Source organism: Streptomyces vulcanius, assembly GCF_042653945.1.
Lineage (GTDB): Bacteria > Actinomycetota > Actinomycetes > Streptomycetales > Streptomycetaceae > Streptomyces > Streptomyces mangrovi.
Genome location: NZ_JBHSFK010000001.1, coordinates 166,882 through 221,916, shown reverse-complemented (window position 1 = coordinate 221,916; position 55,035 = coordinate 166,882). Strand labels below are relative to the sequence as shown.

Here is a 55,035-nt window from a genome sequence, read left to right as displayed (position 1 = left end):
CTCGCTGTGGCCCGCCTTCGCCGACGTCCCCGCCGGCTGGACCGTCGCGCACCCGGAGGACACCCGGGACGCCTGTCTGGAGTACATCGGGCGGACCTGGACCGACATGCGGCCCAGGAGCCTCGTCGAGGCGATGGACGCCGCGCCGTGAGCACCCTCACCACCGAGGTCGAGGACTTCGCGGCGGCCATGCGGTCCGACGCGTTCCGCCGCGACCCCTACCCGGTGTACGCCAGGATGCGCGCCGAGTGCCCGGTCTACCGGGCGCCGCAGGGACTCTGGTACGTCACCCGGCACGCGGACGTCGAACAGGCCCTCGGCGACCCGCGGTTGTCCAACGACCGCGAGCGGATGACCGACGCGCTGGTCGCCCGCGACGGCCGGATGCGCGACCTCAGCCGGCTCACCGCACGGCTCGGCCGGGTCATGAGCAACACCGACCCGCCGGACCACGCACGTCTGCGCGGGCTGGTGAACAAGGCGTTCACCGCCCGCCGGGTCGAGGGGCTGCGGGAGCGGATCCAGGCGGTGGTGGACCGGCTGGTCGACGCCGCCGTCGCCGCCCTGGAACCGGGCGGGCCGCCCACCGACCTGCTCACCGCCGTCGCCTCACCGCTGCCGCACACGGTGGTCTGCGAACTGTTCGGCGTCCCCGAGCCCGACCGCGAGCGGGTGAAGGAGTGGTTCCGCGGACTCGGCCGCATCCACGAGGACATCGACCGCGCCGAGCGGGTCGTCGACGCGTTCGAGGCGTATCTGCTGGACCTCGTCGAACGACGGCGGGCCGCGCCCGGCGACGACCTGATCAGCGCCCTGGTCACCGCCCAGGCCCGAGGCGACCGGCTCACCGACCACGAACTCCTTTCGACCTGCTTCATGCTGATCACCGCCGGCGACGAGACCACGACGAACCTCATCGGAAACGGTCTCCTCGCACTGCTGCACCACCCGGACCAACTGGCCCTGCTGCGCGCCGAACCGGCCCTGATCCGTGCGGCCGTCGACGAGACCGTCCGCTACGACAGCCCCACCCAGGCCATCCTGCGGGTGACCGCCGCCGACGTCACCCTCGGCGGACGGACCATCCCCGCGGGCGATCTCGTGCACCTCCTGCTGGCCTCGGCGGGCCGCGACCCGGAGCACCACGAGCACCCCGACCGGTTCGACCTGACCCGGCCGGCCCACCGCCACCTCGGCTTCGGGCACGGACCGCACTTCTGCCTCGGCGCACCCCTCGCCCGCCTGGAGACCGAGCTCGCGATCGGCACGCTCGTACGGCGGCTGCCGGACCTGCGCCCGGCCGTCGACCCCGGGCGACTCGACTGGCGGCCCAACCCGTTGCAGCGCCGGCTCACGGCGCTCCCGGTCACCTGCACCTCCGACGACGACACCTCCGACGAAAGGAAGTGACCTGTATGCCCCGCGAGTTCCGGGTGCGCCGCGAGCAACTGCTGCCCGTGGCACCCGAACAGGTGTGGAACGCGGTCGCCACCGGCGAGGGCAACCTCGGCTGGCTGTACCCGATGGAGATCGAGCCCCGCGTCGGCGGCGCCGTCTCGCGCGGCTCGGCCACCGTCGTGGAATGGGAGCCGCCCCGCCGGTTCGCCTGCCGGGCCACCGGTGAGGACGGTTTCTCCAACACCCTCGACTACATCGTCGAGGCGGACGGCGACACCGGCACCCGGCTGTCCATGGGCATCCACTGGGTCCACCCGGGCACCCCCGACGACGGCTGGGACACCCGTGCCGACGCCGCCCAACGGCACTTCGACTTCTACCGGCACAGCCTCGCCGAGTATCTGCGCCACTTCGCCGGCCGCCCCGCCCGCTACGTCCGGGCCGGCCGCCCGGAACCGGCCGCCCCCGGCGCCTTCACCGCCGTACGCGAACGGCTCGGGCTGCCCGCCACGGCCGGCACCGGCGACACCGTGAAGGTCGTACTGCCGCATCGGGCCGGACCGCCCGTCGAAGCGGTGGTCGACCGTGACGACCCCGGTTTCCTCGGACTGCGCACCGCCGACGCCCTGTACCGGTTCTTCGACGGCAGCCCCTGGAACTGGCCCCTGTGGCTCGGCCACCACCTGTACGCACCGGACACCGACCCCGAGGACGCCACGCGCGCCTGGGACTCCTGGCTGGCGGAGGTGGCCCCCTGATGGAGACACCTCTCTACTCGGCCGAACTCGTCGAGGAGGACGGCGTCTACACGCTCGTCGTCACCGACCTGCGCCGGGACACCGTACAGACCGCGCACGTCCCCAAACGGGCCGTGGACAAGCTCCCTTACTTCCTGTCCCTCCTCAACTCCCGTCAGTTCAGCATGTTTCGTTAGCCCCCGCTCGTCAGGCCCCGCTCCTCAGCCCCCGTTCGTCAGACCCCAGGAGGCCGCATGGCACCGCCCCACCTCACGACCGCCACCGCGCTCCCCGCGCCCCGGCGGCCCACCGCGGACAACTGGCTGCGGGTGCACGGCTGTCGTGCGGCCCGGCCCGCCCGCCGGCTGGTGTGCCTCCCGCACGCCGGCGGCACCGCCCACCTCTTCCACGGCTGGCCCGCCCGGCTGCCCGACGACACCGAACTCCTCGCCGTGCGCTACCCCGGCCGCCAGGACCGCCTCGCGGAACCCTGCGTCGAGGACATGGCCGCCCTCGCGGACGCCGTCACCGAGGCCCTCGCCCCGTACACCGGCCTGCCGCTCACCCTGTTCGGCCACAGCATGGGCTCCGCCGTCGCCTACGAGGTGGCGCTGCGGCTGGAGGCCCGTGGCGTGCCCGTGGCCCACCTGCTGGTCTCCGGACGCGCCGCCCCGCACCGGGCCCGCCCGGCCGGGGTGCCCGACGGCGACGACGACGCGCTCCTCGCCGTCGTGCGCGGACTCGGCGACCACCAGGCCGAGGCCTACGACATCCCGGAGCTCAGGGAACTGCTGCTGCCCGCCCTGCGCGCCGACTACCGCCTCATCGAGGCCTACCGCCCCGACCGCCCCGTCGCGCTGCGCGCCCCGATCACCGCCTACACGGGCCGCGACGACACCAGTTGCCCGGCGCAGGCCGTCGGCGCCTGGGCCGAGCTGACCGAACCCGGGCGCTTCGCGCTGCGCTCCTTCCCCGGCGACCACTTCTACCTGGTCGGCCACGAGACGGAACTGGTGGCGGACATCGCCGCGCGGATCGTCTGAGCAGGTTGCCAGGGCCGTCCGAACAGGTCTACAGAACAAGGGAGTTGACCCATGCCGAACCCGCCCGCCCCCCTGACCACCCGCCCGCCCGGAGAGCTGTACCTTCTCGACCACGACCTGAAGGCCGACCCCGCCGCCGGCTACGGCAAGGTCCGCGAACAGGGCCCCGTGGTGCGCGGCTGGCTGACCGAGACCCAGCCCGTGTGGCTGGTCACCCGCTACGACGACGTCCGCGAGGGCCTGCGCGACAGCCGCTTCGTCAGCAGCCCCGACGCGATCGAGGGCCACACCGGCGAGGACCCGCGCCGCACCCTGGTGGACATGCTGAACCTGCCCGTGGAGGTCCAGAAGTACTTCCTCGTCTCGGCCCTGGACACCGACCCGCCGGACCACACCCGGGTGCGCGGAGCCGTCGGCCGGGCTTTCAGCGCCCGCCGGATGCAGGCCCTGCGCCCGCGCGTGGAGCAGGTCGCCGCGGAGATCCTCGACGACCTCCACCGCCGCTCGCCCGACGGCGTCCTGGAACTCGTCGACGGCTACGCCTACCCGCTCGCCATCACCGTCGTCTGCGAACTGGCGGGCGTTCCCGAGGAGGACCGTGCCGTCTTCCGCCGCTGGGGCGACGACATCCTGGTCATGGAACCGGAACGGCTGCGGAAGTCCTCCCCGGCCGTCGTCGACACCGTCCTGCGCCTGCTCGACGAGCGGCGCCGGGAGCCCGCCGACGACGTGCTGAGCGCCCTCGCCGCCGCCCGCGACCACGCCGAGTACCGGCTGACCGAGGAGGAGGCCGTGGCGATGGTCCTCAACGTCGTCATGGCCGGCTACGACAACACCGCCCAGCTCCTCGTCAACAGCCTCGCCGCCCTTCTCACCCACCCCGACCAGCTGAAACTCCTCCAGGCCGAACCGGAGTTGATGCCGGGCGCGGTGCAGGAGTTCGTCCGCTGGTGCGGGCCCGACATCATGGTGCGGATGCGGATCGCCGCCGAGGACACCGAGTTCCACGGCACGACGATCCGGCGGGGCGACTGCGTCCAGTTCGTCCTCGTCTCCGCCAACCGCGACCCGCGCCGCTACGACGACCCCGACCGCCTCGACATCACCCGCCGCCCCACCGACGGCACCGAGGGGCACATCGGCTTCGGCCACGGCATCCACTACTGCGTCGGTGCCACCCTCGCCCGCATCCAGTGCGAGATCGCCCTGCACACCCTGCTGCACCGCCACCCCGGCCTGCGGCTCGCCGACGGCGCGAGCATGGCACGCACCGTCATCCCCGGCACCCCGCCCCGGCTGCCGAGGCTGCCCGCACAGGTCTAGGGCGCCTGGAAGGTCACCTCGGCCGTGGCGTGCCGTTCCTCGCGGTGGGTGGCGACACGGAGGGCGGCCTCGTCGCCGGCGGGGGTGCCGCAGGCCGTCAGGCGCTCGCCCGCGAAGACGGGGCTGCGCAGGCGGTAGGCCAGGGAGCGCACCCGCCGGTCCGGGGCGTGCCGGCGGACCGTTTCCAGCATGAGCAGCGCCAGCAGCGGGCCGTGCACGACGACACCGGGATAGCCCTCCTCGTCACGGCAGTACGGGGCGTCGTAGTGGATGCGATGGGCGTTGGCGGTGAGCGCGCTGAACCGGAACAGCAGCGCCGGGTCCGGGCGCAGCGGGACCTGCCACGGGTCGCCGGGGTGGGGGAACGCGGACTCGTCGAGTTCGCGGGGGTGTGGGGCGCCGCCGCGTCCGGACCGGTAGACGATGTCCTGCTCCTCGACCAGGCAGGTGCGGCCGTACTGCCGGAACTCCCGGCGTTCGGTGACGAACAGCAGCTCCCCGGTGCGGCCCTGCTTGGCGGTGACCGAGGCGAGGCCGGCGACGCGTTCCGCGGGTTCGCCGAGGCGGAGCGGTTCGGCGATCTCACAACGGCCGCCCGCCCACATGCGCTGCCGGTCCGGAACCGGCGGCAGGAAGTGCCCCTTCAGCGGGTGGCCGTCGGCGCCGAGGTCGCGGTGGGCGGGCCAGGTCAGGAAGTGCAGCCAGTGCCAGAGCGGGGGGAGGGGATCGCCGGGCCCGGCGGCGGGGGCCGGCAGGTTCAGCACCGCCGACAGGGCCGCGGCCGGGCCGGGCGCCAAGTCGTCCCCGTCGGTGACCGGTCGGGGGTGCCAGGACTCGACGTAGGAGGCGAGGGGAGGGGGAGCGGCGGGCATGGGCTTCGAACTCCTGTTCTGCGGAAGGTGTCCAGGCCTCAGAAGGTGTCCAGGCCGAGTGCGGCGCGGAAGGCGTTCTTGTTGGCCACGCCGTCACGGGGCGGCAGCGCGCGCGGCGGCTCGGTGGTGTCGATCAGGACCTGCGCGTACGTCGTCCCGGCGCGCGCCGCGATGCGCCGGGCGAGGTCCTCGGTCCGGGCGGCGTCGGTGATCCGTACGGCGTCCCGGATGCCGAAGCCCTTCGCGACGGCGACGAGATCGGTGCCCAGGCCGGTGTGACTGGGCTGCATGCCGGTCTCGCCGAAGTGCGCGTTGTCGAGTACGACGACCGTGAGATTCGGGGGGAGCCGGGCGCCGATGGTGGCCAACGCGCCGATGCCCATGAGGTGTTCGCCGTCGCCCGTTACCGCCACCACCGGGTGCTCGGGCCGGGCGAGGGCGAGTCCCAGGGCGAGGGGTGCCGCGGCGCCCATCGCGCCCCAGAGATAGAAGTTCGTGGGCCGGTCACCGGCCGCGAACACGTCGTAGCCCGGCGAACCGAGACCGGTGACGACCAGGGACTCCCGGGGGAGCCGGGCGACCAGTCCGGCGACGAAACGGCGCCGGTCCAGGCGGAGTTCAGGGGTGTCGGTCATCAGTCGCGCTCCCACTTCTTACGGCCGATCAGCTTCTGCCCGCCGCCCATCATGGGCGGTGATGGAGTGCGCTGAACAATAGAAAGACGTGATGCCTGTATGCGCCGGCCGCATGGTCCTGCCCGGGCGGCTACGTGAGGTGGGCGGAGGGCCAGGTGCCCTCGGTGACCGCCGACTCGACCAGGCGGACCAGGGCGCGGGCGACGACGTCCACGGCGGGCGGGGTGCGTCCGGAGCGCGGGGTGCCGAGGACGACCGAGCGCCACACCTCGGGTTCGGCGAGCGGCGCGGCGCTCAGCGTGCCCCGCGCCACGTCCGTGGCGACGCCCAGCCCCGGCAGGACCGTCCAGCCGTGGCCGGCCCGCACGAGCTGCTTCTGCACCCGCATGGAGTTGGTCTGCACGACGACGTCCAGCGCCGACCCGGCGCGCACGGCCGCCGCGTCGACCAGGCTGCGCAGCGCGTGTCCCGAGGCGGGTGCGATGAGCGGATGCCGGGCCGCCTCGGCGAAGGGGACGGGACGGCCCCCGTCGAGGCCGGCCGACGCCGGCGCGACCGCCCACAGGCGTTCCCGCAGCAGCGGGCGGACGTTGAGCGAGGGCGTGCTGTCCAGGTTGTAGAGCAGGGTGAGGTCGAGGTCGCCGTCGTCGAGCCACCGCTGCAGATGCCCGGAGTACGCGGTCATCAGCCGCAGTTCGATGCCGGGACGGTCCCGGGCGAGCGTGGTCACCAGCGGCTCGGCCAGCAGGTCGCTCGTGCTCTCCAGCAGCCCGACGGTGACGATGCCGGTCACCTCGCCGGGGGCCGGCTGCACCTCGGCGCGGGCCCGCTCCAGCTCGTTCAGGGCACGCCGGGCGCGCTCCACCATCACCGCCCCGGCCTGCGTGGGCCGCATGCCCTGCCCGGTCCGCTCGAAGAGGTCGACGCCGAGTTCCTGCTCCAGGGTGCGGATCTGCCGGGTGACGGCGGGCTGCACCAGGTGCAGCAGCTCCGCCGCGCGGGTGACGCTGCCGACCTCGGCGACCGTGACGACCGCCCGGAGCTGCCTGATGTCCACCGCGACCCTCCTTGTCCTTCCTCGCCCCGTCCGGACCACGCATGCCCCCATCCGGAACACGCATGGGGGCATCACGCATCGCTATTTCAGCTATGCGCTCATGACTGCTCATGATGGTATCCATGACCCTCCCTCTGGCCGGCATCACGGTCGTCAGCATCGAGCAGGCAGTCGCCGCCCCCTACGCCACCCGCCAGCTCGCCGACCTCGGCGCCCGGGTGATCAAGGTGGAGCGGCCGGGGGGCGGCGACTTCGCCCGCCGCTACGACACCACCGTGCACGGCGAGTCCAGCTATTTCGTGTGGCTCAACCGGTCCAAGGAGTCCGTGACCCTCGATCTGAAGACGGACGCGGGCCGGGACGTCCTGGAGCGGCTGCTCACCGGCGCCGACGTGTTCGTACAGAACCTGGCCCCGGGCGCGGCCTCCCGGATGGGCCTGGGCGCCGAGGCCCTCGCCGAGCGCTTCCCGTCCCTGATCCCGTGTTCCGTGACCGGTTACGGATCGACCGGGCCCTGGGCCGACCGCAAGGCGTACGACCTGCTGGTGCAGTGCCAGACCGGGCTCGTGTCGCTGACCGGCAACGAGCACGGCGCGGCCCGGGTCGGCGTGTCGATCGCCGACATCGCCGCCGGCATGTACGCCTACTCGGGCATCCTCACCGCCCTGTTCACCCGGGCCACCACCGGCGTCGCCCGGGCGGTGGAGGTGTCGTTGTTCGAGGCGCTCGCCGAGTGGCTCGGCCAGCCCGCCTACTACACCCGCTTCGGCGGTGCCCAGCCGCCGCGCATCGGGACCCAGCACGCCACGATCGCGCCGTACGGCGCCTTCACCGCGGTCGACGGCAAGGACGTGCTGTTCTCCGTCCAGAACGAGCGCGAGTGGACGGCGCTGTGCGAGCGGTTCCTGGGCCGGCCCGGACTCGCCGAGGACCCGCGGTTCGCCACCGGCTCCGCCCGCGTCGCCCACCGTGCGGAGGTGAACGCGATCGTGGCCGAACGGTTCGCCCTGCTGACCGCCGCCGAGGCGGGGAGACTGCTCGACGAGGCGGGTATCGCCAACTCCGGCGTCAACGACGTCGAGGAGTTCCTCGCCCACCCCGTCCTCGCCGCCCGCGACCGCTGGCGCGAGGTGCCGATCCCCGGCGGGGCCCTGGTGCCCGCGCTGCTGCCGCCGGCCGACCTCGCGGGGGCGGCCGTACGCATGGACGCCGTCCCCGCCGCCGGCGAGCACACCGAGCGCGTCCTCGCGGAAATCGGCTACGACACCGCGCACATCGAAGCCCTGAGGGCCGACGGCGTCATCTGAACCAGCCTCTGCCACCCTCACCCACCGGGGAGCCGTATGAGCACGCTCGACATCCTGACCGAGGACGAGCAGTTCGTCGTCCGTACCGTGCGCGACTTCGTCGACAAGGAGGTGAAGCCCGTCGTCAGGGAGCTGGAGCACGGCGACACCTATCCCGAGGCCCTGATCGAGCGGATGAAGCGACTGGGCGTCTTCGGCCTCGCCGTCCCCGAGGAGTACGGCGGCACCCCCGTCTCCACCCCCTGCTACGTACTGGTCACCGAGGAGCTGGCACGCGGCTGGATGAGCCTCGCCGGGGCGATGGGCGGGCACACCGTCGTCGCCAAGCTGCTGCTCGGCTTCGGTACGCAGGAGCAGAAGAGCCGCTGGCTGCCCGGGCTCGCCACCGGCGAGGTCCGCGCGACCATGGCGCTCACCGAGCCGGGCGGGGGATCGGACCTCCAGGCCATGCGGACCGTCGCCCGCAGGGACGCCGACGGCGACGGCTACACGGTGAACGGGGCGAAGACCTGGATCACCAACTCCCGCCGCTCGCGGCTGATCGCCCTGCTCTGCAAGACCGACCCGGACGCGATCCCCGCCCACCAGGGCATCTCCATCCTCCTGGTCGAACACGGCCCCGGCCTGACGGTCTCCCGCGACCTGCCCAAGCTCGGCTACAAGGGCGTCGAGAGCTGCGAGTTGGCCTTCGACGACTACCGGGCACCGGCCGACGCCGTCCTCGGCGGGGTGCCGGGCAGGGGCTTCGCGCAGATGATGAAGGGCCTGGAGACGGGGCGCCTCCAGGTCGCCGCCCGCGCCCTCGGCGTGGGCCGGGCGGCCCTGGAGGACGCCCTCGCCTACGCCCAGGAGCGGGAGTCGTTCGGCAAACCGATCTGGCGGCACCAGTCGATCGGCAACTACCTCGCGGACATGGCCACTTCGCTCACCGCGGCGCGCCAGCTCACCCTGTACGCCGCCCGTGAGGCGCAGGCGGGGCGGCGCGTCGACATGGAGGCGGGCATGGCCAAGCTCTTCGCCTCCGAGACCGCCATGCAGATCGCCCTCAACGCCGTCCGGATCCACGGGGGTTACGGCTACTCCACCGAGTTCGACGTCGAACGCTACTTCCGTGACGCCCCGTTGATGATCGTCGGCGAGGGCACGAACGAGATCCAGCGCAACGTCATCGCGAGCCAGCTGGTGAAACGGGGCGGCCTGGACGGGTGAACCCTCAGCCGGAGGCGGGTTCGCCGCCATCCGTGGAAGCGGCAACGGCGGCGGCAGCGGACGCGCGCTGGTGGGCGACGATGCCGGGCAGCTGGTCGTAGATCGCGTCGATCAGGTCGCAGACCCGCTCGGCGATGGGCCTGCCGAGGGCGGTGAGTTCGTAGTCCACGCGGCGGGCGACGGTCGGGTGCGGGGTCCGGGTGACCAGGCCGTCGTCCTCCAGCCGCTGGAGGGTCTGCCACAGCATCCGGTCGGAGACGCCGGTGACCTGGCGCCGTACCTCGGCGAACCGCAGCGGCCCGTCGACCAGGGCGGCCAGGGTCAGGCCGCCCCACCGGCCCGTGGCGTGCTCCAGCACCTCCCGCGAGACGCACTGCGGATCGAACACGCTCATTCCGGCCACGCGCTCGGTCCCTCGGCTCATACAGCCATCGTAAGGGCGCGATGATGCTTATGAAGAGTAAGTACTGTACTTTCGTAAGCATAATCATCCGCCGTCGTCGCGAGGGAGACCCATCCATGACCAAGACCGTCGGACTCATCGGCAGCGGCAACATAGGCGGCGCGGTGGCCCGGCTGGCCGTCGCCGCCGGCCTGGACGTCGTACTGAGCAACTCGCGCGGCCCCGAGACGCTCGCCGATCTCGTTGCCGAGCTGGGACCGAGGGCCCGGGCCGCCACCCCGGAGGAGGCCGCGCGGGCCGGTGACCTGGTGGTGGCGACCGTCCCGCTGCTGGCCTACGAGCAGCTGCCCGCGAGCGCGCTGGCCGGCCGGACGGTGATCGACACGACCGTCTACTACCCCTACCGCGACGGCCGGATCGAGGAGCTGGACGCGGGGGCGCTGACCTCCAGCCAGCTCGTGCAGCGGCACCTGGCCGGCTCGCGTGTGGTGAAGACGTTCACCAACCTCGACTTCCGCCGGCTGTTCACCCTGGCCCGGCCCGTCGGCGCCGCCGACCGCAGCGCGCTGGCCGTCGCCGGTGACGACGCCGAGGCGAAGGCGCGGGTGACCGACTTCCTGGACGTGATCGGCTACGACGCGGTCGACCTCGGCACCCTCGCCGACAGCTGGCGGATCGGACCCAACACCCCGATCCACGTCCAGCCCTACCTGGGCGCCTGGCCCGAGGGGCTGAGCACCGCCGAGGAACGCGGCCGCTGGTTCTTCCAGGCCCCGGGAGTCCCCGTCCCCGCCGCCCGGGTCCGCGAACTGATCGCCTCGGCCGTCCCGGTACCGGCGGGCGGTCCCACGCCGCCCTCGGCTGCCTAGAGCGTTCGCGGCCCCGCAGGCAACCGTCGGCGGTCCACGACCCTCCTACACGTCGAACCGGCCCGAAGGCGTCGCGGGACGCCGGTCGCAACGGGCCGAAACGCCTGTCGAGGAGCGTCCGTTGGCCCCTGAGTTGTCCCGTCGCAGGTTCGTGGTCTACACACTCGCGGCGTCCACGCTGACCGTCGCGGCCCCGCTCGGCTGTGACGCCCCGGAAGCGGAGGGCGCCGAGAGCGCGCGTGCGCGCTCGGACGTCCTGGTCACCGGCGCGGACGACGAGATGCTGGTGCTGGAGGTCACCGAGGCCAACAAGATCGTCGTACGGCTGCCCCGGGTCGAGGTCGGACAGGGCGTGACCACGGCGGTCGCCATGATGATCGCCGAGGAGCTGGACGCCCGGCTCGCCGACGTGCGGATCCCGCTCGCCGAGGCACGCAGGAAGGGCAACCAGTACACGGGCGGGTCGAGTTCGGTCAGTTCGCTGTACGGCCCGGCCCGGGAACTTGCCGCCCTGGCGCGGGCCAAGCTGGTGACCGCGGCCGCCCGGCGGTGGCACATGCCCGCGCGGTTCCTCCGTACCGAGGGCACTCGGGTGATCGCCCCCAACGGGCGGTCGGCCACCTTCGGTTCGCTGACCGCGAGCGCCGCCCGGGTCGGGCGGCCCGCCGTGTCCAGCAAGCCGAAACCGGTCACGAAACACCGGGTGATCGGCCGCCCGACGACCCGGATCGACGCCCGGGACATCGTCACCGGGCGGGCCCAGTACGCAGGAGACCTCGCCGTGGCCGGGGCGAAGCCGACCGTCGTGGCGCGGCCCCCGACGCTCGGCGGCCGGGTCCGGACACTCGACGACCGGGCGGCCCGCACGATGCCCGGCGTGCGCGCGGTCGTCAAGGTCCCCGGCGGGGTCGCCGTCGTGGCGGACACCTTCCACCACGCCTTCAAGGCCCGGGACGCACTGAAGATCACCTGGGTGCCCGGGCCGCTCGCCGCGCTCTCCGACGCCGCGATCCGCACCCGACTGCGGTCCGCCGTACCCAAGTTGGGCACCCCGCCGCGCGGATCGGCGCAGACGGAGGCCGAGTTCGAGTTCGCCTTCGTCAGCCATGCCCCGATGGAGGTGCTCACCGCCGTCGCGGACGTACGCGCACACAGCGCCGAGATCTGGTTCGCCTCCCAGGCGCCGATGGACGCCCGCGACTCCATCGCCTCCGCCGTCGGCCTGCCCGCGTCGAAGGTACGGGTCCATGTCGTCCGCGCCGGCGGCTCGTTCGGCCGTCGGCTGAACCACGACGCCGCGCTCGAGGCCGCCCTCGTCTCCAAGGCGGCGGGCCGGCCGGTCAAGCTGATGTGGAGCCGCGCCGACGACATCCGGCACGGGCGGATGCGCCCGGCCGGCCACCACCGGATCCGGGCCAGTCACGCCGGCGGCCGGGTGGTCGCCTTCGCCCACTCCGTGGCCTCGGTCAGCGAGACGTACGACGGCCAGGGCGCCGGGGTGCGTCCGGCGGCCTTCGCCCGGGCGGCGGGGCCGCTGCCCAGCGACTCCGGCCTGTACAACTTCGGCCCGATCTCGGGGGATTGGGGCTCGGTCGACCTGGCGATACCGATCGGCCCCTGGCGCTCCGTGGACTCCGGGACCTCGCGCACCGCCGAGGAGATCGTCGTCGACGAGGTGGCCAGGGCGCTCGGCAAGGACCCGGTGGCCTTCCGCCGGACGACACTGCGCGGCAAGCCCGTGCGCGCCGTCCTCGACAAGGTCGCCGCCGCCGGGGAGTGGGGCCGAACCCTGCCCGCCGGACAGGCGCAGGGCGTCGCCGTCCACGAGGAGTACGGCTCCTGCGTGGCCGCTCTCGTCGAGATCGACGCCACCGATTCGAAGAACCCCCGGGTGACCAGGGTGGTGATGGCGGCCGACGTCGGCACCGCGGTGAACCCCAGCGGGCTCGAGGCCCAGCTCATGGGCACCGCGATCGACGGCATCTCCACCGTCCTGCGGGCCGGACTGCACATCGACCGGGGCGCCGTCCGCGAAAGCAGCTACGCCGACTTCCGCTACGCCCGCCAGCGGCACGCCCCGCTCCGCTTCGAGGCCCACATCATGCCCTCGCGGCGGGCGCCGGGCGGGGCGGGCGAACTCGGCGTCCCGGCCGCGGCCGGCGCCGTGGCCAACGCCTACGCCCGGGCCACCGGGTCCAGGCCGCGCCGTTTCCCCCTCGACTTCTGAGAAGGTGCCGATGTCGTCCCATGCTTCTGACTCCTCCCCGTCCTCTCACTCCTTCGTCCTCAACGGCGAGCGGGTCACCGTCGAGGCGCCGGCCGACATGCCGCTGCTGTGGGTGCTGCGCGACCTGCTGAACGTCACCGGGCCCAAGTACGGCTGCGGGGTGGGCGTCTGCCGGGCCTGCACCAGCCACCTCGACGGCGGTGAGATACAGCCCTGTGTCGTGCCGGTCGCCGACTGCGCGGACCGCGAGGTCACCACCATCGAGGGCCTCGCCGACGGCAACCGGCTGCACCCCGTGCAGCAGGCCTGGCTCGACTGCGACGTCGCCCAGTGCGGCTTCTGCCAGCCGGGTCAGATCATGGCCGCGGCGGCCCTCCTGAAGCGGACGCCCCGGCCCTCCGACGCCGACATCGACGCCATCGAGAACGTCTGCCGCTGCGGCACCTACTCCCGGATCCGCGAGGCGATCAAGAAGGTCTCGGCGGACACCTGACCGCAGGGCCGTCCGCTTTGACCACGGCTTTACCGCTGCCCTGTTGTAACTGCAAGTGATGTGCAGAAGCCTGGGGGTCCATGAACCGTGTTTCCATGACCCGCAAGGAGTGGGCGAGCCTCGGCGGGATGGCCGCGTTCATCCTGGCGCTGCACGTCATCGGCTGGTTCACCCTCGTGGTGATCGTCGCCCCCGAGCACTACAGCCTCGGCGGCAAGACCTTCGGGATCGGGATCGGCGTCACCGCCTACACGCTCGGCATGCGGCACGCCTTCGACGCCGACCACATCGCCGCGATCGACAACACCACCCGGAAGCTGATGGGCGAGGGCCAGCGGCCGTTGTCGGTCGGCTTCTGGTTCTCCCTCGGCCACTCCTCGATCGTCTTCGCGCTCGCCCTCCTGCTCTCCCTGGGCGTGAGGGCGCTGGCCGGACCGGTGCGGGACGACGACTCCGGGCTGCACAGCGTCACCGGCTGGATCGGTACGACGGTCTCCGGGACCTTCCTCTACCTCATCGCGATCATCAACATCGTGATCATGGTGGGTATCTGGAAGGTCTTCCGGGCCATGCGCACCGGCCACTTCGACGAGGCCGCCCTGGAGGAGCAGCTCAACAACCGCGGCTTCATGAACCGCGTACTCGGCCGGCTGATGAGGTCGATCACCAGGCCGTGGCAGATGTACCCGCTGGGCCTGCTCTTCGGCCTCGGCTTCGACACGGCCACGGAGATCGCGCTGCTCGTCCTCGCGGGCTCGGGCGCGGCCTCCGGTCTGCCCTGGTACGCGATCCTGTGCCTGCCGGTCCTGTTCGCGGCCGGCATGTCGCTGCTCGACACGATCGACGGCTCGTTCATGAACTTCGCCTACGGCTGGGCGTTCTCCCAGCCGGTCCGCAAGGTCTACTACAACCTCACCGTCACCGGCCTGTCGGTCGCCGTCGCCCTCCTCATCGGCACGGTGGAGCTGCTGGGCCTGATCGCCGACCAGGCCGGCCTGCACGGGCCGTTCTGGGACTGGGTCTCCGGCCTCGATCTCAACTTCGTCGGATACGTCATCGTCGGGCTTTTCTTCGCGACCTGGGCGCTGGCCCTGCTGGTGTGGAAGGTCGGCCGGATCGAGGAGAAGTGGACCGCCGGCCTGGCCCGCCCCGCCGAACAGACGGCCGACTGAGGTGGACCGAGGTGGACCGAGGCAGACGGAGACAGGTCAGAGCCGCAGGACGATCAGCGCCGTGTCGTCGGTGGCGCCGTCGGCGGGGAGGAGATCGCCCAGCAGGGCGTCGGCCAGAGCCTCCGGGTCGGCGTGGCGGTGCCGGGTCAGGGAGCCGGCGAGACGGGCCAGCCCGGCGTCGATGTCCTCGGTACGGCGCTCCACCAGGCCGTCGGTGTAGAGGACGAGCGTGCCGCCCTCGGCGAAGTCCGCGGTGGCCTGCGGACGCGGGAGATGCTCGGGGCGGGCCGCCAGCGGGGGGTCGGTGGCGCCGTCGAGGAAGGCGACCGTGCCGTCGGGATGCAGCAGGGCGGGCGGCGGATGGCCGGCGCTGCTGTAGGTGACCGTGTGGCTGTCCCAGTCGACGAAGGTCGTCGCCACGGTGGTCGACTCGGCGCCCTCCACGGAACGGGCGTACAGGCCGAGGACGTCCAGGGCCCGGGCGGGGCCGTCGGTGGCCCGGCAGGCCGCGCTCAGCGCGCTGCGCAGCTGGCCCATGGCGCAGGCGGCGGCGAGACCGTGGCCGACGACGTCACCGACGGCGACCGCGAGGTTGCCGCCGGGCAGGTCGACGAGGTCGTACCAGTCGCCGCACACGTTCAGCGCGCCGACGGCGGGCCGGTAGCGCACGGCCGCCCGGTGCGGCCCGGTCCCGGGCGGCGGCGGCAGCATCGCCGCCTGCAGGGCGAGGGCCACCTCGCGTTCGTGGGCGTGCGCCCGCCGCAGCCGGTCGTTGATCTCCTGGAGTTCGCGCGCCCGGGTGTACACCTCGGCCTCCAGGACCTGGGCGCGGTCGTCACCGCCGCCGGCGCCGGCCCGGACGAGTTCGGTGACCTCCTCCACCCGGTGCACGATCAGCGCGACCTTCCCGTCGGCGCCGAGGACGGGCGCGTTGACCGGGCTCCAGTAGTGCTCCCGCCAGCTGCCCGGCCGTGCGGTGTCCTCGATGTCGTAGCGCAGCAGCGCCATCGTGTCGCGCTCGCCCGACGCCACCACCCGCAGCATCGACGCCTCGGTCTCCTGCCGGCCGGCGGCGGCCGGGTCGTTCGGGTTCTCCGGGAAGACGTCGAAGATGTAGCGGCCGAGCAGCTGCTCGCGGGTGCGCCCGGCCAGCCGCAGGAAGTCGTCGTTGGCGTCGGCGTACACCAGCTCGGGGGTGAGCAGTGCCACCATGCCGGGCAGGGCCCGGAAGACCGCCGCGTAGTCGATCTGCGGTTTCATGCGCTGTCTGCCTCGGCACAAGTCGTCGTTCGGCACAGGTCGTCCATGCGTGGTGAGCCACGATAGACGGAACGCGGTGTCCACGGTGTGCACACCGCTGTCCTCAGGGTAGGACGCCCGCCGGGGTGCGTGCGGTGTCCCGCAGCCGAAGTCACCGCTGGACGTCGCGGTGGAACGGCGAAGGGGGGCGGCTACCGGCTCCGGACCGGCGCGGCGGCGGCGCGCGCCCGGTGGCGGCGGACCGCGTCACGGTTGGCGCAGGGGTGGGAGCAGTAGCGGCGGCGGCCCGTGCGGGTGGTGTCGGCGAAGATCGTGACGCACTCGGCGACCGCGCAGCGGCGCAGGCGGTGCATGCCGCGGCCGGACAGGTGCAGGGCGGTGCCCACCGCGATCAGGGAGTACAGCACCGCGCCCAGGGTCTGGCGGTCGTCGCGGTAGTGGAGGTGCCAGCCGCCGCCCGTGTGGTTCGTCATCCGCGGGTGGGCGGCGGCCTCCGCGAGCATCCGGTTGACCAGCTCGGCGCGCTCCGCGTCGTCGCCCGCGTCGACCACCTTCTCCCACGCGCCCAGCGCCTCCAGGGCCCGGCGCAGATCCTCCGGAGTCCCCGGGGAGTCCACCACCAGACCGGCCGCACGGCAGCGGTCCGTCAGCTCGGCGGCGTCCGCCGGAGGCCGGTTGGCCAGCTCGGCGGCCATGTTGACGGCATCCTCGCCGTAAGGGTTGAGGTGCATAAGCTCATTACATCAGGGTGATCCGTATGCCTCAACGCATCGGACACGTATTCGACGTACGGCAGGCGGCGGAGTACGACCTCGTGGAACTCCTGCGCCTGCGGGCCCTGCTCTTCGACGGCCTCGACGGCGACTTCTTCCACCCCGGCCCGGCGGACGACGGCTGGCTGGACGCGCTGGCCGTGGTGCTGAAGGAGCAGCTGACCGCCGACGCCGTACGCGTCCTTGTCGTAGACGGCGCGGACGGCGCGGGCGGCGACGGCCGTCTCGCGGCCTGCGGGATCGGCACGGTCGAGCAGCGTCTGCCCGGCCCGCATCTGCGCAACGGCCGCATCGGCCAGGTGATCGGCGTCGTCACCGACCCGGCGTACCGCCGCCGGGGCCACAGCCGGGCGATCCTCGGGGACCTGCTCGACTGGTTCCGGGAACGCGAGGTCGCCCGCGTCGACCTCTACGCCTCCGCCGAGGGCGAACCGCTCTACCGCGACCTCGGCTTCACCGGTCACCCCGACCCGGCGCTGTACTGGCGCCCATGAGCCGCGGCCGGCGCGTCCTCGTCGTATCGAACTTCGTCTACACCGTCGGCAGCGGTCTGTATCTCACCGCGGGCGTCCTGTACTTCACCGAGGCGGTCGGCCTCCCGGCCGGACAGGTGGGCCTCGGACTCGGCATCGCCGGGTGCGTGTCCCTGGCCGTCGGTATCGCCGCCGGCCACCTCGCGGACCGGCGCGGCGCCCGGGGCGTCTACCTGACCACCCTCGTCGTCCAGGCCCTCGCCACGGCCGCCTTCCTCCTGGCCGACGGCTTCTGGCCGTTCGTGCTCGCCGCGACCGCCGCGACCGGCGCGAAGGCGGCCGGGCTCGCCGCGCGCACCCCGCTCATCAGGCACTACGGAGGGGACCGGCCGCAGGAGTTCCGGGCCCGGCTGCGGGCCGTCACCAACATCGGCGTCTCCGTCGGCGCCGTACTGGCCGGCTGGACCGTCCAGGTCGGCACCCACACGGCCTACCAGCTCATGGTCGTCGGCAACGCGCTGGGCTTCGTGGCCGCCGCGGCGGTCCTCCTCCGGCTGCCGCCGGTCGCGCCCGTGCCGCCGGACCCCGGGGGCCCGCGGTGGATCGCCCTGCGGGACCGGCCCTACCTGCTGCTCACCGTCCTCGACGGTGTCATGGCCGTCCAGTTCAAGGTGCTCACCGTCGCCCTCCCGCTGTGGCTGGTCACCGAGACCGCCGCACCGCACTGGCTGATCTCGGGCACCATGCTCGTCGGCACCGCCATGGTCGTCGCGTTCCAGGTACGGGCGAGCCGCGGCGTCGACTCCCCGGCCGCCGGAGGCCGCGCCTACCGCCGCGCCGGTCTCGCCTTCCTCGTCTCCTGCGCGCTGATCGCGCCGAGCGCCGGCCTCCCGGCCCTGCCCGCCGCGCTGCTGCTCCTGACCGCAGCCGTCGTCCACACACTCGGCGAGCTCTGGCACTCCGCCGCCGGCTTCGAGGTCTCCTTCGCGCTCGCCCCGACCCACGCCACCGGCCAGTACCTGGGCGTCTTCGGCCTGGGCGCGGGCCTGGCCGAGGCGCTCGGGCCGGGGCTGCTCGTCGCGCTCTGCATCACCTGGGGCCGCCCCGGCTGGTACGTCGTGGGGGCGCTGTTCGCCCTGACCGGCCTCGCGGCCCCGGCCGCCGTACGGTGGGCCCGCCCTCAGGAGTCCGCCACGGGCCCCAGGAAGCGGATGTGGGGGCGGTCGTCGGCGCGGGTGACGGCGGCCCGGACACCGTAGACATCGGCGATCAGGGTCTCGGTCAGAACGTCGTCGGGGGTGCCGGACGCCACCACCCTGCCCTGTCCCAGGACCACCAGCCGGTCGCAGTACATCGCCGCGAGGTTCAGGTCGTGCAGCGCGACGACGCTGGTGAGGCGGAGTTCGGTGATGAGGGCCAGCAGGGCGAGCTGGTGGCTGATGTCGAGGTGGTTGGTGGGTTCGTCCAGGAGCAGTTCCCGTGGCTCCTGGGCGAGCGCGCGGGCGATCTGGGCCCGCTGGCGTTCGCCGCCGGAGAGGGTGTGCCAGGCGCGGTCGGCCCGGTCGGCGAGCCCGGTACGGGCCAGCGCGGTGCGCACCGCCTCCTCGTCGGCGGGCGAGGCGGGGGCGAAGGCCCGGCGGTGCGGGACACGGCCGAGGCGTACGACGTCCAGGACGGTCAGCGCGACCTGGGTGTCGGCCTGCTGTTCGACGACGGCGACGCGACGGGCGACCGTACGCCGGCTCAGCCCGTCGAGGGGACGGCCGTCCAGGGTGACGACTCCGGAGGCCGGCGCGAGGACCCCCGCGAGCAGCCGCAGCAGCGTGGACTTGCCGGAGCCGTTCGGGCCGAGCAGCCCGGTGACCTCGCCGGGGCGGGGGGTGAGGCTGACGCCGTCGAGGATCAGGGTGCCGTCGGCGCCGCGGCTGACGCGGTCGGCGCGCAGGGTCATGGGGTGGCACCCCTTCCGCGGTACAGGACCACGACGAACGCCGGGACACCGATCAGGGAGGTCACCACACCCACCGGCACCTCCTGCGGGTCCAGGACGGTACGGGCCAGGGTGTCGACCCAGACCAGGAACACCGCCCCGGCGAGCGCGGTGGCCGGCAGCAGCCGGGTGTGGCCGGGGCCGGTCAGCACGCGCGTGGCGTGCGGCAGCACCAGGCCGACGAAGCCGATCGCGCCCGCAGAGCTGACCAGGACCGCCGTCAGCAGGGCGGTCGCGCACAGCAGCACCAGACGGGTGCGGGCCACGTGCACCCCCAGCGAGGCGGCCGCGTCCTGCCCGAACGCGAACGCGTCCAGCGTGCGGGCGTACCCCGCGCACACCAGCAGACACACCGCCAGCGCCGCCAGGCCCACGTGCACGTCCGTCCAGCCGGCCCCGCTGAGCGAGCCGAGCAGCCAGAACAGCACACCGCGGGTGGTCTCCGCGTCGGCCGCCGTCAGCACCACGAACGAGGTCAGCGCGGAGAACAGCTGCATCGCCGCGACCCCGGCGAGCACCACCCGGTCGGTGGTGCCGCCCAGCGTGTGGCTGAGCAGCAGCACCAGCGCGAAGGAGACCGCCGCGCCCAGGAACGCGCCCCCGGACACCGACAGCAGCCCGCCGCCCGCGCCGAGTACGACGACCAGGACCGCGCCGGTCGAGGCGCCGGAGGAGACACCGAGGACGAAGGGATCGGCGAGCGGGTTGCGCAGCAGCGACTGCATCACCGCCCCGCACACCGCGAGCCCGGCCCCGCACACCGCGGCGAGCAGGGTGCGCGGCAGCCGCAGGTTCCACACGATGCCGTCCCTGATCGGCGACAACCCCGAGTGCCCCCAGCCGAGATGGGCGGCCACGGTGGCCCAGACGTCCCCGACGGCGATGTCCGCGGGCCCGATGGTGATCGCCACGGCGACGGACACGCACAGCAGCACGAGACCGGCCGCCCACGCCAGGGCGTCGGTCATCCCGCGAGGCCGTAGGTGCGCAGCGCCGCCGCCACCTTCTCGATGCCCTCGACGGTCCGGATCGTCGGGTTCATCGCCTGCCCGGACAGCCGCACGTACCGCTTCTTCCGCACCGCCGTCATGTTCTTCGTGACCGGGTCGCCCTCCAGGAACTCGATCTTCCTGGCGGCGGTCTCGGCGGTCTCCTGCTCGCGGATCAGGTCGCCGATGACGAGGACGTCCGGGTCGCGGTCGGCGACGGTCTCCCAGCCGACCTGGGGCCACTCCTCGTGTGTGTCGTCGAAGACGTTCCTCGCGCCGAGTTCGCCGGTGACGATGCCGGGGGCGCCGCAGCAGCCCGCCAGGTACGGGGACCGGGAGTTGGCGAACCAGTACATGAGGGTCACACCCTTGGCGTCCAGCCCGGAGGTCGCCTTCTCCACCCGGCCCCGGAGCCCGGCGACGAGCCGCTCGCCGCGCTCCTCCACGCCGAAGATCCTCGCCAGGTCGCGTATCTCGCCGTAGACCGCGTCCAGGGTCAGCGGCCCGGTGCGGACGCCGTCGCCGCCGCCGCTGTTGTCCTTGCCGGCACAGTCGGCGGGGGAGAGGTAGGTGGGCACGCCGAGCTTCCCGAACTGCGCGCGCGTGGCCACGCCGCCCTTGCCGAAGGTGGAGGCGAAGGAGGCGGCGACGAAGTCGGGCTCGGCGTCCAGGACCTTCTCGAAGGAGGGCGCGTTGTCCGCCAGCCGTGGCACCTTCGCCTCGGCCTTCTCCAGGCCCTTCGCCACCGGATCGGTCCAGGTGGCGGTGCCCGCCATACGGTCGGCCAGCCCCAGCGACAGCATGATCTCGGTCGTGCCCTGGTTGAGGGAGACGGCCCGCTTCGGCGGGTTCTCGACGGTGACCTTCTGCCCGCAGTTGTCGAGGGTGACGGCCGCCCGGTCGCCGCTTGCGGAGTCGCCGCCGCCGGACCCGCCACAGGCGGTCAACAGGAGGGCGCAGGCAAGGAACAGCACAGAGGGGCGTGCGAGCGGCACGGGACTTCCTTCGGCGTCGAGGGCTCTGGCGCGAAGCCCGGTCGTACGGAGCTCCCCCGGCCGCTTGCCGCCGCCGGAGGCCGCCAGCAGGTCTTCGGACTCGGGGTCCACCGGACGAGGCGCCTTCCCGCAGCGCGCTCGCGCTCCAGTGGCCGTTGCCCCGCCCGTCACCCTCACCGCTGCGCGTCAGTTCCGGATTCGCACCGGATTCCCTGACCCGTGCACGTCCCTTCACAGGTACGCACAGGAGTACGACTGGCCCCGGCAAGCTACCACAGGGCTGATCAGGGAGCCTGCGTGCCGAACGCCCCGAGAATCCGCTCGGCGGCCAGCGTCGCCGTCAACTCGCCTTCCCTGACCCGCTGTTCGAGAGCGGGCGCGAGGGACCGTACCGCCGGGTCGGCGTGCAGCCGGCCCAGGAGCTCGTCGCGGACCATGTTCCAGGTCCAGTCGACCTGCTGCTCACGGCGCTTGGCGGCCAGCCGCCCGGTCGAGTCCAGGAGCGTGCGGTGCTGTTCCAGACGCTCCCAGACCGTGTCCAGGCCGGTGGACTCCCGGGCGCTGCAACTCAGCACCGGCGGTGACCAGACCGCGTCGGCGCCGTGCATCAGCCGCAGCGCGCCCGCCAGTTCCCGGGCCGCCGCGCGCGCGTCGCGCTCGTGCGGGCCGTCCGCCTTGTTGACGGCGATCACGTCGGCCAGTTCCAGGACGCCCTTCTTGATGCCCTGCAACTGGTCGCCGGTGCGGGCCAGGGTGAGCAGCAGGAAGGAGTCGACCATGTTGGCGACGGCGGTCTCGGACTGCCCGACGCCGACCGTCTCGACGAGGACGACGTCGTATCCGGCCGCCTCCATCACCACGATCGACTCCCGGGTCGCCTTCGCGACGCCGCCGAGCGTCCCGGCGGTGGGGGAGGGCCGTACGAAGGCCGCCGGGTCGACGGCCAGCCGCTCCATCCGGGTCTTGTCGCCGAGGATCGAGCCGCCCGTCCGGCTCGACGACGGGTCGACGGCGAGCACCGCCACCCGGTGCCCCAGAGAGGTCAGCATCGTCCCGAACGCGTCGATGAACGTCGACTTGCCCACGCCGGGCACCCCGCTGATCCCGATCCGCCGCGCCCGCCCGCTGTGCGGCAGCAGCTCGGTCAGCAACTCCTGCGCCTGCACGCGGTGTTGTGACCGCGTCGACTCGACGAGCGTGATGGCGCGCGCGATCAGCGCCCGCTTCCCGTCGAGCACGCCCTTCACATACGCGTCGACATCGATCACAGCTCGTGCCCGAGGTCGGCCGCCAGCCGCGCCACGAGGTCGTACGCCGCGTCCGGGATCACCGTGCCGGGCGGGAAGACGGCCGCCGCGCCCATCTCCAGGAGGGTGGACACGTCCTGCGGCGGGATCACCCCGCCGACCACGATCATGATGTCCTCGCGGCCCTCCTCGGCGAGCTGCTCGCGCAGTGCCGGTACGAGGGTGAGGTGGCCGGCGGCCAGCGAGGACACCCCGACGATGTGCACGTCCGCCTCGACGGCCTGGCGCGCGACCTCGGCCGGGGTCTGGAACAGCGGGCCGACGTCGACGTCGAAGCCGAGGTCGGCGAACGCGGTGGCGATGACCTTCTGGCCGCGGTCGTGGCCGTCCTGGCCCATCTTGGCGACCAGGATGCGCGGCCGGCGGCCCTCGGCCTCCGCGAACGCGGACACCAGGGAGCGGGTGCGCTCCACGTTCGGCGACTCGCCTGCTTCGTTGCGGTACACGCCGGAGATCGTACGGATCTGGCTCGCGTGCCGCCCGTACACCTTCTCCAGGGCGTCGGAGATCTCGCCTACGGTCGCCTTCGCGCGGGCCGCGTTCACCGCCAGCTCCAGCAGGTTGCCCTCGCCGCCGGCGGCCCGGGTGAGCGCGTCGAGGGCGGCCCGGCACTCGACGTCGTCCCGCTCCGCGCGCAGCCGCCGCAGCTTCTCGATCTGCTGGGTGCGCACGGAGGAGTTGTCGACCTTGAGGACGTCGATCTGCTCGTCGGTCTCGACGCGGTACTTGTTGACGCCGATCACCGGCTGACGTCCGGAGTCGATCCGGGCCTGGGTACGCGCCGCCGCCTCCTCCACCCGCAGCTTGGGGATACCGGCGTCGATGGCCTGCGCCATGCCGCCCGCCGCCTCGACCTCCTCGATGTGCTGCCAGGCCCGCCGGGCGAGGTCGTACGTCAGCTTCTCCACATACGCGCTGCCGCCCCACGGGTCGATGACCCGGGTGGTGCCGGACTCCTGCTGGATGAGCAGCTGGGTGTTGCGGGCGATGCGCGCCGAGAAGTCGGTGGGCAGCGCGAGGGCCTCGTCGAGGGCGTTGGTGTGCAGCGACTGGGTGTGGCCCTGGGTCGCCGCCATCGCCTCCACACACGTCCGCGTGACGTTGTTGAACACGTCCTGCGCGGTCAGCGACCAGCCGGAGGTCTGCGAATGGGTGCGCAGCGAAAGGGACTTGGCGTTCTTCGGGTCGAACTGCCGCACCAGCTTCGCCCACAGCAGGCGCGCCGCCCGCATCTTGGCGATCTCCATGAAGAAGTTCATGCCGATCGCCCAGAAGAACGACAGCCGGGGCGCGAACGCGTCCACGTCCAGGCCGGCCTCCCGCCCGGCCCGGAGGTACTCGACACCGTCGGCGAGGGTGTACGCCAGCTCCAGGTCGGCCGTCGCGCCCGCCTCTTGGATGTGGTAGCCGGAGATGGAGATCGAGTTGTAGCGGGGCATCCGCTGCGAGGTGAACGCGAAGATGTCGGAGATGATCCGCATCGACGGCTTCGGTGGATAGATGTAGGTGTTGCGGACCATGAACTCCTTGAGGATGTCGTTCTGGATGGTCCCGGCCAACTTCTCGGGCGGCACGCCCTGTTCCTCCGCCGCCACGATGTACAGCGCGAGCACCGGCAGCACGGCGCCGTTCATCGTCATCGACACGGTCATCCTGTCCAGCGGGATGCCGTCGAACAACTGCCGCATGTCGTAGATCGAGTCGATGGCGACCCCCGCCATGCCGACGTCACCGGTCACCCGCGGGTGGTCGCTGTCGTAACCGCGGTGCGTGGGCAGGTCGAAGGCGACCGACAGGCCCTTCTGACCCGCCGCCAGATTGCGCCGGTAGAAGGCGTTGGACTCCTCGGCCGTGGAGAAGCCCGCGTACTGACGGATCGTCCAGGGCTGGTTGACGTACATGGTGGGGTACGGCCCGCGCAGATACGGGGCCGCGCCCGGATAGGTGGCCAGGAAGTCCAGGCCCTCCAGGTCCTGCCCGGTGTACAGCGGCTTGACGGCGATGCCCTCCGGGGTCTCCCAGAGCAGATCGTCGCCGCCGGCCGCCTTCTTCACCGCCCTGCGCCACTCGTCGGCGCCGCCGCCGTCGGCGGCCGGGGTCCCCAGCTCGATCCCGGAGAAGTCGGGGATACCCATCAGGACACAACTCCCATGCGGTCGAGGGTGGATGACAGCACGGCCACGGCGTCGCAGCCTGCGAAGACGTACGCGTCGACACCGGGGAACTGCCCGGGCCGGCCGGCGAGGAACACGTGCGAGGCACCGGCGGCCCGCAGCTCCGCCGCCACGGCCTGCGCGCGCTCCTCGTACAGCGCGTCGCTGGAGCACAGGCAGACCTCGGTGGCGCCGCTCTCCTCGAAGGTGCCCCCGGTGACGGGTTCGATGCCGCCCGCCTGGAAGAGGTTGGCGGCGAACGTGGTGCGCGCGGTGTGCGCGGCGGCCGGACCGATGGCGGCCAGGAAGACCCGCGGCCGGGCGCCGGTCGCGGCGAGATGGGCGTCCGAACGGGCCCGCAGCGCCTCGTACGCCTCGTCTCGGCGCACCCGCGGCAGACCGCCGGAGCGCGGCGCGGGCGCGCTCTCGCGCACCACCGGCTTCTCGGCGAGGAACGGGAACTCGCTGACCCCGGTGACGGGTTCGCGCCGCTTGGCGAGCTTCTGGCTGCGCGTCGCCCAGGTGGCCGCGAGGCCGTCGGCGAGCCGCCCCGAACGCAGGACGGCGGCCAGTCCGCCGTCGCTCTCGATGCCCCGGAAGAACTCCCAGCCCGCGTGGGCGAGTTCGTCCGTGAGCCGCTCCACGTACCAGGAGCCCCCGGCCGGGTCGATCACCCGGGCCAGATGGGACTCCTCGACGAGGATGGTCGAGGTGTTGCGGGCGATCCGGCGGGCGAACGCGTCCGGCAGACCGAGCGCGTCGTCGAACGGCAGCACGGTCACGGAGTCCGCCCCGCCCGTGCCCGCCGCCAGCGTGGCGATCGTGGTGCGCAGCATGTTCACCCACGGGTCGCGGCGGGTCATCATCACCGGCGAGGTCACGGCGTGCTGCGTCTGCGCCCCCGCGGCCGGCGCCCCGCACACCTCGGCGACCCGCGCCCACAGCCGGCGCGCGGCCCGCAGCTTGGCGATCGTGAGGAACTGGTCGGCAGTCGCCGCGTACCGGAACTCCAGCTGCCCGCAGGCCTGTTCGACGCCCATCCCGACCTCGGCCAGCTCCCGCAGATACGCGACGCCGGCCGCCAGCGAGCAGCCCAGTTCCTGCGCGGCGGAGCCGCCGGCCTCGTGGTACGGCAGCGCGTCCACGGTCAGCGCCCGCACTCCCGGATACTGCTCGGCGCACCGCCGGGCCAGACCGGCCACCGCCGCGAAGTCGCCCCGCTGCCCCGTCCGGGCCTCGTACCCGAGCGGATCACCGCCCAGATTCCCGCGCGCCGCGTCCGGCGCGACACCCCGCTCCTCGTACAGCCGCAGCAACTCCCGTGCGGCGGGCCCGGTTTCGTCCCCGGCGTCGAGGACGACGGGCGCCAGATCGAGATACACGCCGTCGAGGACGGAACCGAGGGACGCCACCGGAATCCCGCCGTCCCCGGCCACCAGCCACAGCGAGGTGACCCCGTTCTCCAGGTCGGCGAGAACCGCGCCGCCGTCGGCCACCGCGTGCCGCTGCCGTACGTCCCACCCCCCGACGGTGTTCCCCTCGGGCCGGGCGCCGCGCACGAAGGGCGCGAACCCGGGCAGGCCCGGCTCGGGCGCGGTGTCGCGCGCGGTGTACAGCGGACGGGTGCGCAGCCCGTCCTCCAGCGCGGTGGACAGGGCTTCCTCGGCGGCGTCCCCCTCGACTTCCTTGCCCGTCTTGCGCAGCACGCCCGCTACCAGGCGCTGCCACTGCTCATGGGTGGTGTCGGGGAACTCGGCCGCCAGCTCGAGCCCGTCGTCAGGCAGGACCGTCATGCTCGGATGCTAGGGCAGACCGTCGAAGGAGCAGCAGAGGGCACGCCTGTGACCTTGCCCTCGGAGTGACTGTGACCTGCTCCCCTTCGGGTGTGCTTGACGGGGGGGCGCTCAGGCCCAGGGCGTCTGCGGGGCGGGCTGCGGCGCGGCGCCCTGGCGGGCGTGCCGGGCATGGCGGGCGGTGTCCTGGCGGGCCCGGTAGCCGGCGACGAGTCCGCCGGCCGCGCCCAGCGAGACCAGGCCCATCGCGGCGGCGGCGATGATCCCCTTGACGCCGCCCATGGCGAAGTACATGGCGACGGCCGTGCCGCCGTTGAACAGGAACAGGAACCAGAGGGTGCCCGGCCGGGACAGGAACGCCTTGATCCTCGGCTTCTTGGCGATCCGCGAGCCGGCCAGCAGGGAGACGACACCGCCGACCGCGGTGGCCACGTTCTTCTGGGTGCCGTCGAGGACCGCGCCGGCCCCCGTGCTCGCGACGAGACCGGCCGCGAAGAAGGTCCACAGGAACAGGTCGGCGAAGAACGTGCGGACGGAGGACATGGCGATTCCTTACGGGAGGATCGGGAGGCTCGGGAGGCGGGAGGAAGGAGATCCGTCGCGATCTCCTTGCCTGCCTCCACGATCCCGTCCGCAGCCCGCCGTCACGAGGGAGCGGCCACCCGACCTCACGGTGGAGCCCGCTACACCATGGGCCCGCACCGGGAGGTCACAGGTCACAGATCCACGGCCACGTACTCCTTGCCCTGCTCGTTCTCCACGACGACCTTGGTCACGTCGTCGACGGGCACGGCCGCGGAGCCGTCGAGGTGGGAGCCCTTGAGCCGGTCCGCGACGACCCAGCTGCCGGCCACCTCACGCCTGCCGTCCGCGGTCTCGACGATCAGCCGGCACCGCTCGCCGGCCGGGATTCCGGCCACCGCCGCGTTGACCCGTACCCATTCGCGGGCCGGGACCAGCCGGACGGTCGCCCGGGCGCCGGTGGCGGTGCTGGTGCCCGAGGCCACTCTCGTGCCGGCCGGCGGGGTGCTGACCGGCGGGGTGCTGACCGGGGCGGAACTCGGCGTACCCCCGGCCTCGTTGCGCTCCGTGCCGGAGCCCTGGCCGAGCACGATGCCCAAGCCCAGGACGGCCGCCGCGGCGACGGCCGCGACCGCGGACAGTGCCACGCGCCGCCGCAGTTCGGAGCGGTCCCCCTCGCTGCGGGCCTGCCGCAGGGTCCGCTGCAGGACCAGGTCGCCGCCCTCCGGCGGCCCGTCGATGAACGCCTCGGGCGGCACCTCGCCCAGCGCGCTCTCCATCTCGCGCAGTCCGTCCAGTTCGTCGCGGCACCTCTCGCAGGACGCCACGTGTTCGTCCACGTCCCGCACCTCCTGCTCGTCGAGCGCGCCGAGGACGTAGGCGCCGAGCAGTGCGCTGTCGTGTTCCTTGATGCTCATACCGCCACCTCCTTCACCACGGCGAGCGGGGCCGGTCCGGGCGTGCTCCGGTAGAGGTCCCGCAACATCTTCAGGGCATAGTGTGACCGGGATTTGACGGTGCCGGGCGGGATCCCGAGAGTTTCGGCGGCCTCGGTCACGCTCCTGCCCTGGAAGTAGATTTCCTTGAGCACCTCCCGGTGGTCCGGTGAGAGCCGGTCGAGGGCCTCCATCACCAGCATCGAGTCCACCACCGCGTCCGCGTGGTCCTTCTCCACCGGCGGGGTGGCCGCGGACTCGGCGACCTCCGTCGGACGGGCCGCCTTGGCCCGGTACCGGTCGGTGATGATGTTCCGGGCCACGGTGAGCAGCCAGCCGCGCACCGAGCCCTTTCCGTTGACCAGGGCCTCGGGATGCTTCCAGGCCCGGATCAGGGTCTCCTGGACCACGTCCTCGGCGGCGGCGTGATCACCGGTCAGCCGCCGCGCGTAGGCGAGCAGGGCTCCGCCGTGCTCTTCGTAGAGGGCCCGGATGAGGGCCTCGTCGCCCGTTCTCCGCCTCTCCCGACCGCGGGGTTTCTCCCGGCCTCGGGACCACAGTGCCGCCGCCATTCACCTTCTCCCGTCCGTCTGCCGATCCGACGCGCTGAACACGGGCCCCGGCGCCGACCGGTTCAATGTGACGACGGTCACCTATCTCCCCGGCAGTTCCGGCCCTCGTTCAAACAGCCCACCACCTGCGCCATTTGACGCTCCGTCATGACATTGACGAACAGAGCGTGATCGGTCTTCGGGTCGCGCACCTGCTCGGGGAAGGAGTCCACCGCGTACGGCGTCCCGGGCGGCAGGTCGTAGCCGACCGTCACCCGCAACTGCGGTACGGGGAAGGTGTTCTGCGGGCAGATGCCGCCCGCCGCGGGGAACACCACGTGACCGCGGTGGTCGGCGCTGTCGATGTTCAGGCCGTCCCAGCAGCTCGGGAAGTCGAAGGTGCGCGTCACCCCGCTGCCGGCGGGGCACCGGGTGTACCGCGTAGTGAACCGCTCGGGGTGCCCGGAGCAGCCCCACTGGGCGTGCACCTGCGGGAGGCTGTTGAGATGGGCGACCGGGTCGCCGGTGACCAGCCGCAGAAAGCGGGGCATGGCGACCACCGGGCCCGCCGGGTTGCCGCGGAACTCCACCCGCACCGACGCCGCCGTCACGATCGCGCCGGTGTTGCCGTCCCGCCCGCCGCCCACGGCGTCGGCGTCCGCCCCGGCGCGGTCCAGCCGGCGCACCACCGGCCAGTAGTACGCGGAGTGGTCGCCGTCCTCGCAGGTGGTCGCCGCCGAGGCCAGACTCGCGTTGGTGGAGTGGGCGTTCGTCGACCGGTTGCCGATGTAGTCGTGCGTGTGGTGGGCGCCGCCCGGCACGCCCGGCGAGAACACCACGTTGTCCGCGTTGCGGTGGCCCTCGGTGTTGCGCCCGCAGTCCTCGGCGTAGCTCCCGGTGGAGGCGCCGGGACCGGCCTGAGGGGTGGGGGCCGGGGCGACCGAGGCGATGTCGACGTACTCACGGGACGCCGGCCGGTCCGGCCGGTCCTGCGACGCCGGAGCGGTACGGCCGACGCCGACCAGACCCAGGGCCACGACCAGGGACAGGCCCAGGGTGACGGGAAGGAAGACCGATAACAGACGTGCTCTCGATCGCAGGCGTCGGGTCCACACCCGAGCATGTTCCCAGCCAGGTCCAGACCGGACAAGCGTGGTCCTGGACGATCTGGCCGGGGGTGTGTCGCACCGGCGTCGCCGGCTCGGCACGTACGTAGGTTGCCTGCTGTGTCATCCGATCGCCCCGCCGCCCCACGGCCGATGAAGGGAAACACCGAAGTGGCCGACTACTCGCTCACGCTCGACGACTCCGAGATCGCGCGCTACCGGCTCATGGCCGACGTCGCCGAGCGGCGGGAACACGACCTGTGGACCACCGCCGGAGCGGTCCCCGGCGCACGGATCGCCGACGTGGGGTGCGGCCCCGGCGCGATCGCGGTGCGGCTGGCGGCCCTCGCCGCCCCGGACGGCGCCGTAGCGGCGGTCGACCGCGACGGCGACGCGCTGGCCGTGGCGTCGGCGCTCACCGCCCGCGTCGGCGTACCGGTGCGCACCTCCCGCGGCTCCGCCGACGCCACCGGGCTGGACGCGGGCACCTTCGACCTGGTGATGCTCCGGCACGTCCTGGCCCACAACGGCGGCCGGGAGCAGTCGATCGTCGACCACCTCGCCACGCTGGCCAGGCCCGGCGGCGGCACGGTGTACCTCGCCGACATCGACGCGAACTCCTTCCGGCTGCGGGGAGCCCCCGCCGCGTACGACGAGATGGACGACCGGTACCGCGAGCTGCACCGGCGCCTGGGCAACGACCTCACCGTCGGCACCCGGCTCGACGAACTCCTCACCGCGGCGGGTCTGGAGGTCGTCGCGTTCGAGGGCCACATCAACGTCCTCACACCCCCGCCCGGCATGCGCGGCCCGGCCTGGGCCGCCCGCGAGACCCTCCTCGCCGAGGGCCTCGCCACGCCGGACGACATCGCCCGCTGGGACGACGCCTTCCGGCGGGTCGAGCACGACACGAGCGCGCTGCGGTTCTTCGGCGCCACCTTCGTCGCCGTCGGCCGACGCGCCTGACGGGACGGCGCCACACGCGTTCAGGGGTTCGCTCAGACGGCCGCGGGCTCCTCCTCGCCGAGGCCCGCCGGCGCCGGCTCGTTCGCCGTCCCGCGCAGGGCGATCACGCTGAGGAGGCAGCAGGCCAGGGCGGCGACGCCGCAGACCATGTAACCGATCGCGTAGCCGTTGCCGAGGGCTTCCAGGGCGATGGGCACCGCGCCGCCGGGCGGGGAGGACGGCGGGACGGAGTTCGAGGCGAGCGGGCCGCCCTCGGCCGCGACCTGCGCCGCCGCTGCCTTCGCCTGGGTGGAGAGGCCGGAGGCGGCGAGGTTCCGGGCGAACTCGTCGGCGGCACGGCTCAGCGCGATCGCGCCGATGACGGCCGGGCCGAGCGTGAAGCCGAAGTCGCGCAGCAGGCTCGTCGACGCGCTGGCCATGCCGGCGTAGTGGACCGGCACCGTGTTGACGGCCGTGGCGGTGATGGAGGAGACCGTGAGCGCGAAGCCCACACCGACCAGCCCGATGGGCAGGATCAGCGAGGTCAGCGCGCGGTCCTCCACCGGCAGCGCCGCGGCCAGGAAGTCACCCGCCGCCATCAGCCCCAGACCGAGGCCGAGCACCCAGCGCGCGCTGACCCGCTCGAGGAGCCGGGAGATCACCGGCATCAGCAGCAGGGTCCAGCAGTTGAGCAGGATGAACGCGAACGAGCCGCGCAGCGGGCTCTGATGCTGGATCGGGCCGAGCCGGATGCTGGTCGCGTAGGCGGTGCCGAGGTAGCTGAACATGCCCACCACCGCGACGAACGACGCCACCGCGAACGCCCGGTTCTTGAACAGGTCGAGACGCAACAGCGGGGATGCGGCGCGTCGTTCGGCCACCACGAACAGCCCGATGAACAGCGCGGCGGCGACGTACGCGATGACGACCGGGGTCGCCGTCCAGCCGTCCGCCGGCCCCTGGATCACGGCGTACAGCAGGGCGAACATACCGACGCCGATGGTGATCTGGCCGGCCAGGTCGAGTGAACGGCCCTGCGGGGCACTGGAGTTCGTCGCCAGCACCTGGCTGAGCACCGTACTGACCACGGCCAGGCCGGTGACGACGATGAAGGCCCAGCGCCAGGAGCCGTAGTTGCCGGTGATGCCGCCGAGGACCGGGGCGATGAAACCGCCGCTGGAGAGCGCGGCGGCCCAGATCGTGATGGTACGGGCCCGGTCCCGGGCCGAGTGGGTGCCCGCGGCGATCATCGCGAGCGAGGTCGGGAACAGTGCCGCCGCGCCCAGACCGGCGATGGCCTGGCCGACCCAGAGCATGTGGATGCCGGTGCTGGCGGCGGCCAGCGCCTCGCCGGCGACCAGCAGCGCACCGCCGCCGACCAGCAGACGCTTGCGTCCGAAGAGGTCGCCGAGGACGCCGAAGGTCAGCTCCAGGACGGAGACCGGCAGCAGGAACGCGTCCGAGATCCAGGTCAGCTGCGAGCCGACGGGATGCAGATCCTCCTGGAAGAGTCCGTTCAGGGTGGCCGGCATGGCGAGGGCGATCTGTGCCAGACAGACCGCGAAGCAGCCGGCGACGAGGGTGCCGACGGGCAGACCGCCGGACGGTTTGGGTTCGCCGGTGGAACCAGGCTGGGTGCGCGTTTCGATGGACACGTGTGCTCCCCTGTGAGCGGCGGGGATGGCGGCACCTGTAGGGGGCTCCGGTGCCGAGAACGCGATGAATGTAGGGCAGTTTTTCGACGACGGTCAATAGGTTGCCCTGTAATGGCGGACAGGGATGCCCGCCGGAGGTGTCACGGGCGGTTCAACGGAGGTTCAAGGGCAGGTCAAGCGGGGGAGTCGGCCACCGGGATCAGGTCCAGCGCACTCGCGGCCTCCTGGCGGGCCGGCGCCTCGTAGCGGAGCGCCAGTTCGTGGAAGCGCTCCTCCGCCCGGGCCGCGGGCCACCCCTCGGGCAGATGCTCGGCGGGCAGATGCGGGTCCTGCCGGACCTGCTCCAGCCAGTCGGTGTGCAACAGCAACTGCCGTACGAGAGCACTGGCCTCGCCGGCCTCCCGCGCACCGCCGGTGTCCCCGGCGTCCGTGCTCCACCGGGCCAGGAACGCCTCGTACCCCTTGGCGACGGAGTCGACGTCGAACGCCGTGTGCAGCACGGTGCGCGCGTCCGTCGGAGCGACGGCCGTGGCCCCCTGGAAGACCCGCAGATACGAGTCGAGCCCGAGCCCCGCCACCACCTCGGGCACGTCCACCGTGCCGGGGGCCACCCACAGACCGTTCTGCAGCGGGCCGAAGCCGTTCCACACCAGCCGGGAGCGCAGATCGTGCCGTTCGCTGCGCCATGCCTCGGGGAGCGAGAAGCCGACGAGGGTCCAGGTGCCGTCCCAGTCCCGGTTGACCGCGCCGGTGTGCCAGACGCGGTCGTAGCCGCCCCGCAGGACTTCGGTGGCCCGCTCGGTCGGCCCGAAGTACGTCTTGCGGCCCCGCCGGTACCGTTCGAGCAGGCCGCGCTTGACCATCCGGGTGAGCGTGGACCGTACGGCGTCCTCGGTGATCCCGGCCGGCCCGAACACGTCGATCAGACTGCCGGTCGACAGGGCGACGTCCCGGCCGAGGGCGTGGATACCGAAGAAGCTCAGCATCAACGACTGCGGTCTGGGTGTGCTGCCTGCCTGATCGAGGGTGTTCACGGGCCAAGAGTAGAGCGGCGACGGGAGGTCCAGGGCCTCAGGGTTCGAGCGGCCGGCTCATGGTCCGGTCGGGACGCACAGGACCGGGATGCTCGACAGGTGCAGAAGCCTGTGCGGGGTCGAGCCCAGCAGCGCCCCGCGCATGGGGCTCTCGCCCCAGGTGCCCACCACGATGAACCTCGCGTCATGGCGGGACGCGGCGCCGATCAGCGCCTGCGCCGGCTTCTGGTCGATGATCTCGACGGTCGTCGTCACGCCTGCCTTGTCGGCCGCAGTGACGGCGTGATCGAGTGCGACGCGTCCGGCCTCACGGACGGCCTCCTGGTGGGCCCGGTACTCCTCACCCACCGCCCCGGGGGCCGCGGCGCCGTACACGAGTACCAACGGCTCGCGGAACGCCGCCGCCATCTGGATCGCGACGCGCAGTGCGCGTACGGCGCCCGGGGATTCGTCGTATCCGAGGACGACCGCCATCTCAGAACTCCCCGCCGTGGACGTTGTGGACGTTGTGGACCAGCTCGGGGTCGGCCACGCCCGGGCGTTCCGACCAGAAGGCGGGCGACATGAGCCGCCACACGACCATGAGCACCACCCCCGCCACGGCGATACCGATGCCGATGACGAGCGGGGGACCGAGCCCGAACCACGAGACACCGCTGTAGGAGTTCGCGGGGTCGGACATGTCGGAGACCGACTCCACCAGCAGCCACGCCAGCAGCCCGGCGCCGACCAGCGGGCCGAGGCCGATCAGCACGAAGTGGCGGACGCTCTCGGTCAGATGGCGGCGGTAGTAGACCGCGCAGGCGACGCCCGTGAGCGCGTAGTAGAACGCGATCAGCAACGACAGCGCGGTGAGCGAGTCGAAGAGGGCGTTGGTGCTGATCTGGTTGACGACGACGTACCAGGCGATGGCGACACCGGCGACCCACCACGTGCTCACGTCGGGTGTGCGGAAGCGCGGGTGGATGTGCCCGAAGTGCGCGGGCAGCGCGTACCGGCGTGCCATGGACAGCGCCGTACGGGACGCCGGGATGATCGTCGTCTGTGTCGACGCCAGCGCGGACGTCGAGACCGCCAGCAGGACGACCCAGTCCCAGCCGCCCATCACCTCGTCGGCGAGCAGGGCGAAGACGAACTCCTCCTCCCCGGCGTTCTCGGCGAGGAAGGCCGTTCCGGCGTAGGCGACGACCGCGAAGCCGACGGACACGTAGGTCACCAGCAGCACGACGGTGGACCAGACGCCCGCCTTGCCGGGAGCGGTGGCGGAGTCCTCGACCTCCTCGGTCAGATTGACCGCGGACTCCCAGCCCCAGTAGATGAACACGCCCAGCAGCAGGGCCCCGGTCAGCGTTCCGCCGCCGGCTCCGAAGGGGTTCAGCCATCTGATCGACGGTTCGATCGAACCGCTTGTGCCCGTACCGGCGTAGACGCGGTACAGCGCCACCACCACGAACGCGAGCAGACAGGCGACCTGCGCGAGGATGAGGACGTTCTGCACCTTGGCCGACAGTTCCGTGCCGATGACGCACACGGTCGTCATCACGAGGATGAGCAGCACGGCGAGCGTTTGGCGTACGAAGTCGTTGTCGGCCCAGCTGTCGAGGCCGAAGGCGAGCAGCGCGAAGCTCACGGCGACGTCCGCCAGCGACCCGACGACCAGCACACCGGTCATCGTGATGGCCCAGCCCCCGAGCCAGCCGGCCCACGGCCCCATGGCCCGGGTGACCCACGAGAACGTCGTCCCGCAGTCCTGGTCGACCTTGTTGAGGTAGAAGAACGCCGAGGCGATCAGCAGCATCGGCACGAACGAGGCGACCAGCACACCGGGGGCGTAGAGGCCCACGAGCGCCACGATCGGGCCGATGACCGCGGCCAGCGAGTACGCCGGGGAGGTGGAGTTGAGCCCGATGACGAGCGCGTCGACGAACCCGATCGCGTCGGGCTTCAGGCTGTCGGGTGGTGGGCCTGCGTCCGCAATGCTCCTGGCCATGGTCCCTCGCTCCGGTCGGACGTGCATACAACAGGGGCTCTGGGACTTTCTACGCCATTGATGACCTTATGGGCGCGTATGTCACCCGGGCATACAGGTGTCTCCTGGAGTTCGGTGTGAACCCGGTATGAGGAGGGCGGCTCCGGCGGGTGCGCGGCGTAGGGTCCCGGAGGGAGGTCGTGGAGGTCGTGATGGGGAGTCCGCCTGAGCTCACCGTGGGACGGTTGCTCTCGTCATGGCACCTCGACGTGCCGGCGCTGCTGCTGGTCGTCCTGCTCGGCGCGCTGTACGGCCGCGGGGTACTGCGGCTGAGGCGGCGGGGCGAGCACTGGCCCGCGGCCCGCGTCGCGGCGTTCGCGCTGCTCGGCCTCGGCACGCTCGTCGTGGCCACGATGTCCTCGCTGGCCGGGTACGACCACGCGCTGTTCTGGCCTGCCGCCGTCCAGAACATCCTCCTCGACCTGGTCGCCCCGCTCGGGCTGGCGCTCGGCGACCCGTTGGGGCTGGCCCTCCGGTCCCTGCCCGAGCCGGCCGCCGCCCGGGTCCGGCGGGCGCTGACCGGACGGCTGGTGCGCCTGCTCACCTTTCCGCTGGTCAGCACGGCCCTGGTCCTCACGACCGAACTGACGGTGTACTTCACCCCCTACTTCGAGACCGCCCTGCGCGACGGCTGGCTGCACGAACTGATGTACCTTCACCTGCTGCTCGTGGGCAGTCTGTTCGTGGTGCCGGTGCTCACCCGCGAGGAGGCGCTGCCGAGGTGGTGCACGCATCCGGTCCGGGCGGCGCTGGTGTTCCTCGACGGCGTCGTCGACGCGGTGCCGGGCATCGTGGTGATGACCCACGGCACGCTGATCGCCGGGGCCTGGTACCTGGACCACGCCCCTTCCTGGGCACCGGACGTACACCATGACCAGCAGCTCGGCGGCGGCGCCATGATCGGCATCGCCGAACTGGTGGCGCTGCCCTTCCTGCTCGCCGTCCTCGCCCAGTGGGCGCGCACCGAACGCGCCGAGGCCGCCGCCCTGGACCACCGCCTGGACGCGGAGCTGATCCCCGCGGCATCCGCGGCATCCGCGGCGACGGAGCGAGGGCCGGAGCCGGACCTCGTCCGTCCCTGGTGGGAGACGGAGAACAGCGAGATCGCCCAGCGCATCAGGCAACAGCGCCCGGGGCGCTGACACCGGTTCACACCGGCTGACACGGGCTGACACCGGCGAACCGGTGTCAGCGCGGGTACTACAGAACTTCGCGGTCAGCGATGGTGGCAGTCCCAGTGCCCCTTGACCCAGTGGTGCTCCCAGTGGCCGGGAACGTGGACCCACTTGAAGGAGTGGTGGTGCACCCAGTGGCCGTTGTGCCAGGTCTTGTGATGGACCGGCTTCTTCTCCCAGTGACCCTTGACCCACTTCTTTTCCCAGTGGCCCTTCTCCCAGTGGCACTTGCCGTGATGGTCACTGCTCACCACGGTCGCGGCGGACGCGGACGCGGACGCGGACGCGGGGGCGGGAGCCGCAGTCGCCGTGCCGGCCATGCCGAGCGCGGTCCCTCCGGCCAGTAGGCCCGTCGCGGCGGCCCCGGCGGCCAGGCGACGGACTCGCAGGGATGCGGTCATCGGACACATCTCCCTCGAAATCTCAGCGATGCACGTTCGACGGGTGACTGCTGCTCTCCCGTCTCACCGTGCCGGACGCGAGGGATTCGAAGCCGGCGGCCGGACAGATGACGGGACGGCCGGAAAATCTCGACGCCCAGTTCGCCCGGCCGGGTGAGAACCCGCGGCTTTCCGTGTGCGGCGCTGTGGCATCCGCACGGCCCGCGGCTACGAATTCCCTGCGAAGCGAACCGTCCCGGACGAGCTGTTCAAAGGAGCGCTCATGTCCATAACCACGTCACCGCCGACGACGGCGCAGTACGTCGTCGCCCTGCCGCACACCCGGCGCGCCCCGTCCATCGCCCGTCACGTCAGTGAGCGCTGGCTGAAGGCGACCGACCCGGTCGACCGCGTGTCGGACGCGGTCCTCGTCGTCTCCGAACTGGTGACCAACGCGGTCCGCCACACGTCCGATCCCTGCAGGCTGACGCTCACCGTCCGGGACGGCCAGCTGGACATCGCCGTCGCCGACCACAGCGAGGAGCTTCCCGATCTCTGCCGCTGCTCGGGCGGCGACGAGCACGGAGGCTTCGGCATGGGGCTCATCCGGGGGCTGGGAGGACGGATCAGGCTGGTCCCCGCTCTCGGCGGCAAGACCGTACACGTCCTGCTCGAGCTGGGATCCGGGCACGACACGTCGGGGGACACATGACGGGCGTCCCGGTGTCCCACTCCTCCCTCCGCACGACCGCACCGCCACCGCACAAGGCACGAGGGGAGCAGGGCTGTGCCGCACGGCTTGGAGCCGAACGTCCGGGTGGAGGAACTCCTGGTCCGCGTGGCCGACGGCGACCAGGACGCGTTCACCGGCATCTATGACGCGCTGTCCGGCACCGTCATGGGACTGGCCTGCCGGATTCTGCGGGACCCCGCGCAGGCGGAGGAGGTGACCCAGGACGTGATGATCGAGGTCTGGCGCACCGCGGGCCGCTACGACCGCGAGCGCGGAACGGCGAAAGCCTGGGTACTCACCCTCGCCCACCGGCGGGCGGTGGACCGGGTACGCGCCGCCCAGGCGGGCGCGGAACGCGAACAGCGCTCGGGCGTCCTCGATCCGGAGCGGGCCTTCGACGAGGTGGCGGAGACCGTCCAGGACCGTGACGAGCAGCGGCGCCTCTACCGCTGCCTCGCCTCGCTGGACCGTGTGCAGCGAGTGCCGCTGATGCTCGCCTACTACCAGGGCCTGACCTACATCGAGGTCGCCGACGCGCTGTCCACCCCGGAAGGAACGGTGAAGTCTCGAATGCGGGCAGGGCTGCTGCGACTGCGGGACTGTCTGGAGGCCGGGACATGACCACGGAGGAGGACCCCCACCTGGCCGTCGGCGCGTACGTGCTGCACGCCCTGCCGCCCGCCGAGGAAGCCGCGTTCGAGAACCATCTCGCCGGCTGCGACCAGTGCCGCCGGGAGGTCGCCGAACTCCAGGAGACCGCGGCACGTCTGGGCGGCCTGGGCGAGGACGTCCCGGTGACGTCGCAGGCACGCGCCCGCACCCTCCAGGCCGTCGCCCACACCCGTCAGGACGGAGGACGACGGCGTCCGCGGACCTCCGGACACCGGGTGCTGCGCCTGGCACTCGCCGCGAGCATCGCGGCGGCAGCCGCACTCGGCGGGATCGCGGTCTGGCAGCACGGCCGGGCCGACGACGCGCGTGACCAGGCGACCCTGGCCGAGCAGCGGGCCTGGGCGGCGAACTCCGCGATCACCGATGTCCTCACCGCGCCCGATGCCACCGTCCACACCGGAGAGCTGGCCGGTGGCACCACCGCCGCGGTCGTCGTGTCCCGTGCCCGGGCCCGCGCGGTGTTCGCCGCCCACGGTCTTCCCGCCCTGGCCGAGGGCAAGGTCTATGAGCTCTGGTACGCCGCCGAGGAAGGCGATCTCCGGCCTGCGGGCCTTCTGCCGGGCGCCGCGCAGGGCGAATCCCGTGTCCTGAAGGGGTCCCCCGCCGATGCCGTCGGCGTGGGAATCACGGTCGAACCCGCCGGCGGCTCAGAACAGCCCACCACCGAACCCCTCGGCATCATCCCCATCACCACGTGACGGTATCGGCAGGCGGGGGTCACTACGGCCGTATGGCCACCAGCGCGTCCGTACGCACGATGTGCCCGCGCCAGGGGGTGCGTGCCGCCAGCCGGCCGGGGTGACGGGCTCATGACGCGGTCACCGTCTGCCGACCCACCCGCACCAGCGTTTCCGGCTGCCCTGAGCAGCCCGCTGCGAGAGGCGCCGTAAGAGACCCGTCAAGGGTGCGGGGGTGGCCGTCAGGGAGTCGTCAACGGGCGGCCGATTCCGGCCGGGGGCGAGTTTCCTCTAACTGTCCGCCTCTCTTCCGCACCTCTTCCGAACGTCTTCTAGTTCAAGGAGTTCGCGATGGCCGATCTGGCCTTCGTCGTCACCACGATCGCGGTGTTCGCGCTGGTGGCCTTCGTCGCCAAGGGGGTGACGAAGCTGTGACCGCCGAGGCTGTTTCGAATTTCGAGATGGGCGTCGGCCTGATCGTGGCCGTCGCCCTGCTGGGCTATCTCGTCCTCGCCCTGATCTTCCCGGAGAGGTTCTGACACCGCCATGGGTCCCGTACTCGCCGGCGTCCTCCAGCTGCTCGCGCTCATAGCGGCTCTGGCGCTCGCCTACGTCCCCCTCGGCACCTACATGGCCAAGGTCTACTCCTCCGACAGGCACTGGCGCGTCGAGAAGTGGATCTACAAGGGCATCGGTGCCGACCCGGGCACCGAGATGCGCTGGCCCGCGTATCTGCGCGGCGTCCTCGCCTTCTCGGCGGCCGGTGTCCTCTTTCTGTATCTGCTGCAGCGGCTCCAGGGCGTGCTGCCCGGCTCGCTGGGCTTCAAGTCGATCGACCCGGACCAGGCGTTCAACACCGCCGTGTCGTTCGTGACGAACACCAACTGGCAGTCGTACTACGGCGAGCAGGCCATGGGCCACGTCGTACAGACCGCCGGACTGGCCGTGCAGAACTTCGTCTCGGCCGCGGTCGGTATCGCCGTGGCGGTGGCGCTGGTGCGCGGGTTCGCGCGCTCCCGGACCGGTGAACTGGGCAACTTCTGGTCGGACATGGTGCGCGGGGTGACCCGCATCCTGCTGCCGGGTGCCTTCGTCGCCGCGATCGTGCTGGTCGCCTGCGGAGCCATTCAGAACTTCTCCGGGATCCATGAGGTCGGCCAGTTCATGGGTGGCAACCAGCAGTGGAACGGCGGTGCGGTCGCCTCCCAGGAGGCCATCAAGGAGCTGGGCACCAACGGCGGCGGCTACTTCAACGCCAACAGCGCCCACCCCTTCGAGAACCCGACGCCCTTCACCAACCTCTTCGAGATCTTCCTGCTGCTGGTCATCCCGTTCGCGCTGACCCGCACCTTCGGCGTCATGGTCGGCTCGGTGAAGCAGGGGTACGCGCTCCTCGCGACGATGGCCACCATCTGGGTCGGCTTCACGGCCCTGATGATGTGGACCGAGTTCGCCCACCACGGTCCGGCGCTCCAGATCGCGGGCGGTGCGATGGAGGGCAAGGAGGTCCGCTTCGGCGTCGGTTCGTCGTCGATCTTCGCGGTGTCGACGACCCTCACCTCGACCGGCGCCGTGGACTCCTTCCACTCCTCCTTCACCGGTCTCGGCGGCGGGATCACGATGCTCGGCATGATGCTGGGCGAGATCGCGCCCGGCGGCACCGGCTCCGGCCTCTACGGCATGCTGATCATGGCCGTCATCGCCGTCTTCATCGCCGGGCTGATGGTCGGCCGCACGCCCGAGTACCTGGGCAAGAAGATCGGCACCCGAGAGATCAAACTGGCCGCCTGCTACATCCTGATCACCCCGGCGCTGGTCCTGGTCTTCACCGCCGCCGCGATGGCCCTGCCCACGCCCGGCGACTCGATGACCAACTCCGGGGCGCACGGCTTCTCCGAGATCCTGTACGCCTACACATCCGCCGCCAACAACAACGGCTCGGCCTTCGCCGGTCTGAACGCCGACACCCAGTGGTTCAACAGCACACTGGGGCTGGCCATGGTGCTGGGCCGCTTCCTGCCGATGGTGTTCGTGCTGGCGCTGGCCGGCTCGCTCGCCGAGCAGAAGCCGGTACCGGCGACCGCGGGCACCCTGCGCACCGAGAAACCGCTGTTCACCGGCCTGCTGGTGGGGGCGATCCTGATCATCACCGGCCTGACCTACTTCCCCGCTCTGGCGCTGGGACCGCTCGCCGAGGGGCTGGCGTCATGACGACCGACGTAACGAAGCAAGAGGACGCGATGTCCACAGCCACCCCCACCCGGGCACCCCACCAGGACGTCCCGACCGGTCACAAGGAGAGCCGGGTCGGCGCGGGCCTCTTCGACCCCAGGCAGCTGCTCAGGTCGCTGCCGGACGCCTTCCGCAAGCTCGATCCGCGGGTGATGGTCAAGTCGCCCGTGATGTTCGTGGTGTGGATCGGCTCCCTGCTGACCACCGTGTTCTCCTTCAAGGACCCGGGCGACTGGTTCGGCTGGACCATCAGCGCCTGGCTGTGGCTGACCGTCGTCTTCGCCAACCTCGCGGAGGCGGTCGCCGAGGGCCGCGGCAAGGCGCAGGCCGACACCCTGCGCAAGGCCAAGACCGACACCGTCGCCCGACGGCTCGTCGGGGACCGCGAGGAGCGGGTGCCCGGCACCGAGCTGCGTATCGGCGACCTGGTCGTCTGCGAGGCGGGCGATGTCATTCCCGGCGACGGTGACGTCGTCGAGGGCGTCGCGAGCGTGGACGAGTCGGCCATCACCGGCGAGTCGGCCCCCGTCATCCGGGAGTCCGGCGGAGACCGGTCCGCCGTCACCGGCGGCACCAAGGTCCTCTCCGACCGCATCGTCATCAAGATCACGACGAAGCCGGGCGAGACCTTCATCGACCGCATGATCGCCCTGGTCGAGGGCGCGGCCCGGCAGAAGACGCCGAACGAGATCGCGCTGAACATCCTGCTCGCCTCGCTCACGATCGTCTTCCTGCTGGCGGTGGCGACCCTGCCCCCGTTCGCGGACTACGCCGGCACGCACCTCACGATGGTCGTGCTGGTGGCGCTGCTGGTCTGTCTCATCCCCACCACCATCGGCGCCCTCCTCTCCGCGATCGGCATCGCGGGCATGGACCGGCTCGTGCAGCGCAACGTCCTGGCGATGTCGGGGCGTGCGGTCGAGGCCGCGGGTGACGTGTCGACGCTGCTGCTGGACAAGACCGGCACCATCACCCTCGGCAACCGTCAGGCGTCGGAGTTCGTGCCGGTGAGCGGCACCACCGAGGCCGAGCTCGCGGACGCGGCCCAACTGTCGTCACTGGCCGACGAGACGCCCGAGGGCCGCTCCGTCGTCGTGCTGGCGAAGGAGACGTACGGACTGCGCGAGCGCCATCAGGGCGAACTCGCCGGCGCCGAGTGGATCGCCTTCACCGCCCAGACCCGGATGTCCGGCGTGGACGTCGACGGACGCAAGATCCGCAAGGGCGCGGCCGGTTCGGTCGTCGCCTGGGTCCGGGAGCAGGGCGGCGAAGTCGCCCGGGAAGCACAGGAGTTGACCGACCGGATCTCCGAGGCGGGCGGTACGCCGCTGCTCGTGGCCGTCGAAGACACCGACGGGGCACGGGTGTTGGGCGTCGTCCACCTCAAGGACGTCGTCAAGGAGGGCATGCGGGAGCGGTTCGGGGAGCTGCGCCGGATGGGCATCAGGACCGTCATGATCACGGGCGACAACCCGCTGACGGCGAAGGCCATCGCGGAAGAGGCCGGGGTCGACGACTTCCTCGCGGAGGCCACGCCCGAGGACAAGATGGCCCTCATCAAGCGGGAGCAGGCGGGCGGCAAGCTCGTCGCGATGACCGGTGACGGCACGAACGACGCGCCCGCGCTCGCCCAGGCGGACGTCGGTGTCGCGATGAACACGGGTACGTCGGCCGCCAAGGAGGCCGGCAACATGGTCGACCTCGACTCCAACCCGACGAAGCTCATCGAGATCGTCGAGATCGGCAAGCAACTCCTCATCACCCGGGGCGCGTTGACCACGTTCTCCATCGCCAACGACGTCGCCAAGTACTTCGCGATCATCCCGGCGCTGTTCGCGGCGGTCTACCCGGGCCTGGACAGGCTCAACATCATGGACCTGTCCTCGCCGGACTCCGCGATCCTCTCCGCGGTCATCTTCAACGCGCTGATCATCATCGCGCTGGTGCCGCTGTCCCTGAGGGGTGTGCAGTACCGGCCGGTCAGCGCCGACAGGATGCTGCGGCGCAACCTGACGATCTACGGCCTCGGCGGCCTGATCGCACCCTTCGTCGGCATCAAGCTCATCGACCTGCTGATCTCTCTGATCCCCGGGCTGTAGTTCTTCGAAAGCGTGGTGAAGGACATGAACAACTCTCTCGCGAACACTGCCCGGTTGCTGTGGGCGGGCCTGCGCGCCCTCCTCGTGCTGACCCTGTTGACCGGTGTCGTCTACCCGCTGGCCGTCACCGGCGTCGCCCAGGGGCTGTTCCACGACAAGGCGAACGGCTCGGAGGTCAGGATGGCGGGCAAGGTCGTCGGCTCGTCGCTCATCGGGCAACAGGGGTACAGCCTGGACTACTTCCAGTCGCGCCCCGCGAACGGACTGGGCGAGAACTCGGTCAACACCCAGTACAAGCTGCTGCTCTCCGGTGCCACCAATCTCTCCGCCGACAACAAGAACCTCGTCAAGTCGGTGGAGGAGGCCAAGGCGAAGGTCGTCAAGGACAACTCGACCGCGGACTACACGGTCAAGCCGTCCCAGGTGCCCGCCGACGCCGTCACCTCCTCCGGCTCCGGCCTCGACCCGGACATCTCCCCGGCCTACGCCGACCTCCAGGTCCACCGGGTCGCCGAGCGGAACGGCCTGACCGTCGCCCGGGTACAGAAGCTGGTCGACGAGCACACCGACGGCCGCACCCTCGGCTTCATCGGGGAGCCCCGGGTGAACGTCCTGGAACTCAACATCGCGCTCGAGGAACTCCTGGCGAAGAGCTGACGGCGTGACCCGACCCGAGCGGGAGCCGACGACCGGTGACCGCCACCGGCGCCGCCGGCTCCCGCCGCCGCGTACGACAGGAAAGGCGCACGCCCATGACACGGGTGCTGGTGGTGGAGGACGACCCGCAGCTCGTACGGGCCCTCATCATCAATCTCCAGGCACGCCGGTACGGGGTCGAGGCGGCCCCCGACGGCGCCACCGCGCTCCGGCTCGCGGCCGCCCGTCAGCCGGACGTGGTGATGCTCGACCTCGGGCTGCCGGACATGGACGGCGTCGACGTCATCAGGGGCCTGCGCGGCTGGACCCGGGTACCGATCCTGGTGCTGTCCGCCCGCCAGGCGTCCGACGAGAAGGTCGCCGCCCTCGACGCGGGCGCCGACGACTACATCACCAAGCCGTTCAGCATGGACGAGCTGCTCGCCCGGCTGCGGGCCGCCGTCCGCCGCACCGAGGAGGTACCGCTCGCCCCCGGAGCCACGCTCGTCGAGACGGCCGAGTTCACCATCGACCTGCTCGCCAAGAAGGTGAACAGGGGCGGGGGCGACATCCGGCTCACGCCCACCGAGTGGCATCTGCTGGAGATCCTGGTCACCAACCCGGGACGGCTGGTCTCTCAGAAGCACCTGCTCCAGGAGGTCTGGGGCGCCTCCCGGAGCACCAGGACCAACTACCTGCGGGTCTACATGGCCCAGTTGCGGCGCAAGCTGGAAACGGATCCCGCCCACCCCCGCTACCTCATCACCGAGCCCGGCATGGGCTACCGCTTCGAAGGGTGAGCCTGACACGCGGCCCTGCCGGCCGCGTGTCAGGAACTCCCCGGGACCGGGAGGGAAGAAGTCCGGGCCCGGAAGGGCAGGCACAGGGAAGCCCTGGGGCACAAGGGCGGAACCGGGCAGGGCGGTGGGTGTCGGGTGAGTTCGAAAGAAGAGTGAAGGACGAACCCGTCCGGCATACTTGCGAGCTCGGACCACCCTGCTCACCAGCACGCAGGCCAAGGCCCAGCGCGTGGTTCGAGCGCTGATGCACACTCTCGGGGAAACAGTCGCCATGAACAACCTTCAGCCTTCGGACCCGACGTCCATAGGCGGCTATCCGTTGCTCGGCCGACTCGGTGCGGGCGGCATGGGGCAGGTGTTCTTGTCCCGTACGGGTTCGGGCCGACTGCTCGCGCTGAAGACGATCCGCGACGATCTCAGCTCCGAGCCGGGATTCGAGGAGCGGTTCGCCCGCGAGATACGCAACAGCGACCGCGTCCGTTCGCCGTGGACCGTGACGGTCGTGGACTACAGCGCCCCGGGCCGGCGCCCGCAGTGGCTGGCCACCGAGTATGTGCCCGCGCCGTCGCTCGCCGATTGGGTCCCGGCCCATGGCCCGCTGCCGCGGAACGCGCTGCTCTCACTCGCCGCCGAACTGTGCGGCGCCGTACAGGCCGTGCACCAGGCCGGCCTCGCGCACCGGGACGTCAAGCCCGGGAACATCCTGCTGGCACGCGACCGTCCACGGCTGATCGACTTCGGGGTCGCACGGGCCGCCGACGACAGCCGGCACACCCGCCTCGGTGTCTCCGTGGGTTCCCCCGGCTTTCTCGCACCGGACCAGGCCATCGGCAGTGTCGCCGCCGAACCCGCCGACGTGTTCTCGCTGGCCGCCGTGCTGGTGTACGCCGCGACCGGACGCGGCCCCTTCTCACGCGCGGGGGAACAGATCCCCGCGGCCACCCTGCTGTACCGAGTGGTCCACGAGGAACCCGACCTCGCAGGCGTTCCCCCGGAGCTGGTGCCGCTGCTCACCGCGTGTCTGGCCAAGGATCCGGCCGCGCGCCCGACGGCGGCCCGGCTGAGCGGATGGCTGGAGGAGAGGGGCGGCCGGATCGGGCGTTGGCCTGAGGAATCCCCCACGGTTCTCGCCGGAACACTGACCGAGGCCGAGCATTCGGCGCGCACCGTGGTCGACATCGCGCAGCGCACCGTCGCGGCCCCCGTCGTCGGTCAGGAACCGTCCCCGACGACGAGGTCGGACACCGTCCTCGCCGCCCCGGCCGAGCCCGGCCGACGCGGTCTGCCCGCCTGGCTGCTGACCGCGGCGATCGCGGCGGTCGCGGTCGTGGTGGCCGTGGTGGCCACCGTCCACTTCGGTGCGCAGAGTTCCTCGGCCGAGTCCTCCCCGTCCGGACAGGGACAGCCGTCCGGCTCGGCCGCCTCGGCGACCGAGGGGAGGCCGCCGTCCGCCTCGGCCCAGGAGCCGCAGGAGACCCAGGAGGGGGACGCGGTAGAACTCAAGGTCGTACAGGCCACGTTCGAGCTCGCCACCGGAGAGTCCGTGGTGGCCGGGGACAGGAGCCTGATCATGCAGGAGGACGGCAACCTGGTGGTCTACGACCAGGACCACAAGGCGCGCTGGGCCGCGATGACCGGGGGCGAGGGCAACTCCGCCCGCTTCCAGGCGGACGGCAATCTGGTTGTCTACAACAGCGGCGGGCAGCCCCTGTGGGCCTCACAGACCAATGGCCACCCAGGAGCGGTCCTCGTGTTCCAGGCCGACGGAAACGTGGTGATCAAGTCCGGCGACACCGCGCTCTGGGCGACGGGAACAAACCACTGACCGGAGACTTCCCGACCAGCCGGGGGTCACAGGGGACGGCCGTCGGCCGCGTAGGCCCCATTCCGTCTCCGCCGGCGCGCTGTTCGGGGCCCTGCTGTGCGCGGCAAGACGGGAACGTCCGGTGGACATGATGGCTCCCTCGAGGTCGGCTACTGCTGTGACGCCGACCGAGCCAACAACGTTCACGCAACCGGCTGACCGTCGTGCGCCGAAGGCACGGCGCACGGGCGCAGGACCATGAGCGAGCCCTCCAAGGCCGCCACCATGGCAAAGGGAAACCGGTCGAGCTCAAGACAGAGCGCGACATCATCAGGATGGACTCCTTGGCGCACCCCCTCCGCCAGTTCGGCGGCGGCACGCGACGCGGCGGCGCGGCGGAGGAACTCGGCGGCATCCGTCTCAGCCCCGGTGGCCCTCCGGGCGATGTACTGGGCACACGCCAGGTCTTCATCGGCCTGCCCGTCGTCGCCAGTGACCACGAACGTGAAACCGTCACTCCTGCGCGTCCGCAAGAGCCGAGCCGTTGCCTCCGCCACCACGAAGCCGGCGCACAGCACCAGCGACGCCTCCTTGACCGCGAGGGCGCCGACCGTCCCCGCCGTGGTCTTCTGCGCAACGGTCCGTCCGCCGAGGTCGACAGACCGCAGCAGGCCCGGCGAGTTGACGTAGTCGAAACCGGGCGCGGGCGGACCGTCCTTGAGCGCCACCCAATCCGGGTGACGAGCCTTGAGCGCCAGGGCTTCGTCCGGCGACTCGGCAAGAACGATCTTTTCCGCCCCCTGGGCAAAGGCCCAGGCGGCCACGGTGAAAGCACGCATGACGTCGACCACGACCGCCACGGACGGTGCTTCGACGAGATCGGCGATGCCAAGGAAACGAGCGTCCATGCCGATCATGATCGCGCATGCCCGACCCGAAAGGGCCTCCGGGAGGTGCCCGCTCACTCCTTCCTGAGGACGATGTCGAAGACCGTCGAGGTCCACCGGCCCTCCAGCCGGCGGCTGTCCGGCGTCGGTGTTCCGGCCTCGTGGCGGTCGAAGGGGCGGATGAGTGACTCCTTCACGCCGAAGACGGAGTCGGCGTCCAGACAGGTGTCGCCCGCCACGAAGATGTGAGTGATGAGACGCCGGAAGCCGGGTGCCGTCACCATGAAGTGCAGATGCGGCGCGCGCATCGGTGAGCGGCCGGCGTGCTCGAGGAGCCGGCCGACGGGGCCGTCGTCCGGGATCGGGTACGGCGTGGGGGTGAGCCCCCAGAACCGGTAGCGGCCTTCGGCATCGGTGAACAGGTGCGCGCGCCCCGCGAGGACCGCGTCGTCGTACTGGACGTCGTACATGCCGTCGTCGTCGGCCTCCCACACCTCGACGCGGGCGCCGGGGACGGGGTTGCCGTCGGTGTCCGTGACCCGGCCGTCGACCCACGCGGGCTCACCGGTCGCGCCGCCCGCGATGTTCCCGCCCAGCTCGATCCCGGGCGAGTCCTGGACGAAGAACGGGCCGAGGACCGTGGACTCCGTCGACTCGTCGAGGCCCGGTTCGTTCACCGCGACGGTGAGCATGGAGATGCCGAGGACGTCCGAGAGGAGGACGAACTCCTGGCGGGTGTCGGTCGTGATGCGACCGGCCGCGGTGAGGAAGCCGACCGCCGCGCCCCACTCGTCCTCGGTGAGGCGGGTCTCGCGCACGAACGCGTGGGCGTGCCGTACGAGGGCCTGCATGACCTCGCGGAACCGCTCGTCCTTCGCGGTGTCGAAGCTCGCGACGACCTTGTCGGTCAGTTCCTGTTCGGGCGTCTGGGTCATCGGGGGTGCTCTTCCGTGGGAAGGGGGACGGCCACCGGGGTGTCGCCCCGGTGCGCGCGGCCCAGCAGCTCGCGCATCTTGTCGCGGGTCACGCGCCGCGGGTTGGTGTCCGGCACCTGTGCCATGACCAGGTCGCAGGCTCGGTCGAGTTCCGCCTCGGCGAGTCCCAACTCGCCCAGCGAGCGCGGAGGTTCGAGCCGGGAGTAGAGGCCGAGCAGCGCGCCGAACGGGTCGGCGCCGGCGTCGAGCGCGGCTCCGAGGTACCGCGCCGCCCCGGGCGCCGCGGCCAGGTTGAGGCCGACCACGTGCGGCAGGACCACCGAGTGCAGGGCGGCGTGTTCGAGGTCGTAGGCGCCGCCGAGGACGTGGCACACCTTGTGGTGCAGTCCGGAGCCGGCCCCCGCGAACGCGACCGCCCCGAGATAGGTGCCGAAGAGGATCTCCCGGCGGGCCGTGATGTCCTGGCCGTCGGCGACGATGCGCGGCAGCGCGGATGCCAGCGAGCGGACGCCCTCGACGGCGAGGGCGGAGCTGATCGGGTTGTGCCGGGGGGCCCACCACGCGTCGACGCAGTGGGCGAGCGCGTTGAGCCCCGACGTCACCGACAGGCGGGTCGGCAGCGACAGCATGAGTGTCGCGTCGTAGACGACGACCCGGGGGAGCACCTTCGGGTCGACGCCGGTGCGCTTGTGGCCGTCCTCGGTGAGGCCCCAGACGGGGGTCGCCTCGGAGCCGGCGTAGGTCGTGGGGACGGCGAGGACCGGCAGGCCGGTGGTGAGCGCGGCCGCCTTGGCGGTGCCCGTCGTGGAGCCGCCGCCGACACTCAGCAGCAGGTCGGCCGCGTGTTCGTGGGCTGCCGCCCGCACGGCTCGCGCCACCTCGGCCGGCACATGCGGCCGGACGGCGCCGAACGTCGCCACGACGGGAACGTCCTTGCAGATGTCCTCGGCCAGGGCGCGCTCCCCCTCGGCCGCGATCACCAGGACCCGGCTCGCGCCGAGTCCCGCGACCTCGGCCGCCACGTCGTCCCGTGCGGTGCCCGAGCCGAAGACGACCCGCTGGCCCCAGGACTCGTAGACGACTCGCGTCATGCCGTCACCGCTCGCGTCCGGGGTACCGCGCCTGCCGCGAACGCCCCGATCAGCGCCGGTACGGCGAAGGCGTAGAAGGCCCAGTCGACGGAGGCGCCCGAGCTGAGGACGTACGCGCCCAGGGACGGGCCGGCGATCGCGCCGAAGCGGCCGATGGACAGGGCCCAGGCGAGGCCGTTGCCGCGCAGGGCGTCCGGGTAGCGCGTCACGATGAACGCGTTGCCGAGGATCTGCGAGCCGATGAACCCGAACCCGCTGATGAACATGAGCACGAACATGACCGGCGTCGGCGGGCGGGTGCTCATCGCCACCAGGCTCAGGGTGCCGACCAGGAACGCCACGACCACCACACGCTTGGCGCCCAGCGCGTCCGCGACACGGCCGCCGACGACGGCCCCGACGCCGACACCCAGCCACATGGCCGCCGTCTGCAGCAGCGCCGAGCCGAGGGAGAAGCCCGCGGCCTGCATGATGCTGGGCAGCCAGGTGCTGATGCCGAAGACCAGAAGCAGTCCGCAGAAGGACATCGCCCAGAACAGCACGGTCGAGACCGCGAGCCCGCCCGTCAGCAGCGAGCCGATCCCGAGCCAGCTACCCGGGTCCGACGTCGGAGAGGCGTCCGACGGGGCGAGACCGAGCCGCTCCTCCACCGCTCTCGCCTCGGCCGTGCGGCCCGTACGGCTGAGGTGGAACGGGCTCTCCGGGAGCCGGAGCACCAGCGGCACGGCCAGGAACACCGGGATCACGCCGATCACGTACAGCCAGCGGTACGAGACGTCGGGCAGCAGGAGAGTGCCGAGCAGGGGGGAGCACAGGGCGCCGGCCGCGTAGCCACTCATGATCAGGGCGACGTTGCGGCTGCGGCGGCCCGGCTCACTGAGGTCGGCGACGTACGCGTTGATCGTCGGCAGTACGACGCCCAGGCCGAGGCCGACGACCAGGCGTCCGGCCCCGAAGGACGGGACGCCGCCGGCGAACGTGCAGGCGGCCATGCCGAGCGAGAACACGGTGGTGCCGACGAGCAGGAGCCGGCGCGGGCCGGTGCGGTGGACGAGGGCCCCGGCGAGGGCCGCGCCGATCAGCATCCCGATGCCGACGAGCGAGCCGATGGTGCCGGCCTCGGCCTTGTCGATGCCGAGCGAGGGGTCGCCCAGGATCGCGGGCACGCTGACGCCGTACACGGCGAGGTCGTAGCCCTCGAGGGACGCGACGACCCAGGCCGCGACCAGCATGAACGTGTTCGCGGGCACTCTGCGGACGGTCGGGCGTATGACGGACGGTGCGGTCATGGCCGGATCCCTTCTCCGACGATGGCAGGAGCCTGTACCGGCTCGACTGCCTTGGCAAGTGTCTTCAGGAGCGCCGGGACGCCGGACAGCGAGTCCACGGTGCCGAGGATGTAGAAGTCGGGCCGCCACAGAACGGCGGCGGCGCCGGTCTCGTCGAACCAGCGCCCGTAGACGCCGCCGACATCGGTGATCCCCCCGGTGGTGAGGCGGCGGTCGGTGAGGTGGTGGACGGCCACGCCGAGCCCGGCGGCCGGATCGAGGGCCGAGGTGTCGAGCGAGGCGCCCTCGCGGCCGTCGACGAGGAGGACGAATCCGCGGCCGAGGACCTCGTCGAAGAGTCCCTCGGTGCCGTGCGATTCCACCCGGCCGTGCGGCATCAGGTGTCCCGCCTGCGGGGACGTGTCGCGCAGGCCCGGGCCGAGACCCGGGAAGCGCATCTTCTCGGGGCGCCCGTCGGCCTCGCGGTGCGCGATCAGGCGGGCGTCGCGCTCGGCGGCGGCCACCGGGTCGCGCATGGTCTGGACGCGGCCGAGCTCGATGCCCTTGGCGATGATCGCCCGCACATGCGGCTCGCGTTCGCTCTGGTACGTGTCGAGGAGCGCGTCGTCGGCGCCCCGCAGTACGGCGTCGAGCTTGAAGGCGAGGTTCTGGGCGTCGCGGATGCCCGAGCACATGCCCTGCCCGAGGAAGGGCGGCATCTGGTGGGCCGCGTCTCCGGCGAGCAGGATCCGGCCGTCGCGCCAGCGCTCCGCGACGAGCGAGCGGAACGTGTACGTGGCGACGCGGACGAGGTCGGCCCGCGAGGGGTCGAGGTAGGCGGCGACCCGGTCCCACACCCGGCCGGGCTCCCGCTCGACGGGGAAGGAGTCCGCGGAGTCGAGCATGAAGCTGAACCGGTGGTGCCCGGGGCCCAGCGAGATGATCGATGTCGGCTGCTCGGGGTCGCAGACCTGGCGGGCCTTCGGGACGTCCGAGGGACCGGTCAGACGGAAGTCGCAGACCATCCACGGCTCGGAGAACCCGTAGTCCTCCTGCCCGACGCCGAGCCGGCCGCGGGTGAAGCTGTTGCCGCCGTCGCAGGCCACGACGTACCGGGCCGGGACGGCCGTGTCGCTTCCCTCGACCTGGATGTCCACGCCGTGGTGCGTGCTGTGCAGGTCGGTGACCCGGGCGTCCATCCGGATCTCGACGTTCCCGAGACCGCGGACCAGGCCGTCGAGGGCGTCCTCGAGGTAGGGCTGGTACATCATGTACCACTCCGCCCAGCCCTGGCCGCCGACGGCGGCGAAGTCGTGCTCGATGAGCAGCTCACCGGCGCCGTTGCGCCACTCGTAGTTCCGCTGGACGTGCAGCGTGGGCAGCAGATCGCGGGCGATGCCGAGACGGTCGAAGGTCCGCATCGTCTCGTCGTCGAAGATGGCGGCGCGCGGAAGGTTGTAGAGGGTCGGGTAGCGCTCGAGGACGACCACGTCGTGGCCCGCCTGCCCGAGCAGCGCCGCGGTGACCATGCCCACGGGCCCGTACCCGATGACGGCGACGTCGTACACGTGCGTGCCCTTCCGCTCAGACACCGGCGTACGCGGGTGCGTGGGTGGGGGCGAGGCCGAGCAGCTTCTCGGCGTTCTGGTGGCCGATCTTGAGCCGGTCGGCGTCGCTGATCGGGGCGTCCCGCAGGAACCTCGTGGCCGTCCCGATGTCCTCGAAGGGGTAGTCGGTGCCGAACAGGATGTGGTCGGCGCCCATCGACAGCAGAGCGGTGAGCAGCGGGGCGGGGGAGCAGACCCCGCTGGTCGTGATGTAGAGGTTGTTCCGGATGTACTCCGAGGGACGGCCCCGCTTCAGCTCGATTCCGTGGTGCGCGTGGAACTCCCAGCGGGAGTCCATGCGCCACATCACGTACGGCAGTCCCTCTCCCATGTGGCCGAGGAGCAGTTTGGCGTTCGGGAAGTCGTCGAAGACGCCGCCGAAGATGAGCCGCAGGACGTGGGTCGCCGTGTCGACGCCCCAGCTCCACATCGGTCCGACGAGCTCGGGGTGCCCGGACAGCACGTGCGCGGTGTCGACGCCGTTGGCCGGGTGCAGGTAGAGCGGTACGTCGAGGTGTTCGGCGCGCTCCCAGACGACGCGCAGGGCGGGGTCGTCCAGGTACCTGCCGTGGGTGTGCGCGTTGACCAGGGCGCCGCGCAGTCCGAGCTGCGTGACCGCGCGCTCCAGCTCGTCGGCCGCGGCCCCGGGATCCTGCAGGGGCAGGGCGGCGAAGCCCGAGAAGCGGTCGGGGTGCTCGGCGATGACACCGGCGAGGAAGTCGTTGACCGTGGTCGCCTGGCGTACGGCGGCGGCCGGGTCCTTCTCCGCCTGGAGGCCGGGGGAGTTGAGCGACAGGACCTGCATGTCCAGGCCGGCCGCGTCCATGTCGTCGAGGCGTTCCTCGGTGAGGTCGAGGAGGCGGCGGGAGGCTTCGGCCCAGGCGCCGGGCTGGGCGATGGACGCGGTCGACGCGCCATGGCCCACCAGGTCGGGGGTCACGAAGTGCTCTTCGAGGCCTATCAGCTTCATTGCGGAGTTCTCCTCGGGGGTGTGCGCGTTTGCGGTCGATCTCGGGTGCGGGGAGCTGGTCATCGAGGGCATGTGTGTGCCGAAGGGCGAGCGGCTCCGGGCGGCTGCGAAACGGGCCGCCGATGTGACCGGGGCAGTCGGGGAGGTGAGTGCCACCGCTCCCGCAGTTCACCAGAACGTAATGCGTTCCGCAATAGTGAATGTAGAATCTGTTTGCCGTCCGCCTCGATAGGCTGACCGCGTTCATCCACCGGCAGGGGAGAAGGCTGCGCTGTGACCGAGACCGATCCCAGGGAGAACGGGGAGCGGCAGGGCATCCAGTCCGTCGAGATGGCGATGCGGGTCCTGCTGGCGCTGGAGAGCGGCGGCGGTGCGCTGAGCCTGTCGGCGATCGCGCAGGCCAGCGGCATGCAGCCCAGCAAGGCGCACCGCTATCTCGTCAGTCTCGGCCGCATCGGCCTGACCTCGCAGGATCCCGCGTCGGGCCTCTACGACTTCGGGGCCGCGATGCGCCGCCTGGGCGCGGAGGCGCTGCGTCGCACCAACGAGGTGGCGGTGGCGAGCGGCCACGCGACGCGGCTCCGCGACCGCACGGGCCACTCCGTGAACCTGGCCGTGTGGGGGGACCGTGGCCCGATCGTGGTGAGCTGGGCGTACGGCACCCGCCCGCTGCCCCTGACGGTGCGCGTCGGCGCCACGCTTCCCCTGCTCACGTCGTCCGTGGGCCAGGTCTTCCTGGCCCATCTGCCAGAGAGTCTCACCGACGAGGTACTGGGCGGAGAGCTCCACGGCAAGGAGGCCGAGTGGACGAGCGAGCGCCTCGCGGCCCTACGGGCTCAGATCCGCGAGCAGGGGCATGTCGTGACGCACAGCGGCGTCATCCCGGGCATCATCTCCGTCGCCGCGCCCGTTTTCGCGGTCGGCGACCCGCTGCCGCTCGCCGTCTCCGTCGTCCTGCCCGAGAGTCTCGGCACACCGGACCACCTTGCCGAGGTGACCCGCGACCTGCGCGACACGGTGGCCGCGGCGTCGCACGAGCTGGGGTACCTGTCGTAGGGCTCGTAGGGCCCTACTCGACGGGGCGAGGGCCGGCCACCTCGTCGTAGTGGGACTCGGCCGACGGGCCGAGGATCTCGTGGGCCTCCAGGAACATCTCGTGCGCCTCGTGGCCCACCCAGCCCGCGGGCAGGAGTTCGGTCGGCAGGTCCGGATCGCGGAAGGGGAACTTGCGGTAGTCGTAGGTCAGCCGCATGCGCTCGACCAGCGCCTCCTCGGGGCCGAGGTGTCCGGACCGGTACGACGGCATACGGCTGCGGTAGGTGCGCAGCAGCTCCCGGTAGTCCTCGTTGAGGGCCGCGAGGTCCCAGCTGCGCGCCGCCATCTCGCGGTCGACGGGCAGCCCGCCGGACTGGCAGCGCAGGGTGTCCAGGCGGATGGCGGGCTCGTCCGCGAACTTCTCCCGGACCTGCTGGAGCCGGTCGTGGGGGGAGACGTAGGTGGACGGGGCCAGGGGGCCGAAGCCCAGCCAGGCCAGATCCTTGCGGATGCGGTCGCGTACGCCGCGCTCGCTCTCGGGGACCGAGTAGATGACCATGTACCAGTGCCGGTCCCAGTCGGACGGTGCCCGGTCGAAGATGCGTGAGCGGCCTTCGTCGAGGAGCTGGAGGCTGCGCTTGTTGAGCGCGTAGAGGGTCTCTCTTCCCTCGCGCCGGACGTCGAACCAGCCCTCCTTGCGCAGGCGTGCGAGGACCACTCGCACGGTGCTCTCACCGACGCCGAAGCAGCCCATCAGCGTGCTGAGGGTGCGCAGCCGG

54 protein-coding genes and 1 riboswitch (2 of these 55 cut by a window edge) are annotated in these 55,035 nt (G+C 71.9%); of the genes, 26 read left to right on the top strand and 28 right to left on the bottom strand.

Features of this window, described 5'->3' with window-relative positions:
- The 6 genes in view from ACFPIH_RS01075 to ACFPIH_RS01050 are tightly spaced (at most 57 nt apart) and all read left to right on the top strand, a layout consistent with a single transcriptional unit that may run on beyond the window.
- Window positions 1–151, top strand: partial view of an MbtH family protein gene (locus ACFPIH_RS01075; RefSeq protein WP_381166232.1) — the 3' portion only. It extends 65 nt beyond the left edge of the window; the window shows 151 of its 216 coding nt (coding positions 66–216); the start codon falls outside the window, past its left edge; its stop codon occupies window positions 149–151.
- Window positions 148–1,410, top strand: coding sequence for a cytochrome P450 family protein (locus ACFPIH_RS01070; protein ID WP_381166230.1), 1,263 nt, complete (start codon window positions 148–150; stop codon window positions 1,408–1,410). The genes ACFPIH_RS01075 and ACFPIH_RS01070 overlap by 4 nt, the downstream gene beginning before the upstream one ends.
- A gap of 5 nt (window positions 1,411–1,415) precedes the next feature.
- On the top strand, window positions 1,416–2,156 hold the full coding sequence (locus ACFPIH_RS01065) for an SRPBCC family protein (protein WP_381166228.1): 741 nt from the start codon (window positions 1,416–1,418) through the stop codon (window positions 2,154–2,156).
- Window positions 2,156–2,332 carry a hypothetical protein gene (locus tag ACFPIH_RS01060; RefSeq protein ID WP_381166226.1) on the top strand — a complete coding sequence of 59 codons (177 nt, stop codon included), beginning with the start codon at window positions 2,156–2,158 and terminating at the stop codon, window positions 2,330–2,332. The genes ACFPIH_RS01065 and ACFPIH_RS01060 overlap by 1 nt, the downstream gene beginning before the upstream one ends.
- 57 nt (window positions 2,333–2,389) lie before the next feature.
- On the top strand, window positions 2,390–3,178 hold the full coding sequence (locus tag ACFPIH_RS01055) for a thioesterase II family protein (RefSeq protein WP_381166224.1): 789 nt from the start codon (window positions 2,390–2,392) through the stop codon (window positions 3,176–3,178).
- A 51-nt stretch (window positions 3,179–3,229) separates the two neighbouring features.
- Window positions 3,230–4,501, top strand: coding sequence for a cytochrome P450 family protein (locus ACFPIH_RS01050; protein WP_381166222.1), 1,272 nt, complete (start codon window positions 3,230–3,232; stop codon window positions 4,499–4,501).
- Here the strand turns inward: ACFPIH_RS01050 and ACFPIH_RS01045 are convergent.
- From ACFPIH_RS01045 to ACFPIH_RS01035, 3 genes are all read right to left on the bottom strand, one after another.
- The gene (locus ACFPIH_RS01045) at window positions 4,498–5,373 is read right to left on the bottom strand and encodes an HTD2 family dehydratase (protein WP_381166220.1); all 876 of its coding nucleotides are present in this window, start codon (window positions 5,371–5,373) and stop codon (window positions 4,498–4,500) included. The two genes, ACFPIH_RS01050 and ACFPIH_RS01045, sit on opposite strands and share 4 nt — an antisense overlap.
- Before the next feature lie 38 nt (window positions 5,374–5,411).
- Entirely contained in the window at window positions 5,412–6,008 is a 597-nt protein-coding gene (locus tag ACFPIH_RS01040) for a thiamine pyrophosphate-dependent enzyme (RefSeq protein ID WP_381166218.1), read from the bottom strand.
- Window positions 6,009–6,138: 130 nt separating this feature from the next.
- A complete protein-coding gene (locus tag ACFPIH_RS01035; RefSeq protein ID WP_381166216.1) occupies window positions 6,139–7,065 on the bottom strand; it encodes a LysR family transcriptional regulator in 927 nt (308 codons plus the stop codon).
- A 122-nt stretch (window positions 7,066–7,187) separates the two neighbouring features.
- Between ACFPIH_RS01035 and ACFPIH_RS01030 the strand changes: the two genes are divergently transcribed.
- Together ACFPIH_RS01030 and ACFPIH_RS01025 are read left to right on the top strand one after the other, a co-directional pair.
- Window positions 7,188–8,372: a CaiB/BaiF CoA transferase family protein gene (locus ACFPIH_RS01030; protein WP_381166214.1), complete on the top strand. Its 1,185-nt coding sequence runs from the start codon at window positions 7,188–7,190 to the stop codon at window positions 8,370–8,372.
- Window positions 8,373–8,408: 36 nt separating this feature from the next.
- Window positions 8,409–9,581, top strand: coding sequence for an acyl-CoA dehydrogenase family protein (locus ACFPIH_RS01025; RefSeq protein ID WP_381166212.1), 1,173 nt, complete (start codon window positions 8,409–8,411; stop codon window positions 9,579–9,581).
- Window positions 9,582–9,585: 4 nt separating this feature from the next.
- Here the strand turns inward: ACFPIH_RS01025 and ACFPIH_RS01020 are convergent, their stop codons facing one another.
- Complete coding sequence (locus ACFPIH_RS01020) at window positions 9,586–10,005, bottom strand: winged helix-turn-helix transcriptional regulator (protein ID WP_381166210.1); 420 nt, start codon at window positions 10,003–10,005, stop codon at window positions 9,586–9,588.
- A gap of 20 nt (window positions 10,006–10,025) precedes the next feature.
- Here ACFPIH_RS01020 and ACFPIH_RS01015 point away from each other — a divergent pair, with 20 nt between their 5' ends.
- The 4 genes from ACFPIH_RS01015 to nicT all read left to right on the top strand — a co-directional run bounded on the left by ACFPIH_RS01015 (window position 10,026) and on the right by nicT (window position 14,745).
- Complete coding sequence (locus ACFPIH_RS01015) at window positions 10,026–10,853, top strand: NADPH-dependent F420 reductase (RefSeq protein WP_381166208.1); 828 nt, start codon at window positions 10,026–10,028, stop codon at window positions 10,851–10,853.
- A gap of 151 nt (window positions 10,854–11,004) precedes the next feature.
- Window positions 11,005–13,080 carry a xanthine dehydrogenase family protein molybdopterin-binding subunit gene (locus tag ACFPIH_RS01010; RefSeq protein ID WP_381166669.1) on the top strand — a complete coding sequence of 692 codons (2,076 nt, stop codon included), beginning with the start codon at window positions 11,005–11,007 and terminating at the stop codon, window positions 13,078–13,080.
- A 10-nt stretch (window positions 13,081–13,090) separates the two neighbouring features.
- Window positions 13,091–13,573 (top strand): (2Fe-2S)-binding protein, encoded by a 483-nt coding sequence (locus ACFPIH_RS01005; protein WP_381166206.1) that lies wholly within the window; start codon window positions 13,091–13,093, stop codon window positions 13,571–13,573.
- Between the two features lie 80 nt (window positions 13,574–13,653).
- A complete protein-coding gene (gene nicT, locus ACFPIH_RS01000) occupies window positions 13,654–14,745 on the top strand; it encodes a Nickel transporter NicT (RefSeq protein WP_381166204.1) in 1,092 nt (363 codons plus the stop codon).
- A gap of 36 nt (window positions 14,746–14,781) precedes the next feature.
- Here the strand turns inward: nicT and ACFPIH_RS00995 are convergent, their stop codons facing one another.
- Window positions 14,782–16,005, bottom strand: a complete 1,224-nt coding sequence (locus tag ACFPIH_RS00995; protein WP_381166202.1) for a PP2C family protein-serine/threonine phosphatase — start codon at window positions 16,003–16,005, stop codon at window positions 14,782–14,784.
- A 191-nt stretch (window positions 16,006–16,196) separates the two neighbouring features.
- Complete coding sequence (locus tag ACFPIH_RS00990; RefSeq protein ID WP_381166200.1) at window positions 16,197–16,736, bottom strand: CGNR zinc finger domain-containing protein; 540 nt, start codon at window positions 16,734–16,736, stop codon at window positions 16,197–16,199.
- A 26-nt stretch (window positions 16,737–16,762) separates the two neighbouring features.
- Here ACFPIH_RS00990 and ACFPIH_RS00985 point away from each other — a divergent pair, with 26 nt between their 5' ends.
- Both ACFPIH_RS00985 and ACFPIH_RS00980 read left to right on the top strand, forming a co-directional pair.
- Window positions 16,763–17,272: a GNAT family N-acetyltransferase gene (locus tag ACFPIH_RS00985; RefSeq protein ID WP_381166198.1), complete on the top strand. Its 510-nt coding sequence runs from the start codon at window positions 16,763–16,765 to the stop codon at window positions 17,270–17,272.
- Window positions 17,269–18,510 carry an MFS transporter gene (locus tag ACFPIH_RS00980; RefSeq protein WP_381166196.1) on the top strand — a complete coding sequence of 414 codons (1,242 nt, stop codon included), beginning with the start codon at window positions 17,269–17,271 and terminating at the stop codon, window positions 18,508–18,510. The genes ACFPIH_RS00985 and ACFPIH_RS00980 overlap by 4 nt, the downstream gene beginning before the upstream one ends.
- On the opposite strand, the gene ACFPIH_RS00975 is transcribed toward ACFPIH_RS00980, so the two are convergent.
- The 10 genes from ACFPIH_RS00975 to ACFPIH_RS00930 form a co-directional block, all read right to left on the bottom strand.
- Window positions 18,432–19,202, bottom strand: a complete 771-nt coding sequence (locus ACFPIH_RS00975) for an ABC transporter ATP-binding protein (protein WP_381166194.1) — start codon at window positions 19,200–19,202, stop codon at window positions 18,432–18,434. The two genes, ACFPIH_RS00980 and ACFPIH_RS00975, sit on opposite strands and share 79 nt — an antisense overlap.
- Window positions 19,199–20,209 carry a FecCD family ABC transporter permease gene (locus ACFPIH_RS00970; protein WP_381166192.1) on the bottom strand — a complete coding sequence of 337 codons (1,011 nt, stop codon included), beginning with the start codon at window positions 20,207–20,209 and terminating at the stop codon, window positions 19,199–19,201. The genes ACFPIH_RS00975 and ACFPIH_RS00970 overlap by 4 nt, the downstream gene beginning before the upstream one ends.
- Window positions 20,206–21,225 carry an ABC transporter substrate-binding protein gene (locus tag ACFPIH_RS00965; protein ID WP_381166667.1) on the bottom strand — a complete coding sequence of 340 codons (1,020 nt, stop codon included), beginning with the start codon at window positions 21,223–21,225 and terminating at the stop codon, window positions 20,206–20,208. The genes ACFPIH_RS00970 and ACFPIH_RS00965 overlap by 4 nt, the downstream gene beginning before the upstream one ends.
- Window positions 21,226–21,307: 82 nt before the next feature.
- A riboswitch (cobalamin riboswitch) is annotated at window positions 21,308–21,485 on the bottom strand.
- A 24-nt stretch (window positions 21,486–21,509) separates the two neighbouring features.
- Window positions 21,510–22,493: a methylmalonyl Co-A mutase-associated GTPase MeaB gene (gene meaB / locus ACFPIH_RS00960; protein WP_381166190.1), complete on the bottom strand. Its 984-nt coding sequence runs from the start codon at window positions 22,491–22,493 to the stop codon at window positions 21,510–21,512.
- Window positions 22,490–24,667: a methylmalonyl-CoA mutase gene (gene scpA, locus ACFPIH_RS00955; protein WP_381166188.1), complete on the bottom strand. Its 2,178-nt coding sequence runs from the start codon at window positions 24,665–24,667 to the stop codon at window positions 22,490–22,492. The genes meaB and scpA overlap by 4 nt, the downstream gene beginning before the upstream one ends.
- Window positions 24,667–26,478: a methylmalonyl-CoA mutase family protein gene (locus ACFPIH_RS00950; RefSeq protein WP_381166186.1), complete on the bottom strand. Its 1,812-nt coding sequence runs from the start codon at window positions 26,476–26,478 to the stop codon at window positions 24,667–24,669. The genes scpA and ACFPIH_RS00950 overlap by 1 nt, the downstream gene beginning before the upstream one ends.
- A gap of 111 nt (window positions 26,479–26,589) precedes the next feature.
- A complete protein-coding gene (locus ACFPIH_RS00945) occupies window positions 26,590–27,021 on the bottom strand; it encodes a hypothetical protein (protein WP_381166184.1) in 432 nt (143 codons plus the stop codon).
- Between the two features lie 173 nt (window positions 27,022–27,194).
- Window positions 27,195–27,917: an anti-sigma factor family protein gene (locus ACFPIH_RS00940; RefSeq protein ID WP_381166182.1), complete on the bottom strand. Its 723-nt coding sequence runs from the start codon at window positions 27,915–27,917 to the stop codon at window positions 27,195–27,197.
- On the bottom strand, window positions 27,914–28,507 hold the full coding sequence (locus ACFPIH_RS00935; RefSeq protein ID WP_381166180.1) for a sigma-70 family RNA polymerase sigma factor: 594 nt from the start codon (window positions 28,505–28,507) through the stop codon (window positions 27,914–27,916). The genes ACFPIH_RS00940 and ACFPIH_RS00935 overlap by 4 nt, the downstream gene beginning before the upstream one ends.
- 77 nt (window positions 28,508–28,584) lie before the next feature.
- Window positions 28,585–29,601: a DUF1996 domain-containing protein gene (locus tag ACFPIH_RS00930; RefSeq protein WP_381166178.1), complete on the bottom strand. Its 1,017-nt coding sequence runs from the start codon at window positions 29,599–29,601 to the stop codon at window positions 28,585–28,587.
- Between the two features lie 162 nt (window positions 29,602–29,763).
- Between ACFPIH_RS00930 and ACFPIH_RS00925 the strand changes: the two genes are divergently transcribed.
- Window positions 29,764–30,558 (top strand): class I SAM-dependent methyltransferase, encoded by a 795-nt coding sequence (locus ACFPIH_RS00925; protein WP_381166176.1) that lies wholly within the window; start codon window positions 29,764–29,766, stop codon window positions 30,556–30,558.
- 32 nt (window positions 30,559–30,590) lie between these two features.
- On the opposite strand, the gene ACFPIH_RS00920 is transcribed toward ACFPIH_RS00925, so the two are convergent.
- From ACFPIH_RS00920 to ACFPIH_RS00905, 4 genes are all read right to left on the bottom strand, one after another.
- Window positions 30,591–32,192, bottom strand: a complete 1,602-nt coding sequence (locus tag ACFPIH_RS00920; RefSeq protein WP_381166174.1) for an MFS transporter — start codon at window positions 32,190–32,192, stop codon at window positions 30,591–30,593.
- Between the two features lie 173 nt (window positions 32,193–32,365).
- Window positions 32,366–33,226, bottom strand: a complete 861-nt coding sequence (locus tag ACFPIH_RS00915) for a PaaX family transcriptional regulator (protein WP_381166172.1) — start codon at window positions 33,224–33,226, stop codon at window positions 32,366–32,368.
- Window positions 33,227–33,283: 57 nt separating this feature from the next.
- Window positions 33,284–33,700, bottom strand: coding sequence for a universal stress protein (locus ACFPIH_RS00910; protein ID WP_381166170.1), 417 nt, complete (start codon window positions 33,698–33,700; stop codon window positions 33,284–33,286).
- 1 nt (window position 33,701) lies between these two features.
- Window positions 33,702–35,216, bottom strand: a complete 1,515-nt coding sequence (locus ACFPIH_RS00905; RefSeq protein ID WP_381166168.1) for an APC family permease — start codon at window positions 35,214–35,216, stop codon at window positions 33,702–33,704.
- A gap of 191 nt (window positions 35,217–35,407) precedes the next feature.
- Here ACFPIH_RS00905 and ACFPIH_RS00900 point away from each other — a divergent pair, with 191 nt between their 5' ends.
- The gene (locus tag ACFPIH_RS00900; protein WP_381166167.1) at window positions 35,408–36,397 is read left to right on the top strand and encodes a cytochrome c oxidase assembly protein; all 990 of its coding nucleotides are present in this window, start codon (window positions 35,408–35,410) and stop codon (window positions 36,395–36,397) included.
- Between the two features lie 74 nt (window positions 36,398–36,471).
- Here the strand turns inward: ACFPIH_RS00900 and ACFPIH_RS00895 are convergent, their stop codons facing one another.
- Window positions 36,472–36,831 carry a hypothetical protein gene (locus tag ACFPIH_RS00895; protein WP_381166165.1) on the bottom strand — a complete coding sequence of 120 codons (360 nt, stop codon included), beginning with the start codon at window positions 36,829–36,831 and terminating at the stop codon, window positions 36,472–36,474.
- Window positions 36,832–37,093: 262 nt separating this feature from the next.
- On the opposite strand from ACFPIH_RS00895, the gene ACFPIH_RS00890 reads away from it, so the two are divergent.
- From ACFPIH_RS00890 to ACFPIH_RS00850, 9 genes are all read left to right on the top strand, one after another.
- Window positions 37,094–37,522, top strand: a complete 429-nt coding sequence (locus ACFPIH_RS00890; protein ID WP_381166163.1) for an ATP-binding protein — start codon at window positions 37,094–37,096, stop codon at window positions 37,520–37,522.
- 75 nt (window positions 37,523–37,597) lie between these two features.
- Complete coding sequence (sigK, locus tag ACFPIH_RS00885; RefSeq protein WP_381166161.1) at window positions 37,598–38,164, top strand: ECF RNA polymerase sigma factor SigK; 567 nt, start codon at window positions 37,598–37,600, stop codon at window positions 38,162–38,164.
- Window positions 38,161–38,913 carry an anti-sigma factor gene (locus tag ACFPIH_RS00880; RefSeq protein WP_381166159.1) on the top strand — a complete coding sequence of 251 codons (753 nt, stop codon included), beginning with the start codon at window positions 38,161–38,163 and terminating at the stop codon, window positions 38,911–38,913. The genes sigK and ACFPIH_RS00880 overlap by 4 nt, the downstream gene beginning before the upstream one ends.
- A gap of 440 nt (window positions 38,914–39,353) precedes the next feature.
- Window positions 39,354–39,431, top strand: coding sequence for a K(+)-transporting ATPase subunit F (kdpF, locus tag ACFPIH_RS00875; RefSeq protein ID WP_151470798.1), 78 nt, complete (start codon window positions 39,354–39,356; stop codon window positions 39,429–39,431).
- Window positions 39,432–39,438: 7 nt separating this feature from the next.
- Window positions 39,439–41,103 (top strand): potassium-transporting ATPase subunit KdpA, encoded by a 1,665-nt coding sequence (gene kdpA, locus ACFPIH_RS00870; protein ID WP_381166157.1) that lies wholly within the window; start codon window positions 39,439–39,441, stop codon window positions 41,101–41,103.
- Window positions 41,100–43,223 (top strand): potassium-transporting ATPase subunit KdpB, encoded by a 2,124-nt coding sequence (kdpB, locus tag ACFPIH_RS00865; RefSeq protein WP_381166155.1) that lies wholly within the window; start codon window positions 41,100–41,102, stop codon window positions 43,221–43,223. The genes kdpA and kdpB overlap by 4 nt, the downstream gene beginning before the upstream one ends.
- A 24-nt stretch (window positions 43,224–43,247) precedes the next feature.
- Window positions 43,248–43,880 (top strand): potassium-transporting ATPase subunit C, encoded by a 633-nt coding sequence (locus ACFPIH_RS00860; protein ID WP_381166153.1) that lies wholly within the window; start codon window positions 43,248–43,250, stop codon window positions 43,878–43,880.
- Between the two features lie 95 nt (window positions 43,881–43,975).
- Complete coding sequence (locus tag ACFPIH_RS00855; RefSeq protein WP_381166151.1) at window positions 43,976–44,659, top strand: response regulator; 684 nt, start codon at window positions 43,976–43,978, stop codon at window positions 44,657–44,659.
- Between the two features lie 271 nt (window positions 44,660–44,930).
- The gene (locus ACFPIH_RS00850; protein ID WP_381166149.1) at window positions 44,931–46,484 is read left to right on the top strand and encodes a protein kinase domain-containing protein; all 1,554 of its coding nucleotides are present in this window, start codon (window positions 44,931–44,933) and stop codon (window positions 46,482–46,484) included.
- Between the two features lie 182 nt (window positions 46,485–46,666).
- Here ACFPIH_RS00850 and ACFPIH_RS00845 read toward each other — a convergent pair whose 3' ends face one another.
- From ACFPIH_RS00845 to ACFPIH_RS00820, 6 genes are read right to left on the bottom strand one after another with little or no spacing between them, the layout of a single operon-like run.
- Window positions 46,667–47,371, bottom strand: coding sequence for a 2-phosphosulfolactate phosphatase (locus ACFPIH_RS00845; protein WP_381166147.1), 705 nt, complete (start codon window positions 47,369–47,371; stop codon window positions 46,667–46,669).
- A 53-nt stretch (window positions 47,372–47,424) separates the two neighbouring features.
- The gene (locus tag ACFPIH_RS00840) at window positions 47,425–48,285 is read right to left on the bottom strand and encodes a dioxygenase family protein (RefSeq protein WP_381166145.1); all 861 of its coding nucleotides are present in this window, start codon (window positions 48,283–48,285) and stop codon (window positions 47,425–47,427) included.
- On the bottom strand, window positions 48,282–49,376 hold the full coding sequence (locus ACFPIH_RS00835) for a maleylacetate reductase (RefSeq protein WP_381166143.1): 1,095 nt from the start codon (window positions 49,374–49,376) through the stop codon (window positions 48,282–48,284). Before ACFPIH_RS00835 ends, ACFPIH_RS00840 begins: the two co-directional genes overlap by 4 nt.
- Window positions 49,373–50,665 carry an MFS transporter gene (locus ACFPIH_RS00830; protein ID WP_381166141.1) on the bottom strand — a complete coding sequence of 431 codons (1,293 nt, stop codon included), beginning with the start codon at window positions 50,663–50,665 and terminating at the stop codon, window positions 49,373–49,375. The genes ACFPIH_RS00835 and ACFPIH_RS00830 overlap by 4 nt, the downstream gene beginning before the upstream one ends.
- Window positions 50,662–52,236 (bottom strand): bifunctional 3-(3-hydroxy-phenyl)propionate/3-hydroxycinnamic acid hydroxylase, encoded by a 1,575-nt coding sequence (locus tag ACFPIH_RS00825; RefSeq protein ID WP_381166139.1) that lies wholly within the window; start codon window positions 52,234–52,236, stop codon window positions 50,662–50,664. Before ACFPIH_RS00825 ends, ACFPIH_RS00830 begins: the two co-directional genes overlap by 4 nt.
- Window positions 52,229–53,221: an amidohydrolase family protein gene (locus ACFPIH_RS00820; protein WP_381166137.1), complete on the bottom strand. Its 993-nt coding sequence runs from the start codon at window positions 53,219–53,221 to the stop codon at window positions 52,229–52,231. The genes ACFPIH_RS00825 and ACFPIH_RS00820 overlap by 8 nt, the downstream gene beginning before the upstream one ends.
- A gap of 273 nt (window positions 53,222–53,494) precedes the next feature.
- Here ACFPIH_RS00820 and ACFPIH_RS00815 point away from each other — a divergent pair, with 273 nt between their 5' ends.
- Window positions 53,495–54,277 carry an IclR family transcriptional regulator gene (locus tag ACFPIH_RS00815; RefSeq protein WP_381166135.1) on the top strand — a complete coding sequence of 261 codons (783 nt, stop codon included), beginning with the start codon at window positions 53,495–53,497 and terminating at the stop codon, window positions 54,275–54,277.
- Between the two features lie 13 nt (window positions 54,278–54,290).
- Here ACFPIH_RS00815 and ACFPIH_RS00810 read toward each other — a convergent pair whose 3' ends face one another.
- A protein-coding gene (locus ACFPIH_RS00810) for a PaaX family transcriptional regulator (protein ID WP_381166133.1) crosses the window boundary here: on the bottom strand, window positions 54,291–55,035 show its 3' portion. The gene runs 65 nt beyond the window's last position; 745 of the gene's 810 nt are visible here — the last part of the coding sequence; its start codon lies beyond the right edge, outside the window; it ends in the stop codon at window positions 54,291–54,293.

What these genes read in the sequence shown, in the direction of transcription:
- ACFPIH_RS01020 (WP_381166210.1), bottom strand. Translation starts at nt 10,005, where the DNA reads ATGAGCCGAGGGACCGAGCGCGTGGCCGGAATGAGCGTGTTCGATCCG.
- ACFPIH_RS00900 (WP_381166167.1), top strand. Translation starts at nt 35,408, where the DNA reads ATGGGGAGTCCGCCTGAGCTCACCGTGGGACGGTTGCTCTCGTCATGG.
- scpA (WP_381166188.1), bottom strand. Translation starts at nt 24,667, where the DNA reads ATGGGTATCCCCGACTTCTCCGGGATCGAGCTGGGGACCCCGGCCGCC.
- ACFPIH_RS00890 (WP_381166163.1), top strand. Translation starts at nt 37,094, where the DNA reads ATGTCCATAACCACGTCACCGCCGACGACGGCGCAGTACGTCGTCGCC.
- ACFPIH_RS00985 (WP_381166198.1), top strand. Translation starts at nt 16,763, where the DNA reads ATGCCTCAACGCATCGGACACGTATTCGACGTACGGCAGGCGGCGGAG.
- ACFPIH_RS00935 (WP_381166180.1), bottom strand. Translation starts at nt 28,507, where the DNA reads ATGGCGGCGGCACTGTGGTCCCGAGGCCGGGAGAAACCCCGCGGTCGG.
- ACFPIH_RS01030 (WP_381166214.1), top strand. Translation starts at nt 7,188, where the DNA reads ATGACCCTCCCTCTGGCCGGCATCACGGTCGTCAGCATCGAGCAGGCA.
- ACFPIH_RS00895 (WP_381166165.1), bottom strand. Translation starts at nt 36,831, where the DNA reads ATGACCGCATCCCTGCGAGTCCGTCGCCTGGCCGCCGGGGCCGCCGCG.
- ACFPIH_RS00830 (WP_381166141.1), bottom strand. Translation starts at nt 50,665, where the DNA reads ATGACCGCACCGTCCGTCATACGCCCGACCGTCCGCAGAGTGCCCGCG.
- ACFPIH_RS01045 (WP_381166220.1), bottom strand. Translation starts at nt 5,373, where the DNA reads ATGCCCGCCGCTCCCCCTCCCCTCGCCTCCTACGTCGAGTCCTGGCAC.
- ACFPIH_RS01060 (WP_381166226.1), top strand. Translation starts at nt 2,156, where the DNA reads ATGGAGACACCTCTCTACTCGGCCGAACTCGTCGAGGAGGACGGCGTC.
- ACFPIH_RS00995 (WP_381166202.1), bottom strand. Translation starts at nt 16,005, where the DNA reads ATGAAACCGCAGATCGACTACGCGGCGGTCTTCCGGGCCCTGCCCGGC.
- ACFPIH_RS00990 (WP_381166200.1), bottom strand. Translation starts at nt 16,736, where the DNA reads ATGCACCTCAACCCTTACGGCGAGGATGCCGTCAACATGGCCGCCGAG.
- ACFPIH_RS00850 (WP_381166149.1), top strand. Translation starts at nt 44,931, where the DNA reads ATGAACAACCTTCAGCCTTCGGACCCGACGTCCATAGGCGGCTATCCG.
- ACFPIH_RS00860 (WP_381166153.1), top strand. Translation starts at nt 43,248, where the DNA reads ATGAACAACTCTCTCGCGAACACTGCCCGGTTGCTGTGGGCGGGCCTG.
- ACFPIH_RS00880 (WP_381166159.1), top strand. Translation starts at nt 38,161, where the DNA reads ATGACCACGGAGGAGGACCCCCACCTGGCCGTCGGCGCGTACGTGCTG.
- kdpB (WP_381166155.1), top strand. Translation starts at nt 41,100, where the DNA reads ATGACGACCGACGTAACGAAGCAAGAGGACGCGATGTCCACAGCCACC.
- ACFPIH_RS00980 (WP_381166196.1), top strand. Translation starts at nt 17,269, where the DNA reads ATGAGCCGCGGCCGGCGCGTCCTCGTCGTATCGAACTTCGTCTACACC.
- ACFPIH_RS00905 (WP_381166168.1), bottom strand. Translation starts at nt 35,216, where the DNA reads ATGGCCAGGAGCATTGCGGACGCAGGCCCACCACCCGACAGCCTGAAG.
- kdpA (WP_381166157.1), top strand. Translation starts at nt 39,439, where the DNA reads ATGGGTCCCGTACTCGCCGGCGTCCTCCAGCTGCTCGCGCTCATAGCG.
- ACFPIH_RS00820 (WP_381166137.1), bottom strand. Translation starts at nt 53,221, where the DNA reads ATGAAGCTGATAGGCCTCGAAGAGCACTTCGTGACCCCCGACCTGGTG.
- ACFPIH_RS01025 (WP_381166212.1), top strand. Translation starts at nt 8,409, where the DNA reads ATGAGCACGCTCGACATCCTGACCGAGGACGAGCAGTTCGTCGTCCGT.
- ACFPIH_RS00840 (WP_381166145.1), bottom strand. Translation starts at nt 48,285, where the DNA reads ATGACCCAGACGCCCGAACAGGAACTGACCGACAAGGTCGTCGCGAGC.
- ACFPIH_RS01015 (WP_381166208.1), top strand. Translation starts at nt 10,026, where the DNA reads ATGATGCTTATGAAGAGTAAGTACTGTACTTTCGTAAGCATAATCATC.
- ACFPIH_RS01040 (WP_381166218.1), bottom strand. Translation starts at nt 6,008, where the DNA reads ATGACCGACACCCCTGAACTCCGCCTGGACCGGCGCCGTTTCGTCGCC.
- ACFPIH_RS00975 (WP_381166194.1), bottom strand. Translation starts at nt 19,202, where the DNA reads ATGACCCTGCGCGCCGACCGCGTCAGCCGCGGCGCCGACGGCACCCTG.
- ACFPIH_RS01065 (WP_381166228.1), top strand. Translation starts at nt 1,416, where the DNA reads ATGCCCCGCGAGTTCCGGGTGCGCCGCGAGCAACTGCTGCCCGTGGCA.
- ACFPIH_RS01050 (WP_381166222.1), top strand. Translation starts at nt 3,230, where the DNA reads ATGCCGAACCCGCCCGCCCCCCTGACCACCCGCCCGCCCGGAGAGCTG.
- ACFPIH_RS00950 (WP_381166186.1), bottom strand. Translation starts at nt 26,478, where the DNA reads ATGACGGTCCTGCCTGACGACGGGCTCGAGCTGGCGGCCGAGTTCCCC.
- ACFPIH_RS00945 (WP_381166184.1), bottom strand. Translation starts at nt 27,021, where the DNA reads ATGTCCTCCGTCCGCACGTTCTTCGCCGACCTGTTCCTGTGGACCTTC.
- ACFPIH_RS00910 (WP_381166170.1), bottom strand. Translation starts at nt 33,700, where the DNA reads ATGGCGGTCGTCCTCGGATACGACGAATCCCCGGGCGCCGTACGCGCA.
- ACFPIH_RS01005 (WP_381166206.1), top strand. Translation starts at nt 13,091, where the DNA reads ATGTCGTCCCATGCTTCTGACTCCTCCCCGTCCTCTCACTCCTTCGTC.
- ACFPIH_RS00855 (WP_381166151.1), top strand. Translation starts at nt 43,976, where the DNA reads ATGACACGGGTGCTGGTGGTGGAGGACGACCCGCAGCTCGTACGGGCC.
- ACFPIH_RS00940 (WP_381166182.1), bottom strand. Translation starts at nt 27,917, where the DNA reads ATGAGCATCAAGGAACACGACAGCGCACTGCTCGGCGCCTACGTCCTC.
- nicT (WP_381166204.1), top strand. Translation starts at nt 13,654, where the DNA reads ATGAACCGTGTTTCCATGACCCGCAAGGAGTGGGCGAGCCTCGGCGGG.
- ACFPIH_RS00970 (WP_381166192.1), bottom strand. Translation starts at nt 20,209, where the DNA reads ATGACCGACGCCCTGGCGTGGGCGGCCGGTCTCGTGCTGCTGTGCGTG.
- ACFPIH_RS00845 (WP_381166147.1), bottom strand. Translation starts at nt 47,371, where the DNA reads ATGGACGCTCGTTTCCTTGGCATCGCCGATCTCGTCGAAGCACCGTCC.
- ACFPIH_RS01055 (WP_381166224.1), top strand. Translation starts at nt 2,390, where the DNA reads ATGGCACCGCCCCACCTCACGACCGCCACCGCGCTCCCCGCGCCCCGG.
- kdpF (WP_151470798.1), top strand. Translation starts at nt 39,354, where the DNA reads ATGGGCGTCGGCCTGATCGTGGCCGTCGCCCTGCTGGGCTATCTCGTC.
- ACFPIH_RS00835 (WP_381166143.1), bottom strand. Translation starts at nt 49,376, where the DNA reads ATGACGCGAGTCGTCTACGAGTCCTGGGGCCAGCGGGTCGTCTTCGGC.